The sequence below is a fragment of the Dyella monticola genome, assembly GCF_003363155.1.
Lineage (GTDB): Bacteria > Pseudomonadota > Gammaproteobacteria > Xanthomonadales > Rhodanobacteraceae > Dyella_B > Dyella_B monticola.
Genome location: NZ_QRBE01000002.1, coordinates 489,823 through 545,986, shown reverse-complemented (window position 1 = coordinate 545,986; position 56,164 = coordinate 489,823). Strand labels below are relative to the sequence as shown.

Below are 56,164 nucleotides of genomic sequence, written 5' to 3'. Positions count from 1 at the left end.
GGCGCATGGGCCGTGCAGGTGGCGGCCATGGGTAGTCAGGCCCAGGCGCTAGCCTTGCGCGACAAGCTGCGCGCCAATGGTTTCGATGGCTTTGTGGATTCCGTGAACGCTGGCGGCAGGCAGCTGTGGCGCGTGCGGGCCGGTCCGCAGACCCAGCGTAGCGATGCGGTATCGCTGCGCGACCAGATCAAGGCCAAGCTCGGCATCGATGGCAACATCGTCAGCGCCAACTGAATTCAACGGATCGGAAACCACGCATGAACGCGGTCGACCTCATCATCATCGCGGTACTGGCACTTTCGGTCCTTGTGGGTCTGTGGCGCGGCCTCATATCCGAGGTACTGGCACTGGTGACATGGATCGCGGCGTTCTGGGTGGCCTGGACGTATGGGCCGGGGGTCTCGATGCATTTCGAGCACTCCATCCATACGCCGATCTTGCGCGTGCTGGTGGGCTATGGTCTTTGTTTCATCGCGGTACTGATCATTGGCGCGCTGGTGCGCTTTGGGATCCAGGCGCTGGTGGACAGCACGGGCTTGGGTGGCACGGATCGCCTGCTCGGCATGATTTTCGGTTTTGCGCGCGGCGTGTTGCTGGTAACCCTGGTGGTGTTCCTGGTCAATCTGACTTCGTTCGCGCATCAGCCCATGTGGCGGCAATCCACGCTGCTGCCGCAGTTCGAAAGTCTGGCGGGCTGGCTGGAACACGAAATGCCGCCAGATGTACGCGAACACCTGCGCCCGGAAAACCTCCAGGCGCATCTGCCCCATATGCTGCCAGGCGGGATGCCGGCGTATAGCTCCAGTTCTGCGGCTGCAGCTTCGAGCGCGGCCGGCACCTCGAATCAACAGTAAACAGGTAGCAGCACCATGTGCGGAATCATTGGCATTGTCGGTACCACGGACGTGGCATCGGCGCTTTATGACGGGCTTACCGTCTTGCAACACCGGGGGCAGGATGCGGCCGGTATTGCTACCGTGGACGGTGCGCGGCTACGGCTGCACAAAGAAAACGGCCTGGTGCGCGATGTCTTCAACCAGTCCGCGATGAACCGGCTGCGTGGACGCGTAGGCATCGGGCATTGCCGCTACCCCACGGCAGGCTCCGAAGGCGCCACCGAGGCGCAGCCTTTTTATGTGAATTCGCCCTACGGCATCGCCATTGTTCACAACGGCAACCTGGTAAACACCGAGACGCTGCGGCGCGAAATGTTCGAGGGCGATCGCCGCCACATCAACACCGATTCGGATTCCGAAGTGCTGCTGAACGTGCTGGCGCACGAGCTGCAGATCCAGGATCACATGGCGCTGACACCCGATCACATCTTCAAGGCCGTAGCAGGCGTGCACGCGCGTGCGCGCGGCGGTTATGCCTGCCTGGCGTTGCTGCTGGGCTATGGCTTGCTGGCTTTTCGTGATCCCAACGGCATTCGCCCGCTGGTATTGGGCGAGCGCATCACGCCGGACGGACGCGAATACGCACTGGCTTCCGAGTCGGTGGCGTTGGACATCCTCGGCTTCAAGCGTCTGCGTGACGTAGCGCCGGGTGAGGCCGTGTTCGTCACCAATGACGGCCAGCTCCATACCCGTATGTGCGCAGCCGGCGCGGTGCATGCACCGTGCATTTTTGAATACGTGTATCTGGCGCGTCCCGATTCCATGATCGAAAACGTGTCGGTCTACAAGGCACGATTGCGCATGGGCCAGAAGCTGGCCGAGAAGATCCTGCGCGAGCGGCCCGATCACGGCATCGATGCGGTGATCCCGATTCCCGACACGGCGCGTACAGCCGCAAGCGCGCTGGCGGAAATGCTGGGCGTGCCGTTCCGGGAAGGCTTCGTCAAGAACCGCTACATCGGTCGTACGTTCATCATGCCGGGGCAGGGCGAGCGCGTGAAATCCGTGCGCCGCAAGCTCAATCCGGTGGAACTGGAATTCCGCAAGAAGAACGTGCTGCTGGTGGACGACTCGATCGTGCGCGGCACCACTTCGCGGCAGATCATCCAGATGGCACGCGATGCGGGCGCCAAGAACGTGTACTTCGCTTCCGCCGCGCCGCCGGTTCGCTATCCGAACGTGTATGGCATCGACATGCCGGCCGCCGCCGAACTCGTCGCCGCGGGCCACACCGTTGCGGAAGTCGAGAAGATGCTCGGCGCCGACTGGCTGATCTATCAGGATCTGCAAGACCTGATCTGGGCCGTGCAGGATGGCAATGAAAGCCTCAAGCACTTCGATACGTCGTGTTTCTCTGGCGAATACATTACTGGGCTGGAGAAGCATTATCTGGAGCAGATTGAAATGCTGCGCTCGGATGATGCGAAGGCTGCACGTCGTAGCGCGTAATTTGCGCATTTTTCCTTCCTGTCAGCGCTTCCCCCCCCTTCCCTCTACGTGCAGTAGGGGAGGGCTGGGGTTTGGGATGAAGCCAAGAGCTCGCGGCAAACGTAGGCTGTACGGCAGGTTCAAGCGACCCCCACCCCAACCCTCCCCTGCAAGCAGGGGAGGGAGCGATACTTCGCTTTATGAATGACCTCCACGCCGCCGCCAAGCACTGCCTCGACGCCACGGATCCCGCGGAAAAGCTGCGCCTCACGCATGCAACCTGGGCGGCCTTGCAAGTGGGTGAATTACACCCTGATCCTTTGTCGCCCGCACCGGAGCCGATCCAGGCACCTGGCCGCCCCGTGCGACCGCATCTCGTTCCGCAACGCCAGGTGCCGCATCGTGGACTAGGCACAGCCGAGGGCCGCGCGGCGTTGGTACACGCGGTCGCTCACATCGAATTCAACGCCATTAATCTGGCGTGGGATGCGGTTTATCGTTTTCGCGGCATGCCATGGGATTACTACTGCGATTGGGCAAGCTGTGCGAACGATGAGGCACGCCATTTCGCACTGTTGGCGAACCGCCTGGCCGAACTCGGTCACGTGTACGGCGATTTCGATGCACACAACGGTTTGTGGGAAATGGCCGAGAAAACCGCGCATCTCGATACCGCGCGCATGGCCTTGGTGCCGCGTGTGCTGGAAGCGCGAGGGTTGGATGTCACACCTGGAATGATCGAGCGTTTGCGCAACGTCGATGACGAACGCACCATCGGGATACTTCAAGTGATCCTGCGCGAAGAGGTTGCTCATGTCGCCGCGGGTACGCGCTGGTTCAAATGGTGTTGCGAACGCGGTGGTGTCGATCCGCGTGAAACCTTTCTTGATCTGGTGCGCGATTATATGGGGCGCAACCTGCGCGGACCGTTCAATCGGCCGGCGCGTTTGAGTGCGGGGTTTGATGACGTGGAGCTTGACCGACTCACGGAATTAGCTTTGGCCTCCTGATCGGAGGCGGTGCGATCGTGCATATATCCGCACCCTTCGCCGGAATGACTCCAGGGCAAGATGGTTGTCTGTGACGACAACTGCTTCACCGCTGATCAATACACATAATTGACAGCAATCGCCGGTGTCACCGAACCGACAGTGTTGTGCCCACCAAAAATAACGCGCGTACCGAGCAACACGCCGATGCGCGGCGACCAGTTGTATTCAATCGCCGGTGCCACGCCAAATTCAGCGCTTGATCCCGAATTGGATCGGACATTCTGCGGAGACGGAATATTGCTTGGGTCTGCGAAATCCAGTCCCGTCACTTGCGTATTGCCGTTATGGCCATAGGTGAAATCCACGGCTAGCACCCATCGTTGCGTAAGGCTGTATTCCATGGCCAGATCGGCAAAGAACGTGTTACCGGGTTTCGCGAGGCCCTGAAAGTTCGCGTCCGTACCATAAACGCTGACACCGCGCACGCGTGCGCTACCTGAAAGCGCCTCCGATACATCCAGGCGCAGGCGCACGATGCGCCCGTTCGGCAACCACACATACGTCTGTGAGTTGATCGCCGCGGTGGTGGTGTAGACGCCGCTGCCCAGGCCATCGCTTGGCCGATGGCCAAGCTCGTCGTATTTGCCGGTGGGCAAGGTTTCCTGGAGCTGGATCGCGATCGTCGGTATCCAGCTTCCTTGGTGAAACTCCGTCAGCCGGTATTGCGCCTGTAGCGACCAGTCGCCCACGCCGACGCTGGAACTGTTCGGCCCGTTGCTGACTTTGTTGTAGCCGATTACGGGAATCACGCCGACCGAAAGGCGATTAACCAGCCCATACAGAATGTAGGCGCGCGAACCGAAGCTATCCGTGTGCGGCGTGCGAATGTCGTAGAGATACGGTTCGAACAGAAAGTGCCCCGGCGGCAGTGTCTCTGCGGAGTTCGCCAGCATGGGGCCGGTCCACCATGCATCGCTCTGTTGTTCGGGAGACGTGCTCAAGGTTTGGGCGAATGCCGACCCGATAGAGGCAAATAGGCAAAGCAAAAGCACCAATCCAATGCGCTGCCTTATGTTCATGCCTGGTCCTGGGGAGGGCGGGGTTCGACAAGCTTGGTGCGCCAGTGCCGCGCTCGCCATCCGAAAAACACCCTGCGGTCGACGGCGCCCAGGTGAAAAAGTAGGCGGGTCAGTGGTTCGTTAAAATATCCACTTCGGTATGATCTTGGATAACCACTTCAGGCCACCGGTATGAAACGATTGCCCAAGGGCTTCCTGCCGCCCGTCGCCCTCGATACCGCCAGCGGCATGCCGATGTACGACCAGTTATCGGAATGGTTTCGTCGCGCCATCGTCGACGGCCGTTTGCGGCCCGGGCAGCGCGTGCCTTCCACGCGCGCCCTGGCGAAGGAACTCAACATTTCCCGCGTACCGGTGCTGAGTGCCTATGAACAACTGTTTGCAGAGGGCTATCTGGAAACCTTCACCGGCGCCGGCACCTGCGTGGCGAGCGCGATACCCGATGAAGCGTTGAAACCCGCCAGAGCCTCGGAGCGTGCAACACCGCGGCAATCGGCTCCGCCCGCCCTGCGCAAGGTGGCGCAGCGCGTAGAGGGATTGCGCACACCGCCGCAAACCTGGGCCAACAACCATGGGGCGTTTCGCGTCGGCTTGCCTGCGATCGACCACTTTCCAACGACGGCCTGGTCCAAGCTCATCAACCGGCACGCGCGCAAACCACCCATCGAGCAGATGGTCTATGGCCATGCGATGGGATACCTGCCGTTGCGCGAAGCCATTGCCGAATACCTGGGCACCGTGCGCGCGGTGCGTTGTGATGCTTCGCAAATTCTCATCACGACCGGATCACAACAAGGCTTGCAGATCTGCGTACACGCGCTGCTCGAAACGAAAGATCACGTGTGGATGGAAGACCCCGGCTACCCCGGTGCAAGCCAGGCGCTGCGTACCGTGGGTGTGAAGGCCGTGCCGGTTCCTGTCGACGATGAAGGTTTGAATGTTGATGAAGGCATTCGCCGCTGTCGCAATGCCCGCGCCGCTTACATTTCACCCTCGCACCAATTCCCGTTGGGCGTGACTATGAGCGCAGCGCGGCGCATGCAGCTTTTGAGCTGGGCTGCGCGCACCGGCGCGTGGATCATCGAAGACGATTACGACAGCGAATACCGTTTCGGCGGCCGCCCGCTGGCGTCCTTGCAAGGCATGGATACGGATGATCGCGTCATCTACGTGGGCACCTTCAGCAAGGTGATGTTTCCCGCGTTGCGCGTCGGTTACGTGGTGATTCCGAAAGATCTCGTCCCTGCGTTCGCGGTGGTGCGCGATGCCTTCGATACCTTTTCGCCCACGCTCTATCAGGCGGCGCTGACTGACTTCATCCGCGAAGGTCAATTCGCTCGCCATATCCGCCGCATGCGTGCGTTGTATCTGGAGCGACGCACCGCGCTACTGGAAGCCATCGATCAACACATGGACGGCAAACTGCAAGTCACCGGCACCCATGCCGGCATGCAACTGACCGCGCTACTGCCGCGCGGCATCGATGACGTGGCGCTTTCCATCAAGACCGCCAGGCTCGGCATCTCTACGCGGCCGTTATCGATCTGTTTTGCGAAGCGCCCGGTGCGCGGCGGGGTCATCCTGGGTTATTCCGGCGCAAGCGTGACCGAGATCAGGGATGGCGTGCGCAAGCTCAAGGCGTGCATCTAGCGCGAGCACGACAAAAAAAGCCGGCGCATGGCCGGCTTTTTCTAGAAATATTTGGTCGGGGTGACATGATTCGAACATGCGACTTCTACGTCCCGAACGTAGCGCTCTACCAGGCTGAGCTACACCCCGCGGGAGCCGCGTATCTTAACGGTCCCGGCTGGGCTTGGCAACAGGCGAAGGCGGGCGTTCATGCCTGAATTTCCGTAGGCTGCACAGCAGGGGCGGGCAGGTGCTTCTGCTACGCTATTGGGCTGCCAGAGGGAGCCTTTTGTCCATCCCGGCACGGCATATTTCATCGTTAGCAGAGGATTCCATGGCGCTTACCCAGGCCCGCACCATGCCCGGCGTGCTCGAGCTGCTTCCGCTCGATCAGATCGCTTTTCAGCGCATGCTCGACGTCATCCGTCGCAACTACCAGCGCTTCGGTTTCTTGCCGGTGGAAACGCCGGTGATCGAATACGCCGACGTGCTGCTGACCAAGACCGGTGGCGAGACGGAGCGGCAGGTGTACTTCGTGCAGTCCACCGGCGCGCTTGAGCAGGGCGAGAAACCGGAGCTGGCCTTGCGCTTCGATCTCACCGTACCGCTCGCCCGTTACGTTGCCGAGCATGAGCACGACCTCAGCTTCCCGTTCCGCCGCTATCAGATGCAGCGCGTGTATCGCGGCGAGCGCGCGCAGCGTGGGCGCTTTCGCGAGTTTTACCAGTGCGACATCGATGTGATCGGCAAGGACAGCCTGTCCGTCCGCTACGATGCCGAACTGCCGGCGGTGATCTACAGCGTGTTCTGCGAACTGAACATCGGCGCCTTCACCATCCAGCTCAACAACCGCAAGCTGATGCGCGGTTACTTCGAAAGCCTGGGTGTCACCGATCCCGAGCAGCAGACGCTGGTGCTGCGCGAAGTGGACAAGCTGGATAAGCGCGGCGCCGACTATGTGCGCGACACGCTCACGGGCGCGGCGTTCGGCTTGAGCGCGGACGCTGCGCAAAAGATCCTCGACTTCGTGCAGGTGCGCTCCACCTCGCTGCAGGATGCAATCGCCAAGCTCGATGCGCTGGGCGCGGGACCGGAGGTGATGGAGCAAGGCCGTGCAGAACTCAAAGAAGTGTTGGGCCTGATCCATGATTTTGGCGTGCCGGAAACGCATTACGCACTGAATCTGTCGATTGCACGTGGCCTGGATTACTACACCGGCACCGTCTACGAAACCACGCTGAACGATCACCCGCAGATCGGTTCGATCTGCTCGGGCGGACGCTATGAAAACCTCGCCGGCCAGTACACCAAGTCGCATCTGCCGGGCGTGGGCATTTCCATCGGTTTGACGCGCCTTTACTGGCAGTTGCGCGATGCTGGGTTAGTCAACACCGCGCATAGCACGGTGGATGTACTGGTTACGCAGATGGACCCGGCGCAGCTACCTGCCTATCTTGCGGTAGCGGGTGAACTGCGCGCCGCCGGCATCGCCACGGAAGTGGTGCTGGAAAGCGGCAAGCTCGGCAAGCAATTCAAGTATGCCGACCGTGCCGGTATTCGTTTCGTCATTGTGCTGGGTGAGGATGAACTGGCCAAAGGCGTGGTAACAGTGAAGGATTTGCGCCGCGAAGATCAGTTCGAGGTATCGCGCGCGGAGCTGGTGAAGACCTTGCGGGTGGAACTGGAGCAGGCAGCCGTGATGGGTTGACGTTTTTTGCTCAATCCCATGATCGCCCTGGCCGTCATTCCCGCGAAAGCGGAAGCGCTTTGCAATTGATCGAAACAGCTAACCCCACATGGTGCGATCTCTGGGAAAATCCGCTGGATTGAGCCATGGTTTTTCCGCCTGGGCAGCATGACAAAACGTTGGAGCTCCTGTGAACCAAACCATTCTCCTGGACGGCAATAGTCTCAGCCGTCAGCAACTCGTAGCGGTGGCGCGCCGCGGATACGGTGTGAGGCTCGACAACGAGCAACTCGTGCGCGTGCAGCGCGCAGCGGATTTCCTGGCGGAAAAGGTCAGCTGCGGAGAACCGACCTACGGTGTGACCACCGGCTTCGGCAGCAATGCGGATAAGTTGCTAGGTGCCTATCGCCTGCGCGACGAATTGCCGGGCGGCAATCCACACAAACCCGAAGGCACGCTGCTGGAAGAGCTGCAGCACAACCTCATCACCACCCATGCCGTATGCGTGGGCAAACCGTTCTCGCCCGAAGTCGTGCGCGCGATGCTGGTGATCCGCATCAACACCTTGATGCGCGGCCATTCCGGCCTCCGCGTGGGGACGCTGGAGGCGCTCACCGCATTGCTCAACCGCGACGTCATTCCCGTTGTGCCGGAAAAAGGCTCTGTGGGCGCCAGTGGCGACCTTGCACCGCTGTCGCATCTGGCGATCGTGCTGCTGGGCGGCGGCGAAGCGTTCTACCAAGGCGAGCGCTTGCCGGGCGCCGAAGCGCTGAAGCGCGCGGGTCTGCAGCCGATTCGTCTTTCCTTCAAGGAAGGTCTTGCGCTCAATAACGGCACGGCGCAAATGCTGGCGACGGCCGTATTGGCGCTGGATACGCTGGAATATCTGCTGGACGTTGCCGATCTGGCGGCATCGATGACCTTGGATGCTTTCGCCGGACGCAGCGGCGCGCTGCGCCCCGAGGTGCATGCACTGCGCCCCCATCCGGGCCAGGTGCAGACTGCCGATCGCGTGCGGGATCTTCTGGCCGGTTCGACCCTGATCGACATTCCCTATCACCTCGTGCCGCGCTTCCGTCCGTGGAGTGCTGACGCGTGGAGCACGCCGGAAGATCAGGCGCTGAGCTTCGACATCAGCTGGGATTGGGTGCCCGCCACTCAGCGTCACGGACGCGAGGCGTTCTACAGCCGCTTCCTACCGTTCAAGGGTGGCAAGAAGCATCAGCCGCAGGATGCCTACTGCTTGCGCTGCATGCCGCAGGTGCACGGCGCGGTGCGCGATGCATGGGCGCAGGCGTGCCGTATTGTAGATATCGAACTCAACGCCGTTACCGATAATCCGCTGATCTTCCCCGACAACACCGACGCGGTGCACATCGAAGAGCAGGTCATCTCCGCTGGCCATTTCCATGGCATGCCGCTGGCCCTGGGCATGAGCTACGTGAAGGCGGCGATCCCGGTGTTGGCGTCCATTTCCGAGCGGCGCCTCAACAAGCTGGTCGATCCCGCCACCAGTGACGGCTTGCCGGCGTTTCTCACCGGCAATGAGGACGGCACGGATTCCGGTTTCATGATCGTGCAGTACACCGCGGCCGCACTGGTGAACGATCTGGCTACACGCGCACATCCGGCGAGCGTGTACTCAGTGCCGACCAGCGCCAATGCGGAAGATCACGTTTCCATGGGCGCCAATGAAGCGCGCCACGTGCTGGAAATGACGGAAGACTTAAGTTACGTGCTGGCGCTGGAGCTCTACACCGCCGCGCAGGCGCTGGACTACCGCCAGGAGATGCTCAACGCAGCTCGTCGCCTCGCAGCGCGTGGCGATTGGCAGGCGCTGGCCTCCAAGGTCTCCAACGCACCGCGCGACGATCACCCGCACTACGCGCAGTTTGTGGAAGAGGTAAAACAGCTGACCGCTGCGCTGGCGAAAGTGGGTGAATTCCACGCGGGTGAGTCGGTACGCAAGGCGCATGAAACATTGCGTGGCGCCATCAGCTTCATCCATCGGGACCGCGCGATGGATGGCGATGTGCGTACGGTATGCGAACTGGTGCAAAAGCGCGCGTTCGCGAGCGTTTAAATGCCTGCGTAGCGTTGCCGGGCTGCACGCAGCAATTGGCGTGCGGCCCAGGCCAGCCACAGCAAAATCAACGCGATCAGCAATTTCTGCATCAATCCATGCGGAAGCGTGTGCACGAAGGCCTGCAGCCAGAGCACGGCTGTTGCCAGCCAGGCGAGTGGCGCGCCCAGGTGGCGGCCTGCGCGCAGGCGAAGGTCACGGCGCCAGCGGCTGGAAAGCAGCAACATGCCGAAGCTCAGCGTTAGAAAAGTGCACTGCGCTGCTAGGCCATGTATCAGGGCGCACAGGCTTTCATACGGGGTGCCTTTGAATAGTTCGGTTGCTGCCACCACGGGCAGCAACAAGCCGGGTACGGTGAACAGCACGAGCGCCAGACCGCTGCGCAGCGGCGCGGCCGTTGCGCGATAACTACCTACGGCGAAGAAGATCAGCGCGACGCCCATCAGGTAATACGTCATGCGCACATATGCGCCACCTGGGCCGGTGAGGTAGATGCTTAGCGGCACGGCGATGGGATTGAGATCCGTGCGCCAGAACTGCGCCGCGCCGCAAACGGTGGCAAATGCGATGACCGCAAGGGTCATCAGGTGGGCGGCCGGGCGTATCGCCGGCGAGGTTCCCTGGTGCATAACGTCTCCATGTCGGGCGGTGAGCGCCCAGCGCCGCATGATACCGGTCCCGCCGCCGCGTAGTCTGGAGGGCGATCCCAGCTTTCTTGCGGGTTTCTCAGGCTCGGATTGCCATCCCCAGCCTACAAACTTGCGCCGGCCGTCCATGGTGCCTACAATGCGCTCCACTGTGTTAATGCGTTAGTACATTATGAAGCGCCGATCGATCGACCCGGAAACCCCCGACGAGTCCGCCAAGCTCAGCCTCTGCCGCGCGTTGCTCTCGCTGAAGAACGTGGAGGAAATGAGCGCCTTCCTCAACGATCTGTGCACCCCAGCGGAGATGGAAGTGCTGGTGGATCGTTGGCGCGTGGTTCCTTACCTGCTGGAAGGCGTGTCCTATCGTGAAATTCACGAGCGCACCGCGGTCAGCATCACCACCATTGGGCGGGTGGCGCGCTACCTCAACCAGGGCAGCGGCGGCTATGTGGCGGCGGCCGCACGCGCGTCGCGCGCTCGCACGGCGGCAAAAAGGGCGCGCGCATGAAACCCCGGGACCGCTTGCGCATCGCCATGCAGAAATCCGGGCGGCTGACCGAGCCGGCGCTGGAGCTGCTTAACCGTTGTGGCCTTAGCTTTCGCCAGAGTCGCGACAAACTGTTCTGCTTCGGCGAGGGCGAGCCAGTGGATTTGCTGCTGGTTCGCGACGACGACATTCCAGGCCTGATCGCGCAGGGCGTGTGCGATCTGGGTATTGTCGGTCGCAACGTGCTCAACGAATTCAAAGGCATCGCTGGCGATGGCGGCGCGGCGCTCACCGAATGGCGTTCGCTCGGTTTCGGGCGTTGCCGTCTCTCCGTTGCCGTACCGCACGACATGGCCTACAACGCGCCCACGGACTTGTCCGGTTTGCGTATCGCCACGTCCTACCCGGGCCTGCTTGGTGCGTGGCTCCGGGAAAATAGCGTAGATGCCTCGGTGATTACCTTGGCCGGCTCGGTGGAAATCGCTCCAAAGCTCGGCACCGCCGATGTGATCTGCGATCTGGTGCAGAGTGGCGGCACCTTGGTCGCCAATCAGCTGCGCGAAACCGATGTGCTGCTGCAAAGCGAGGCGGTGCTTGCCGGGCCGCAGTCGCTGCCCACCGATGAGCGCGGCGATATGGTGGAGCTGTTGCTCAAACGCCTGGATGGCGTGATCCAGGTACGCGAATCGCGCTTGCTGCTGCTGCAAACCTCGCGCACGACGCTCGACGCGGTGACGCGCCTGTTGCCTGGCGGCCCGCAGCCAACCTTGCTTCCGGTGGCGGGGCAGCCCGATCAACTCATGCTGCAAGCGCTGTGTGCCGGCGAGGTGAGCTGGCGCCAATTGGAAGAGATCAAGAAAGCCGGCGCGCGCGAGATGTTCGTGCTGCCGGTCGAAAAAATGCTTGCGTGAGATAGATCGGCATGAAACGGATCAATTGGAACACTCTTAGCGAAGCCGAGCGCGATGCAGTGCTGGCGCGGCCCGTGCAATCGCGTGCCGAAGACTTGCGTCGTGGCGTCGAGCAGATCATTGGCGAGGTGCGAGCAAAAGGCGATGCGGCGCTGCGGGAACTGTCCGCACGCTACGACCATTGCACGCTCGATGCCATCGAAGTGAGCGAAGCGGAATTCGCCGCGGCTGAGGCGGCGTTGGCGCCTGACCTGAAGTCCGCCATTCGTGAAGCCGCCGCGCGCATCGAGGCGTTCCACGGCGCGGCTGCGCCGCAGCCGGTAGGCGTGAATACGGCGGTGGGCGTGCGTGTGGAGCGCATGTTGCGGCCCATCGGTCGCGTGGGTTTGTATGTGCCGGCCGGGACCGCCCCGTTGCCTTCCACCGCGTTGATGCTGGGTGTGCCCGCGCGCATTGCAGGTTGCCGCGAAGTGGTGTTGTGTTCCCCGGCGCGCGCGGACGGCACGTGCGATGAAGCCGTGCTGTTCGCAGCGCGCACCGTTGGTGTGCATCGTGTGTTCAAGCTGGGTGGTGCGCAGGCGATTGCCGCCATGGCGTATGGCACGCAAAGCGTGCCACGGTGCGACAAGTTGTTCGGTCCCGGCAATGCGTGGGTGACCGAAGCCAAATTGCAGGTGTCATCCGACCCCGATGGCGCGGCTATCGACATGCCTGCTGGCCCATCCGAAGTGCTGGTAATTGCTGACGCGCAAGCCAACCCTGTGTTCGTGGCGGCGGATCTGTTATCGCAGGCCGAGCATGGCCCCGACTCGCAGGTTGTGCTGGTCAGCCCGTCGACGACGCTGCTCGACAACGTAGCGGCAGAGGTGGAGCGCCAATGCGCGCAATTGCCACGTAGCGGCATTGCAGAGCAGGCGCTTGCGCAGAGCCGTCTCATTGAGGTGACATCGCTGTTGCAGGCCCTGGAGGTGAGCAACCGGTATGCGCCGGAGCACCTGATTCTGCAGGTCAGCGGTGCACGTGATCTGCTCGCTGGCGTAGAAAGCGCGGGGTCCGTGTTCGTAGGCGCTTGGACGCCGGAATCGGTCGGCGACTACTGCAGCGGCAGTAATCACGTGCTGCCTACCTACGGTTATGCGCGCAGTTACAGCGGCGTATCCGTAGCCAGTTATCAGAAGCAGATCACGGTGCAGGAACTAGACCCAAACGGGTTGCGCGCGATTGGTCCATGCACGGCCACGCTCGCCGCAGCCGAACAGCTGGAAGGGCATCGCCGGGCCGTCACGCTTCGGCTGGCAGCGCTGGGAGTGCGTCTATGAGCGTGCTGGATCTCGCGCGGCCTGAAATCCGTACGCTGCAGCCGTATTCATCGGCACGCATGGAAGCCGGCGGTGGCCAGATCATGCTCAACGCCAATGAATCGGCGTGGCAACCTATCGGTGAGGCGGGCGCAGGGTGCAATCGCTACCCCGATCCGCAGCCTGAAAGATTGCTGTGCGCGCTGGCATCGCTCTATGGCGTGAAGCGCGAACAATTATTTGTCGGACGCGGCAGCGATGAAGCCATCGATTTGCTGGTTCGCGCGTTCTGTCGCGCGGGTCAGGATGCCATCGTTGTTCAGCCGCCTACGTTTGGCATGTATGCGGTCAGCGCGCGTATACAGAATGCCGCCGTCATCGAGGCGCCGCTGGCGACCGATTTCAGTCTCGACGTGTCCGCCTTGCTCGCCGCGGTGGCGCCGTCGGTAAAGCTGGTTTTTCTTTGCACACCGAATAATCCCAGTGGCAAAGCGATTTCAGGCGCGGATATCGAGCAGGTGGCGCGCGCGCTTGCGGGCAGGGCGCTGGTGGTGGTTGACGAGGCGTATATCGAGTTTGCCGATCAGCCCAGCGTGATCGATATGATCGATGGCTATGAGCACGTAGCGATACTGCGAACCTTATCCAAGGCGTGGGCGCTGGCCGGCGCGCGCATCGGCAGCTTGATTGCCAGTGCGGATGTGATTGCGCTGATACGACGCATCATGCCGCCGTATCCGCTGCCGTCGCCATGCGTTGCTGCGGCGCTTGAAGCGCTTTCACCGTCTGGGCAGGACGCGGCGCGGGAGCATATCACCGTTGTGCGCGAGCAGCGCACAATCATGCGCCGCGTATTGCCGCAGCTATCGTGCGTGCGCGAGGTGCTGCCATCGGAGGCCAACTTCCTCGCCGTGCGCTTTGCCGATGCGGGAGACGTCTACCAGCGTCTCTTGCACGCCGGCATCGTGGTGCGCGATATCCGTCGCTATCCGGGATTGGGCGATGCACTGCGCATCACGATCGGCACGCCCGACGAAAATGCGCGGGTGCTCGCTGTGCTGAACGAGGCGATGTCGAACAAGGAACGCGCATGAGCCGCAAGATACTTTTCATCGACAGAGACGGCTGCCTCATCGAGGAACCTGCCGACGAGCAGATCGACAGCTACGAAAAGCTGTCCTTGCTGCCGGCCGTGATCACCGCTTTGCAACGCATCGTCGCCGCCGGGTATGAGCTGGTGATGGTGACCAACCAGGATGGCCTTGGCACGAACAGCTTTCCGCAGACGCAGTTCGACGGTCCGCACGCATTGCTGACGCGTATTCTCGCCTCTCAGGGCGTGCGTTTTCGCGAAGTGCTGATTGATCGCAGTTTTCCGCATGAGGGGTTGGATACCCGTAAGCCCGGTATCGGCATGATGCGGCACTACCTGGCTGATGATGGCTGGTCGCGCGCCGAATCGGCGATGGTGGGTGATCGCCAGACCGATCTGCAGTTCGCCGCAAACATGGGCGTGCGTGGTTTTTTGGTGGGTGCTAACGGCATCGGCTGGGAAGAGGTCGCCCATCAACTGCTGGATCGCCCGCGCGTTGCCGAAGTGGTGCGCAATACCAAGGAAACGCGCATTACGGTGCGCGTGGATCTGGACGCCTGCGCCGAACCGGTTGCGCATACGGGCCTGGGCTTTTTCGATCACATGCTGGAGCAGATCGGCAAGCATGGCGGCTTCGCGTTGCGCATCCAATGCGATGGCGACACCAGGGTCGATGAGCATCACACCATCGAAGACTGTGGTCTCGCGCTGGGGCAAGCCTTGCGCCAGGCGCTGGGCGATAAGCGCGGTATCGGTCGTTACGGCTTTACGCTGCCGATGGATGAATCGCTGGCCAGTGCCGCGCTGGATCTCTCGGGTCGTCCGTACTTTGTATTCGAAGGTCAGTTTCCACGTGAAAAGGTCGGTGATGTACCTACCGAACTGGTGCCGCATTTTTTCCGATCGCTGTGCGACACCTTGGGTGCCAACCTGCACTTGAGCGTAAAGGGCGACAACGCACATCACATGGTGGAAGCATGCTTCAAAGTGACCGCGCGTACATTGCGCCAGGCCATTCGTCGTGAAGGCGAAGAGTTGCCGAGCACGAAAGGAGCCTTGTGATGAGCGTGGTGCTGGTCGATGCCGGTGGCACCAATATCGGATCGGTACGCTACGCCTTGCAACGGCTCGGCGTAGAGGCGCCACTGACCGCCGACGCCCAATGCATCCGCGATGCGGATAAGGTCATTTTGCCGGGTGTCGGTGCCGCGGGCCCGGGCATGGCGCGTCTACACGAGCTGGAACTGGTGGACGTCATCCGCTCATTGACGCAGCCGGTGCTTGGCGTATGCCTTGGCATGCAGTTGCTATGTGAGCACTCCGAAGAGGGTGACACAACCTGCTTGGGTGTGATTCCGGCGTCCGTTCGCAAGTTCGAGGAATCGACAGAACGTTGCGTGCCGCATATGGGCTGGAACCGATTGTCGCCCACGGTCAAGCATCCCTTGCTGAAGGATTTGGAAGAGGGTGATTGGGCCTACTTTGTGCACAGCTACGCGGTGCCGGTGGGTGATTACACACTCGTCGGCAGTGATTACGGCGGTGCGTTTTCCGCGGTCATCGCCAGCGGAAATTTCCATGGCATGCAGTTTCATCCGGAGCGATCGGCGAGTGTCGGCGCGAAGCTGCTGAAGAATTTCCTTGAGCTCTAAGTTGATCTGAGTGGCGGCTGACATGGATGGGACGCAGCCAGTTGTGCAAAACAGACACCTCGAAGAACTGACCCGTATGAATGTTGAAGTCATCCCAGCCATCGACCTTCGCGGCGGCCAGGTCGTCCGCTTGCGACAAGGTGATTACGCGCAAGAAACGCAATACGCCTGCGCGCCCCAAGAACTGGCGGCCCGTTATGCACGCGCGGGCGCACGCTGGCTGCATGTCGTCGACCTCGACGGCGCGCGCGCGGGCGACCTTGCCAATCTCTCTGTGATTAGCGCGCTGGCGAAAGCCGGCATGCAGGTGCAAGCCGGTGGCGGCGTGCGCGCGCAGGACGATGTGCATCGCCTGTTCGACGCAGGGGTAAGCCGGGTGGTGCTGGGCAGTGTCGCCATTCGCGATCCCGAGCGTGTGGCCAGATGGCTCGACGCCTATGGCGCGGAGCGTTTCACCATTGCATTGGATACACGCTATCGCGATGGTGTCTGGAGCCTCCCCAGTGCTGGCTGGACCGAAGAAGAGACACGCACTTTGGATGAGTTGGCGCCCTGGTACGCGCACCATGGCGCGCGTCATCTGCTATGCACGGACATCGAGCGTGACGGCATGTTGGCGGGTTTCAATCTGGCGCTTTATTGTCACCTCGCGCAAATCGTGCCGCAGCTCGCCGTACAGGCCTCTGGTGGAGTGCGTTCCTTGGATGACATCCGTACAGCGCGCGAAGCAGGTGCGCACGGCGTGATCCTGGGGCGGGCATTGCTGGAAGGGCGTTTTACGCTGGAGGACGCATTGGCATGCTGAGCCGCCGCATCATTCCCTGCCTGGACGTGCGCGATGGCAAAGTCGTCAAAGGGGTACGCTTTCGCGATCACGTGGTGATGGGCGAAATCGTCGATCTGGCGTGGCGTTATCGCGACGAAGGCGCCGATGAACTGGTGTTTTATGACATCACGGCGAGCCCGGAGGGTCGTAGTGTCGATCGGAGTTGGGTGGAACGCGTGGCACGCGTGATCGATATTCCGTTCTGTGTGGCCGGTGGCATTCGCTCGGTGACGGATGCGCGCGCTGTATTGCATGCTGGGGCGGACAAGATCTCCATAAATTCACCCGCACTGGAGCGCCCGGGACTGATCGATGAACTGGCCGCCGCCTTCGGCGTGCAATGCGTGGTGGTCGGCATCGATTCCATGCGTGATGCCGATGGTGAATGGCGCGTTCGCCAATATACCGGCGATCCGTCCAAGACGCGTTCGCTGCAGCGCCGCACGCTGGATTGGCTGACTGAAGCACAGCGGCGCGGCGCCGGTGAGATTGTACTCAACTGCATGGACACCGATGGCGTGCGCCAAGGTTACGACCTGGTGCAGCTCACCGCCGCGCGCGCCTTGTGCAAAGTGCCGCTGGTTGCCTCCGGTGGCGCCGGCACCACGGCGCATTTTCGCGACGCGTTCACGCAGGCTCGTGTTGATGGTGCCTTGGCCGCCAGTGTTTTTCACAGCGGCGCCATTGCCATCCCTGATCTGAAGCATGACCTCCAGCGCGAAGGCATCGTGATTCGCTTGTAAGAGAGAGCCGGCCATGAGTGAAGCAATAACCAAGTTCAATGCTCTGGATCTGAACCAGATCGACTGGGAGAAGTCGGAAGGGCTCGTACCCGCCATCGTGCAGCACTGGCGCACGGGTGAAGTACTGATGCTTGGCTACATGGATGCCAAGGCGCTTGCCATGACGTTGACCAGCGGCAGGGTGACGTTTTTCAGTCGAAGCAAGCAACGATTATGGACCAAGGGCGAAAGCTCCGGCCATGTGTTGCATCTGAAATCGGCACGCGTGGATTGCGACGGCGACACGCTATTAGTGTTGGCCGATCCCCACGGACCAACCTGCCATATGGGAACTCGTAGTTGCTTCGGCAATGACGTGCGCCCACCGCTGGGCTTTCTTGCACAACTGGATACGCTGGTCGAAAGCAGGAAAAGGGAGCTGCCGGCCGACAGCTACACCACGCGTTTATTCCAAGAAGGTACGCGCCGCATCGCGCAGAAAGTGGGCGAGGAGGGCGTTGAAACCGCACTCGCCGCAGTCGCCCAGGGTGACGACGAGCTGCTTGGCGAGGCCGCCGACCTGATTTTTCACCTCACGGTGCTATTGCGTGCGCGCGGATTCGGGCTTACCGACGTTACTGAGCTATTGGTGCAGCGGCACGGATAACCGCGCGATCTTCATTGCATCGCCGTGCCGGTGCTGCTCGTCGATGGCGGCGGGGGCAAGAAGGGTACGGAAGCACCGGGCGTCACCGCTCTACGCCATTGCGCCAGCTGTGCCGCGATGCCCGCGCCGACGTCCATCTGCGGCTCCGACGGCGTGAGTTTGTCTTGTTGTTCCCAGTTGGCGATGTCGTGCTTGGCAAGCTGGAAAGCGTCGACGAAATTGTCGGTCTTGTTCAGTGCATCGACCAGCCACGCCTTGCCGAAATACGTGATATCCGAATCGCTGCCGCAACCGAATGAGCTGCGATCCGCACGCGCCGCGGTGAGCACGAGCGTGCCCGGGCCGTGCAGATCGGGCACAAACCCGCCGGAATAGCAGGCATTCACGACCACGACCTTCCATTTGAACGGGCGCTTTTTCAAGATGCTGGCCAGATCAGGTGCACCAATTTGATCCAGCGGGAGCGGATCCATGTCGACGAGCAGATTGTGGTCTTCGTCGCCGTGGGAGGTCATGTAGACCACCAGGATGTCCTGGTCCGGTTTCATGACCGTGGTGAGCTGGTCCAATGCCGCTTCCAGATTGCTCCAGTCCGCCAGCGGATGCGTTTGCAATGTAGTGGGATTGTTTTCCAGCACGAGTGCATGCGCGGTCGGCCCGAAGCGCTGGGTGAAAAGTTGCGCTGCGTATTCGGCTTCGTTGCGGAATACGTCTTCGCCGCCGTCGCCCGCAAAGGTGAGCAGGTAGAGATTGGTCTTATCCGGGACACGTGGGGACAGTTTCGACACCGCCTGGCGGACCAAGGTGGGCTGGGAGTAGATCACCTGTTCGGGTGAGGGCCCCTGATTGGGCCAGTCATCGCCGCTGTCGTTGTCGTCATCGCTGCCGGATGTGGCCGGTGCGGGCGATGCGCTGCTGCTGGTCGCCACATCCGATACCTGTTCCTGATGCGGCGGCTGGCGATGGGCGACCAGCAACATCAGCAGCACGCCGGCGGCGAAGGAGAGCAGAGCGATGAGTGTGGTGCGCATGGCGTCGGCTCAAGGCTCGATGGCATCGAAGCTGGTGTAGGCGGGGTGCCTGGGCTGGGCCGGGACGTCCAGCGGCGGACGCAGCAGCCATCCCGTGTGCAGCCCGGCAGCGCGGGCAGCGTCCAGTTCCTCCACGACATCGGAGAGAAACAGCACGTGTTCGGGACGCTCGCCAATCGCGTCCACAATGCGTTCGTAAGAGGCGGGTTCCCGCTTGGGGCCTGTTTGGGTATCGAAATAGCCGGCAAACATCGGGGTGAGGTCGCCCGCTTCGCTATAGCGGAAAAATAGCCGTTGCGCCGGCACCGACCCGGAGGAATAGACGTACAGGTGCAGGCCCTCGCCGCGCCAGGCGTGCAGGCGTGCGGCGACCTCGGGGTACAGGTGGGCGCGGTATTCGCCGGCTTCGTAACCCTCTTGCCAGATCATGCCTTGCAAGGCCTTCAGTGCCGTGGATTTGCGGTCCTCGTCGGTCCAGCGCAGCAACATCTCCACGATTTCCTGCCTGGCCGCCTCGATGATGCCCGCTTCCCTGGCTGCCTCGTGCAGCCAGTGCTGCACGTGCGGCTGGTCGCCGTGCGTTTCGATAAAGGCCGGTAGGCGGTGACGCGCATAAGGGAACAGCACGTCTTTAACGAAGCTGATCGAGCTGGTGGTTCCTTCGATATCGGTAACGATGGCGCGGATGACGGTCATGGGGGCCACGATGGGGATAGGCTCCCAAGCTTAGCGTGCACCTGCCTGGGTGCAAGCGGCGCACGTCGCGGTTCCACTCCTGATCCGGGGGCGCCATCCCTTGATGAGCCATGTCTCGGCGATCGCCCCGGCCAGGGCGGGGCAACGGTTAGCGGCCACTGAGATCCGATGCCGATTACGCCAGGCTGGCCAACGGTTCCATACGCGGGAACTGGCCGGCGATGTCCGAGCCGGTAAACTGGGCGACCCAGCCATCTTTGTTGGTGAACAGGCGTATCGCCACGAAGTAGGGCGCTTCGCTCATGTCGAACCAGTGGCGGGTACCGTCGGGCACCCCGATCAGGTCGCCCTGCTCGCACCCGACGTCGTAGACCTTCTCGCCGATGTGCAAGGTGAACTGGCCGGCACCGGCGACGAAAAAGCGCACCTCGTCCTCGCTGTGCGTGTGTTCGCTGAGAAACTTCTGGCGTAGCGCTGCACGGTCGGGGTGATCGGGCTTGAGGCTGATCACGTCCACCGATTGGTAGCCTTCTTCGCGCATGAGGCGATCGATGTCGCTGCGGTAGGCCGCGATAACCTCGTCCTGACTGGCTCCGGGTGCTACCGGGTGATTCGCTTCCCACTGTTCGAAGCGCACGCCGACCTTGCCCAGCTCGCGGGCGATGCTGGCGTGATCGTTGTGCACCGATAACGGGTTGTGCGGATGGTGCTCGTCGAAAATGCGCAAGCGGCTCATGCGTTGAGTCTCCTCAGATCCAGTTCGCACTCGAGCAGGAACTCGAGCGCTTCCAAATGGCGGCGCGCTTCGGCCATGTCATGTCCCCACGTATAGATGCCGTGACCGTTGATCAAGTAGGCATGCAGGGGTTTGCCCGAGTCGATCCACGCGTCCACTTGCGCGACCAGCTCCGGCATATGTTGCGTGTTGGGAAAGACGGGGATATTCAGCTCGCTCTCGTGCGTGGTGTGGCCACGGATGGCTTTCTGCAATTCCCAGCCTTCCAGGCGGATAACGCCTTCGGCCGCGAACAGACGCGAAGCCACGCTCTGCGTGTGCGAATGCGTGTGCAGCACGACGTTGACCTCGGGCCAGCGCCGATACACCTGCGTGTGGAGTTCCGTTTCCGCACTCGGCCGCGAGCTCGTACCGACCGCTTTGCCATCCATGTTCACCAGCATGATGTCGTCGCGGCCGAGCTTGCCCTTGTCGCGCCCGGAGATTGTTATTGCCGCGTGATCGGCATCCACGCGCATTGAAAAATTGCTGCTCGTGGCAGGCGTCCAGCCATGCTGCGCAAGTTCGCGCGCTGCATGGGCGATGGCTTCTGCACGCTCATAGAAAAGCGTCGGTGGAATGGAGGCAGGCAGGTCTTGGCTCATGGCAAATGGACGTCCAAACGAATATCAACTATAGCATGTGAGGAAACGCGCGAAATGCGAGTTATTCGCGACAAGGCCCTGATGCGTCTCATCGCGCTACGATGCAGGGAGCATCGCCGCGGTTGGGCGGCGAATAACATGTGATGAGGGTGATTATGTCAGGGCATGAAGATATCGCGTCACGTCGTCGTTTCCTCAAGCTTGCCGCCGGTACCGCCGCCGCGGCAGTGATGGTGAGTGGGTTGCCGCGGGTCGCGCGCGCGGATGATTTGCCGCATGTTTCAGAAGCCGACCCCACCGCGAAGGCGTTGGGCTACGTGGAAGACGCCTCCACCTCGAAAGATCCCAAGCGCAAGCCTGGCGATACGTGCGTAAATTGCCAGTTCTATACCGGCGCCCCGAGTGGTTATGGACCCTGCCAACTCTTCCCGGGCAAATCCGTGAGCGCGAAAGGGTGGTGCATTTCGCACACGGCCAAGCAAGCCTGACGTGTCGTCTGTTTACGAAGGCCGGCCCCGCGCCGGCCTTTTTGTTTGTGCATCAGGCGAGCGTAAAAAGAAAAAAACGCCTGTACGAGACAGGCGTTCGATGAAAGAAACGAAGGGGTGTTGCTGAAAGTGCTACCCGGACGCGTCAGGACGAGGAGCTAACGGGCCTGACGCGCCGGGTGGCGATCCGGGGCCCACTGCCAAGTGATCAACCCACGGGCCATTGATGATACTCCGGTTGGCCGATTTAGAGCGGGTTGCGGTTGGAAAATTGTGGCGGTGGAAAATTTTATCCTTTTATTTCAATGGATTAAGGATAAAATTGAACCTACAACCTTCACATCGTTAAAACGTCGTTGCTGGCACGTTTTCGACAGTTCACTGAAGATGCCTGCTATTCGCGACAGTTCGCTGGCGTTTGATCTTTGGTCCAGCCATTGGCGATACGCAGGCGACTATGGCGCAGTCCATAGGTGAAATAAATCGCAAAGCCGATGAGCGTCCAGACCACCATCAGCGCCCAGTTGAACCAGTCGAACGTGGCCAGCAGGCCCAGGCAGCTCAGCACACCGGCGACGCAGATGACGTGCGCCCATGGCACGCGGAACGTGCGCGGCAATTCGGGTGAGGTATAGCGCAGGATCAGCACGCCCGCGCACACAGCCACGAACGCAATCAGCGTTCCCATCGAGGTCAGGTTTGCCAGCAGATCGAGCGGGAACACGGCCGAGAGCGCCGCAATGCTCACGCCCGTGATGACTGTGTTGATATGCGGAGTACGGTGACGCGGGTGAATGCGGTTGAATATCCTCGGCAACAGGCCGTCGCGCGACATGATCATGAAGATGCGCGGCTGCGCGATGATCATCACCAGGATCACCGACGACAAGCCGATCAGCGCGCCGATCTCCACGATCAACCGCAGCCAACCCAATTCAGGATGCGCCCTGATTGCGGTGACGACCGGTTCGTCCGTACCCAGTTGCGTATAGGAGATAAGGCCAGTCAGCACGGCCGCCATCGCCAGGTACAGCACCGTGCAGATCACCAGCGACACCAGCGTGCCGAAAGGAAGATCGCGTTGCGGGTTCTTGCACTCTTGCGCGGCGGTGGACGTTGCCTCAAAACCGATATAGGCAAAGAACACCATGCCAGCACCGCGCAGGATGCCGTCCCACCCGTATTTGTGATTGCCCTGCGAGGCGGGAATGAACGGATGCCAGTTGGCCGGATCCACATAGCGATAACCGGCCACTACCACCACGATGATCAGTCCGACCTTCAACATCACCATCATCAAATTGATGCCGGCCGATTCGCGGATGCCGATGTAGCACACCCAGGTGAGCGCCAGCACAATTGCGACGGCAGGCAGGTTGAACAGATGCCCCGTTGGGACCAGTGTGCCATTCATGTACGAGAAGGGCGCATCGGTGAGCGCAGGCGGCAGGTTGATACCCATGTGATTAAGCAGGCTGAGGAAGTAACCCGTCCAGCTCGTAGCGACTGCAGACGCCGAAATACCGTATTCGAGCACCATGTTCCAGCCAATGAACCAGGCCACCAGCTCGCCGAGAGTGGCGTAGGCATAGGAATAGGAACTGCCGGAAATTGGAATCAGCGTTGCAAACTCGGAATAGCACAGCGCGGTGAAACCACTGCAGATCGCCGCCAGCACAAACGAAATCAGCACCGCCGGCCCCGCGTGATCCGCCGCTGCCTGACCCGTGACCACGAAAATGCCGGTGCCGATGACGGCGCCGATGCCCAGCGCGGTAATGCCCCATGGGCCGAGGGACCGTCTCAGGCTGGGGCCGTGCGACGACTCATCGTCGGAAAAATCGATCTTGCGGGCGAACAGCTGTTTCAGCATAGGGTTCCCTGAAAGAAAGCCGGCACGGTGTAGTCACCGTGCCGGACAGTATTCACGCGGTATGACGCATTACCTCAGGCAGGTTCGGTGCCGTTGGCCAGATGGCTCTTGCGGTGACCATACAGATAGTAGACGAACAGGCCGAAGATGCCCCAGCCGAAAAATACTTCGATCGTCTTGAGCGGCAGGTTGACGAACAGCAGCAAGCAGCCGAGCACGGCGAGCGGACAGACCACCCAGACCAACGGCGTGCGGAACGGGCGCTTGCGATCCGGCTGCTTCACGCGTAGCACCATCACGCCGACAGCCACCATCATGAACGCAAACAGCGTGCCCGAGTTGGTGATGTCGGCCAATTGGCCGACCGGATAGATCGCACCGAACAGCGAAACGAACAGGCCGGTAATCAACGTGATTACGTGCGGCGTGTGGAAGCGCGGATGAATCTTGGAAAGCGAAGCAGGTAGCAGGCCGTCGCGCGCCATGGTGAAGAAGATGCGCGTCTGGCCGTAGGTCATGGTCAGGATCACGGAAGGCAGCGCGATGCTCGCCGCGGCCCCGATCAGATCACCCCACGAGTTGTGATTGAGCAGGCGCAGCGCATGCGCGAGCGCTTCCTTGCTGCACACCAGTGCTTGGGAACCTTTGCAGGCCAAGGCCATTTCCGGCGTACCCGGCTGCAGCACAGCGCCGCCGGCGCCGGTTACCGGTTGTGCGCCCACCGAGCCGATCGCACCGTAGCTCACCAGCAAGTAATAGACGGTGCAGATGCCGAGCGAACCGATCAGGCCAATGGGAATATTTCGGTTTGGATTCTTGGTTTCTTCGGCAGCGGTGGATACCGCATCGAAGCCCACATAAGCGAAAAAGATCGATGCCGCTGCACCCAGCACGCCGATACCACCCATCGGGCTGCCCCAGCCGTTGGGCACGAACGGATGGAAGTTTGTCTGCTGCACCTTCGGCAACGCGATCACGACGAAGACGGTCAGCGCGATCACCTTGACCAGCACCAGAATGGCGTTGACTTTGGCCGACTTCGATGTGCCGATCACTAACAGGAACGTGACTACCGCCCCGATCAGAAATGCCAGCAGGTTGAAAGTGCCGCCATCCATCGGTCCGGCGCGCAGGAAGTCGGGTAATCCGATGCCGTGGTTTGCGAGCAGCCCGTTCATGTATCCAGACCAGCCCACGCAAACCGTGCTGGCCGCGATCGTGTATTCCAGGATCAGCGCCCAGCCAACAACCCACGCCATGCCTTCACCGAGCACACCATAGGTATAGGTGTACGCCGAACCGGCCACGGGAACCATCGATGCAAGTTCGGCGTAGGCCAGTGCAGCCAGCGTGCAGACGATGGCTGCGATCACGAACGAGACCATCATGCCTGGACCGGCTTTCTGGCCCGCTTCGGCGGTGAGTACGAAAATACCCGTGCCGATAATGGCTCCGATGCCGAGCATCGTGAGCTGGAACGCACCTAGCTGTCGGGTAAGGCCCTTCTTTTCGGCGGTGGCGATAATCTGGTCGAGTGGCTTGACGCGCTTGAAAAGCATGTAGGAGGGCTCCCCGTGGAAACTGACATCACATCTTCGAAAGCCACAGCGGGCCGGGGCCAGTCGATCCGAGGTGACGCCCAACCATAGCGGAGCGGATGGAGGGGTACAAGCTGCGACGCAGCTATGATGTACCGTTCCGCATTTCGCCCGTGTCACAAGTCATGTCCGTATCTGTTTCGTTAGCTGCCGCCTTCCAGAACTATCGGTTGCGTCACCCGGAAGAGGCATTCACGAGCGCGCAGTTCATTCAATTTCTGAACTCTGCCCCCGGTGTTTTCTTACGCGAGCACGCGACAGGGCATTTCACGGGCTCCGCGTGGCTGGTGAGCGCCGACGGTGAGCGCGTATTGCTTACTCATCACCGCAAGCTGGGGCACTGGTTGCAATTGGGCGGGCATGCCGACGGCGATGTGGAACTTGCGCGTGTGGCCTTGCGGGAAGCGGAAGAGGAATCGGGTCTGGATGGTTTGCAGGTGGACGACGACATCTTCGACCTCGATTGCCATCTGATTCCAGCCCGCGGTAATGAGTCAGAGCATTGGCATTACGACGTGCGTTACGTCGTGCGTGCCACGCACAACGAATGCTTCATCGTGAGTGATGAATCACTGGACTTGGCCTGGAAGCCCATTCGCGCCATCGCAGCAGATATGCAAGCCGATGCATCACTGCAACGCATGGCACGCAAGTGGCTGGATAAGATCAACCGTAGCGCGCCGGTGCTGGATTAAGATGCCCACACGCTTTGCACGTACGCGCATCATGTGATGCATAGAAGCGATCGAACACCGGCGGAAAATCGGACTCTATGCTTTGCAGCGTGAAATATTCTTCGTAAAGCGTGTGGTTGCAGTTTTCGCAGAACCACAGTAAGCCATCTTTTTCATGAGCCAGCCGGCGGCGCTCGATGACCAGGCCCACGGAGTGGGGCATGCGCTGCGGCGAATGCGGTACGCGAGGTGGCAGATAGAACAATTCACCCGCGCGGATGGCAATGTCTCGCGCAACGCCTTCATCCTGGATCTTCAGCACCATCTCGCCTTCCAGCTGATAGAAGAACTCGGGGCCTTCGTCGTAATGGTAATCGGTACGCGCATTGGGGCCGCCGACGATCATCACGATGAAATCCCCGTCGACGATGCACTTGTTTCCAACCGGTGGTTTGAGCAGATGACGGTGCTCATCTATCCAGCGCTTGAGGTCAAGGGGCGGCAGCAAGGCCATGCGAAGGTTCCGGTGAAAGCCCGGACGCCACCATACCGCCGAGTCGGCGTCAGAGGGAAGATGCTGCGGCGGACACCTCGCTCACCGGAAGGAATTGGAGAAACTGGCCACCGAAAAAGCTTTGTGCATAGTCGATCACCGAGCGACGATATTTTTCGGACGTGAATTCCGCGACGAGATCCAGGCGACCGATCATGGCGCCGAACAGACGTTCGAAGCTGAGGTTGCGTTCATGCTCGGAGTCGGCGTTGGAAAGGAGTAATGGCTGGCCTGCACGATCCCTGCGTTGCGCGAGCATCCACATGGTAATTTCGATGTTGCGAGCGGCGTTGTAGACCTTTTGCGCATCGAGGCCATCGATCAGGTATTGCTGGCGTTTGCCGCCGTGCGCGGTAATCAACATGTCGCCTAATCCATAGACGAGCGTGGCGACGCGATCGCCTTTGAACTCCGGATCAAGCGCCAAGCGCATCGCCGCGGTATCGCGTGCATCCAATCCAGGCAGTGGCTTGTGTTGTTCAAGGGCCGTGCGCACGTTGGCTGCGGCGTCCTGGCGACTATGGGAGCTTCCTTTTTTCCATTCCGCCGGATTGCGCTTGTAGAGTTTGTCCATCAGCACATACAACGCATCGAGGTTGTCGCGCAATTCCAGATTGGCCATGCGGTTGGGACCCGACTGGATCAGTTGCCCCGTGGTGAGCTTCGCTTCGGGCACGACCCGGCCGTTGACGGGCGGCGTGGATTTGCAGCCCGCAAAAATGAGGGTCAGGGCAGGGAATAACCGCGCGTACTTCTTCATGCCTGTGATACCTATCCTTGGAATGCATAAAAAATGCGCCGCATAGAGCGGCGCATGGTATGCGTAGTATCTCAGCAATGCTGCTCAGCCTTTGTCCTTCAATGATGAAGGCGAATGCCGCTGCGTGATCACACTTCCAGCGTGGCCAGATCGCCTTTTTCTTCGAGCCAGCTCTTGCGATCGGAAGCGCGTTTTTTCGCCAGCAGCATATCCATCAGTTTGGCGGTGCCGTCGCTGTCTTCGACCGTGAGCTGCACCAGCCGGCGCGTATCGGGATAGATGGTGGATTCGCGCAACTGGGACGGATTCATTTCGCCAAGGCCTTTGAAGCGCGTCACGGTGACCTGGCCTTTCATCTTTTCGCGTTCCACACGTTGCAGCATGGCCTGTTTTTCGTTTTCGTCCAGGCAGTAGAACACCTGTTTGCCAACATCCACGCGGAACAGCGGCGGCATCGCCACGAAAACGTGACCTTCGCGCACCAGCGCAGGGAAGTGGCGCAGGAACAGCGCGCTGAGCAAGGTGGCAATGTGCAGGCCGTCGGAATCGGCGTCGGCGAGAATGACGACTTTGCCGTAGCGCAGGCCACTCAGATCGTCCTTGCCAGGATCGCAGCCGATGGCTACCGCCAGGTTGTGCACTTCTTCCGACGCGAGCACCGAGGTGGATTCCACTTCCCAGGTGTTGAGGATCTTGCCGCGCAGCGGGAGGATCGCCTGGAATTCCTTGTCGCGGGCTTGCTTGGCGCTACCGCCGGCCGAATCACCTTCCACCAGGAAAAGCTCGGTGCGGGTGAGGTCGGTTGCGGTGCAATCGGCCAGCTTGCCGGGCAGGGCGGGGCCCTGGGTGATCTTCTTGCGCACGACCTGCTTGGCGGCTTTCAGACGTGCGCTGGCGCGTTCAATGGCCAGTTGCGCGATGCGTTCGCCCAGATCTACATGCTGGTTGAGCCATAGACTGAAAGCGTCATGCACTACGCTTTCCACCAGCGCGGCGGCGTTGCGCGAGGAAAGGCGTTCTTTGGTTTGGCCGGCGAATTGGGGATCCTGCAGTTTCGCGGAAAGCACGAAGGCGAGGCGCTCCCACACATCTTCCGGCGCGAGCTTCACACCACGTGGCAGGAGATTGCGGATATCGCAGAATTCGCGAATGGCATTGGTAAGGCCGGTGCGCAAGCCGTTGACGTGCGTACCACCCTGCACGGTGGGAATGAGATTGACATAGCTTTCTTGCACCAGCTCGCCGTCCGGCAACCAGGTGAACGCCACATCCAGGCCTTCTGTCTCGCGTGCAACGTGATGGACGAACAGATCGGCCGGCAAACAATCGGCGCCATCGAGTTCGCCGCGCAAGTAATCGCGCAGACCATCTTCGTAGTACCACTCGTTCACTTCGCCGCTGGCTTCATCGAGCAGCTTGACGTTGAGGCCGGCACAGAGCACGGCTTTGGCGCGCAGTAGATGTTTCAGCTTGGGCAGTGAAATCTTCGGCGAATCGAAATACTTCGGATCGGCCCAGAAGCGCACGGTCGTGCCGGTTTTCTTCTTCGGTACGGTACCGATGGTTTCCAGCGGGCTGGAGCGATCACCGTTGGCGAAGCTCATGCGGTATTCGTTGCCGTCGCGACGAATGGTGACGTCCACCTTGTTCGACAACGCATTGACTACCGAGACGCCCACGCCATGCAAACCGCCGGAGAAGTTGTAGTTCTTGCCGGAGAATTTACCGCCTGCGTGCAATCGGGTGAGGATCAGCTCCACGCCGGGGATGCCTTCTTCCGGGTGGATGTCCACCGGCATGCCGCGGCCGTCGTCCGTGACCTCCACTGAACCGTCGGTGTGCACGATCACTTCGATCGACTTGGCGTGGCCGGCCAGCGCCTCGTCGACCGAGTTGTCGACGACTTCCTGCACCAGGTGGTTCGGGCGGGTGGTGTCGGTGTACATGCCCGGCCGACGCTTGACGGGGTCAAGACCGGAGAGAACTTCAATGTCGGCGGCGTTATAGCGACTGCTCATGCGGGAATGTGCGATGGAGTTAGACGCGCGAGGATGGGTTGCTGCGAGAGTAAGGTCAAGACGTTTCGCACCCTCTCCCTGTGGGAGGAGGGTGGGGCCGTTACAGCGGTGCGCAATGTTTCTCCAGCCACGCCAGGTCCGCATCCTCGAGCAGCGGCGACAGCGCCGCCCGCACGGTGGCGTGGTAATCATCCAGCCAGGCTCGTTCGTCCGGGCTCAACAGGCTCGGTTCCAGCGCGCGGCGGTCGAACGGGCAGAGGGTAAGGGTTTCGAAGGCGTGGAAGTCGCCAAATTCGGTCTGCTCGGCCTCCACTACCACGGCGAGGTTTTCGTGGCGGATGCCATGGCGTGCAGGCTTATATAAGCCTGGTTCGATCGAGGTGATCATGCCCGGCTCCAGCGCAACCAGCGTGGCACCGGAAACCGGTGGGCGAATGCCGTGCGGCCCCTCGTGCACGTTCAGAAAGTAGCCCACGCCATGGCCGGTGCCGTGGCCGTAGTCCATGCCGCTGGCCCATAGCGGCGCGCGCGCCAGGGCATCCAGCTGCGGCCCGGTGGCGCCCTTGGGAAAACGGGCGCGCGAGAGCGCGATCATGCCTTTCATGACGAGCGTGGCGTCGCGTCGCTGCTCGGGCGTGGTCGGCCCGAGGGCCAGCACGCGCGTGATGTCGGTGGTGCCACCCAGGTACTGGCCGCCGGAATCGATCAACAGCAACCCGTGGCGCTGCAAGGTGTTGTGGGCTTCAGGCGTTGCGCGATAGTGCGGTAGCGCGCCGTTTTCCATATAGCCGGCGATGGTGGCGAAACTTTCGCCGATGAAATGCGGTTGTGCGGAGCGCTCATCGCGAAGCAGCGCGTCCACATCCAGTTCGGTCTGCGTCATACCTGCTGCAAGGCGTTCCTCCAGGCGGCGGAAGGCGCGCACCAATGCGGTGCCGTCGCGACGCATGCATTCGCGGATGTGTGCCAGCTCGGTTTCGCTCTTGATGGCTTTGAACGCCGTGGACGGATTGGGGCCCTCGACCTGTTTGACGTCGTCCTTGACCGCCTTCAGTACGTTGCTGACCACACGGCCCGGGTCGAACAGCAAGCTATCACCGTCCTTGAGGTCCCCCAGTACATCGCCCAGCATGGCGTAGCCGGCGATGTGGATGCCTTCGCCCGTGAGGGAGGCGACCAATTGATCGCTGAGTTTGCTGCGATCGACCAATAGCGTGGCGGAGCCGGCGGTTTCCACCAGCAAGTGCGCGAGAAAGACCGGGTTGCACTCGACGTCACTGCCACGGAGGTTGGTGAGCCACGCAATGTCGTCCAAGCTGGAGACAAGATGGTGAGTAACGTGCTGCTTGCGTAATGCGCCACGCAACTTCTCGAACTTTTGCGCGCGTGATGTGCCGGCGTAGGCCATCGGGTGCTCGAAGATCGGCGCGGCGGGAAGAGCAGGGCGACCGGTCCAGGCGATGCCCGGCAGATCCAGGTCAACGCGCAGGCCGGCACCGACCTGGCCGAGCAGTTGTTCGATGTTCCGTTGTGTCGCCACCGATACGCTATCGCCGGCCATGGCAGCGACGTCGCCCTGATGCAAATGCTGCTGCAACCAGATCAGGTGCTCGGGCGCGTGTGCGACGCGTTGCTTCATCAGCGCAACACCCGTGCCGGCCAGCTGTTGTTCGGCCTGCGAGAAATAGCGCGAGTCCGTCCACAGGCCCGCTTCCTTGGCGGTGACCAGCAGCGTGCCGGCCGAACCGTCGAAACCGGAAAACCATTCGCGTGCCTGCCAATGCGCGGGCAAGTACTCGGACAGATGCGGATCAGCGGTAGGAACGAGGCATGCGGCGACGCCGTGCTTGGCCATCGCTTCGCGCAAGGCGGCAATGCGGGCGGGAATAGGAGTGCTCATGCGCGCATGGTAGCAGGCATATCGTGCGTGCTTTATCTACGCGTACGGGCTTGTCGCGCGCTTGAAATAGCGCCCTGTGCGCTGCCGCGACATTCTGCCTAGCCACGGGGATGGCCGCCGGACTAGTCACATCTTGCTGCGGCGCGATATCCTATATAGGTCGTTTCCCCAACGACACCTCCCAATCAGTCCTCCCGAAGAGTCGTTCGTGAACAAGCGTTCCCTCGTCTCCGCCTTGCGCTGGTCATGCGCAGGCCTCGCCGTGCTGTTGCTCAGCGGTTGTAACCTGGACGTCCTGTCGCCCAAAGGCGATATCGGCATGCAGGAAAAATCGCTGATCCTGATCGCCACGGGTCTCATGCTGCTGGTCGTCGTCCCGGTCATTGCGATGACCTTGATCTTCGCCTGGCGTTATCGTTCCACCAACACCAAGGCCACCTATGCGCCGAAATGGTCGCATTCGACCGCGATCGAGGCGGTGGTGTGGACCATTCCATGCATCATCATCGCCATTCTTGGCACGATCACCTGGCGCAGCACGCATGCGCTCGATCCGTACAAGCCGCTGGCGAGCCAGGTCAAGCCCATCACCATCCAAGCGGTATCGATGGACTGGAAGTGGGTCTTCATCTATCCGGATTACGGCTTGGCAAGCGTCAACGAATTGGCCATGCCGACCAACGTGCCGGTGCATTTTGATATCACGTCCGATTCGGTGATGAATGCGTTCTTCATCCCGCAGCTGGGCAGCCAGATCTACGCCATGGCCGGTATGAAGACGCAGCTCAACCTGATTGCGAACCAGCCGGGCACCTTTGCCGGCCTGTCGAGCAACTACAGCGGCGCGGGCTTCTCGGACATGCACTTCACTGCCGTGGCGACATCGCAGCAGGGCTTCCAGGACTGGATCAACAAGGTGAAAGCCAGCCCGCTGAATCTCGACGCGCCGACCTATCACGCGCTGACGCAGCCGAGCGAGAAGGTGCCGGTGACGTACTACGCAAACGTCAAGCCTGGTCTGTTCGACAGCATCATCGGCCAGTACATGGGCGATATGCAGATGAACAAGATCGGCACGGAACCCGCGCAAGCCAGCGCCATTCCCTCGAACAACGATCACGCCAAGGCGGCGGAGTAGGCCATGTTCGGAAAACTTTCTTTATCGGCCATTCCTTTCCATGAGCCGATCATCATGGGCACCCTGTTGATGGTGTCTCTTGGTATGGCGGCGCTGCTTGGCTGGCTGACTTTCCAGCGCAAGTGGGGTTATTTGTGGAGCGAATGGTTCACCACGGTGGATCACAAGCGCATCGGCATCATGTACGTCATCCTTGCGATCGTGATGCTCGTACGCGGCTTTACCGACGCCATCATGATGCGCGCCCAGCAGGCGATTGCCTCGGCCGACGCGGCCGGCTATCTGCCGCCGCATCACTACGATCAGATCTTCACTGCCCACGGCGTGATCATGATCTTCTTCGTGGCCATGCCGTTCGTGGTGGGCTTGATGAACCTTGTGGTGCCGCTGCAGATCGGCGCGCGCGATGTGGCGTATCCGTTCCTGAACTCGCTCAGCTACTGGCTCACGGCTTGTGGCGTGGTGCTGGTGATGATTTCGATGTTCGTGGGCGATTTCGCTGCCACTGGCTGGTTGGCATATCCGCCTCTGTCGGAGTTGAAGTTCAGTCCCTCGGTAGGCGTGGATTACTACATCTGGGCGCTGCAGCTATCCGGCCTGGGGACGACACTGAGTGGCATCAACTTCATCGTCACCATCCTGCGTATGCGCACGCCGGGCATGAAGATGATGCAGATGCCGGTGTTCACCTGGACGGCGCTGGTCACCAACATCCTGATCGTGGCGGCCTTCCCGGTGTTGACGGTCGCGCTGGCACTGCTGGCGGCCGACCGTTACCTGGATATGCACTTCTTCACCAATGAGCTTGGCGGCAACGCCATGCTCTACGTCAACCTGATCTGGATCTGGGGTCACCCTGAGGTGTACATCCTGATCCTGCCGTGTTTCGGCGCGTTTTCCGAAATCGTGGCCACGTTCTCGGGCAAGCCGTTGTTCGGTTACAAGTCGATGGTGTATGCCACCGCGGGTATCGGTATTGCATCCTTTGTGGTGTGGTTGCACCACTTCTTCACCATGGGGTCGGGCGCGGACGTGAATGCCTTCTTCGGCATTTCGACCATGATCATTTCGATCCCGACCGGTGTGAAGCTGTTCAACTGGTTGTTCACCATGTACCGCGGCCGCATCCGTTTCACCTTGCCGATGATGTGGACGATCGCGTTCATGGTCACCTTCACCATCGGTGGCATGACCGGCGTGCTGCTGGCCGTGCCGGGTGCGGACTTCGTGCTGCATAACAGCCTGTTTCTGATCGCGCACTTCCACAACGTGATCATCGGCGGCGTGCTGTTCGGTCTGTTTGCCGCGCTCAACTACTGGTTCCCGAAGGCCTTCGGCTTCAAGCTGGAAGAGCGTTGGGGCAAAGCTTCGTTCTGGTGCTGGGTGGTTGGCTTCTATATGGCCTTCATGCCGCTGTACGTGCTGGGCCTGATGGGTATGACGCGTCGCATGAACCACTATGCGAACCCGGCGTGGCAGCCGTATCTGGTGGTGGCTGCTGTCGGTGCAGTCATCATCGCGTTGGGCATTGGCTTCATGCTGCTGCAGTTCGCGGTGAGCATCCGTGATCGCGCCGAGAACCGTGATCTCACCGGTGATCCGTGGGGCGGCCGCACGCTGGAGTGGGCCACCAGTTCACCCGCGCCGTTCTACAACTTCGCCGTGCTGCCGCAGGTGGAAGAGCTGGATCAGTTCTGGGCCGACAAAGAACACAAGCGCGCTTATAAGCGCCATGAGCACTATGCCGACATCCACATGCCGCGCAATACCGGCGCGGGCTTGATCATGGCGGCCTTTGGTACCGTGTTCGGCTTTGCCATGGTGTGGCACATCTGGTGGCTTGCCGTTGTCGGCCTGGTCGCGATGGTCGGCACGTTCATCGCACGCGCCTATGACACCGACGTGGATTACTACGTGCCAGGTGCCGAGGTCGAGAAGATCGAGCGTGCGCGCCTGGTGCCGTTGCACAAGCTGATCGAAAACGTGGATCCGGCATCGGCCGGCCAGAAGGTGGCTTAATCCATGAGTACTGCTATTACCGCTAATCATGGCGTCGTCGCACACGGCGGCGCTCACGATCACGAGCATCATGACGACGGCTCCAAGACCCTGCTTGGGTTCTGGATCTACCTGATGAGCGACTGCCTGATCTTTTCAGGCCTGTTCGCCACCTTTGCCGCACTGGGACACGCCACCGCTGGCGGCCCGTCCGGCAAGGAGCTGTTCGATCTGAAATACGTGTTCGGCGAAACCATGCTGCTGCTGATCAGCAGCTTCACCTTCGGCTTGGCGATGCTGAACATGCATGCCGGCCAGCGCAACAAGGTGATTGCGTGGCTGTTTGTCACCTTCCTGTTCGGTGCGGGCTTCGTGGGCATGGAAATCCACGAATTTCACAACCTGATCGTGTTCGAGCATGCCGGCCCCGACCGCAGTGCGTTTCTATCGGCCTATTTCGGTCTGGTCGGCACGCACGGCCTGCACGTCACCTGTGGCCTGATCTGGCTGCTGGCGATGATGCACATGGTCGGCAAGTTCGGTCTCAACGATACAGTGCAGCGCCGTCTGTCGTGCCTGAGCCTGTTCTGGCACTTCCTGGACCTGGTGTGGATCTGCGTGTTCAGTTTTGTCTATCTGATGGGAGTGCTCTGACATGGGCCAGCATGGTCATTCCGTAGCCCACAAGCACAATGCCCACGGCAGCCTGAAAACCTACGTTGTCGGTTTCGCGTTGTCGCTGATCCTCACGGTGCTGTCGTTCGCTTGCGTGATGAGCGGTGCGGTGCCGCAGCATCTGGTGATGCCAGGCATCGTGGTGTTCTGCATTGCTCAGCTGCTGGTGCAGTTGGCGTTCTTTCTGCACATGAGCGTGGCGCCAGGGCAGCGCGACAACCTGTCGATTGGTGTGTTCACCCTGCTGATCATTGCCATCATCGTGGTGGGTTCGCTGTGGGTCATGCACAACATGAACCTGTACATGATGCATCCGGTCACGCAGTCCATGTCCTCGAGCATCGGCTAAAAGCCTGTTCGCGATCCCGCCCAGGGACGGGATTGTTGTCGGCTCGCCTTACGCTGCTAAAAGAAAAGCCTCCCTGCCTGGGAGGCTTTTTTTATGGGCCGTTTTGAGTTTTAGATCGCGCTCAAAGAGAAAAAAGGGGCCACGTGACACGCCGGCCATTTTAACGGCCCATTGATGGGTGTTTTATGGCGGTGTGCATAGCATCAATCTGCTTGCCGATTCTGGCGTGCTTCGTTAGCGAGTGTGTAGTCGATAGGTTCTTAAGCGCGTGGTGTTGCGCGTTGCCTGTCGATGCGTCGATGTGATCGCTTCCAACCACACGAAGTGGAGGATGGTCATGGACACCGTTAATCAATCGCATACGCACCATTGGGCGAATTCGAGCGTGGCCGAATGTCGCGAGCTTCATCTTCAACATGTAAAACTTTCACCCTACGCACACGACATAGAGGCTGAGACGATCGCGTGGATGCACGCTTTCGGGCTTATTCCTGACCCGTGCTATCTGGAAAAGGTAAGGCGCATGGCGGTGTGGGGATACGCAGGCTTTTCACATCCCTTTGCAAGTTACGAACAGCTTCTGCTGTATTCGAAATACATTACCTTGTGGTTGCTCTGGGACGACCTGGTGATGGAAAAAGAAACGGATCTGAACGATATCCTGAATGGCGTGGCAAGTGCGTTTCGATGGGCGGATGAACCTTTGCAAGAACAGGATCAATACATCCGAGCATGGAGGTCGATCATAGATGGTTACAAGAACCTGGGCGTCTCTAGCCACTACATCGCTCGGCTTCGCCGAAAGATGATGACATGGGTAAGAACGGTCGCCAGTGAAAACCATTCCATCTATGTGAAAGGCCAGGTGAGTCCGTGGGTTCATCTGCGTAGGCGTCTGATCACCATCGGAGTGATTCCTACTGCGCAGCTCATTGATGTGGATATCGCGGATATGGATCAGTTACCGGCGGCGCGACGCGTGGTGATGGTGGCATCTGCAATCGTTGCCATGGTGAATGAGTTGGTGAGCGTGGAAAAGGACGCGGATCGAGTAAACCTTGTCGTGCTGATTCAGAACTGGTATGGGTGTAACTTCGAGTCTGCATACGACTGCGTGATAGGTATGTGTCGCGCAGAGTTGGCAAAGCTGCCGGGCTTGGTCCAGGCGCTGCCTGCCGGACTGCAGGCCTGGGGTGTGCTTATGCAGCACATGGCCGAGGGGTTCAGTTACTGGCACTTTGTTTGCCCCCGTTATGACCACAAGCGCATCGCCTGCCGGTTGCCATTTGCGTTGCCCGAGGTCGTGCGGTCACCTACCGGGGTGGCAGCTGTCGTCACGCTTGCCTGAAAAGGGGCGTCGTTGGGCCGTTTCTGGACAACTTAAGGGTGCGCGATCTGCTGAGCGGTTAATAAGAATCGAAGCCTGGGCCGCACTGCATCTCGCGGTAAGGGCGATCTGCCGCTAAAATGCCGGTTTCCAGCACGGCGGCTTTTCATGACCCCCCTGATTTTCGTCACCGGCGGTGTGGTGTCCTCACTTGGCAAGGGCATCGCGGCGGCGTCGCTTGCGTCCATTCTTGAGGCGCGGGGCCTCTCGGTCACCATGATGAAGCTCGATCCCTATATCAATGTGGATCCGGGCACCATGAGTCCGTTCCAGCATGGGGAGGTCTACGTCACCGACGATGGTGCGGAAACTGACCTGGATCTGGGCCATTACGAGCGTTTCGTCCATACCCGCCTTACCGGCAAGAACTCCATCACCACCGGCAAGATCTACGAATCGGTGATCCGCAAGGAACGCCGCGGCGATTATCTGGGCGCCACCGTCCAGGTGATCCCGCATATCACCGATGAGATCAAGCACTGCATCCATGAGGCCACCCGCGGCTTCGACGTAGCCCTGGTCGAGATCGGTGGCACGGTAGGCGACATCGAATCCCAGCCCTTCCTTGAGGCCATCCGCCAGCTCCGCATTGAGCACGGCCCGGAAAAGTGCCTGTTCATACACCTGACCCTGGTGCCCTATATCAAGGCCGCCGGTGAGATCAAAACCAAGCCGACCCAGCATTCGGTGAAGGAACTGCGCTCGATCGGTATCCAGCCGGACATCCTGTTGTGCCGCTGCGAGCAGCCGCTGCCGGACAGCGAGCGCCGCAAGATCGCCTTGTTCACCAACGTGCCTGAGCAGGCCGTGATCAGCGCGGCCGACGTGGACATCATCTACAAGCAGCCGTTGTGGCTGCATCAGCAGGGCCTGGACGATATCGTCGTCAAGCGGATGGGTCTGGATGCCAAACCGGCCGACCTTTCAGGCTGGCAGCGCACCGTCGATGCGGTCGAGCACCCGAAGGATGAGGTGACCGTTGCCATCGTCGGCAAATACGTCGAGCACAAGGATGCCTACAAGTCTCTCGGCGAAGCGCTGCGTCATGGCGGCATCAAGCAGCAGACGCGCGTCAATCTGAAGTGGATCGATTCCGAGCAGATTGAGGCGGAAGGCGCAGCCAACGTATTGAGCGAGGCCGACGCAATCCTGGTGCCGGGTGGCTTCGGCAAACGCGGTTTCGAGGGCAAGATCCTGGCGGCGAAATACGCGCGCGAGCACGGCGTACCGTATTTCGGCATCTGCTACGGCATGCACGCGGCAGTGGTGGATTTCGCGCGCCATGTAGCGGGCTTTACCGATGCCGATTCCAGCGAAAACGATCGACACACGCCCAATCCCGTGATCGGGTTGATTACCGAATGGACCACGGCCACGGGCGAGGTCGAACAGCGCAGCGAGCGCTCCGATCTTGGCGGCACCATGCGCCTTGGCGCGCAGGAGTGCCGCCTGAAGGCCGGAACGCTTGCGCGCCAGCTCTACGGCCAGGATGTCGTGCGCGAACGTCATCGCCACCGTTACGAGTTCAACAATCGCTATCGCCAGTCGTTCGAAGACCTGGGCATGGTGATCTCGGGCAAATCGATGGACGATCTGCTGGTGGAGATTGTTGAGTTGCCGCTGCAGCAGCATCCGTGGTTCCTCGGTTGCCAGGCGCATCCGGAATTCACCTCCACCCCACGCGACGGCCATCCACTGTTCATCGGCTTCGTGCGCGCGGCGCGCGAATACAAGGCCGTGCGCGACGGTGAAAAGCTGGCCGCGAAGGAGTCGGTTGCATGAAGTTGTGCGGTTTCGAGGTAGGCCTGGATCAGCCTTTATTCTTGATCGCCGGCCCCTGCGTGGTGGAATCGGAGCAGTTGCAGGTCGACACCGCCGGTAAACTGAAGGAAATCACCGGCCGGCTCGGCGTTAACTTCATCTTCAAATCCAGCTTCGACAAGGCCAACCGTTCCTCCGCTGGGAGCTTTCGCGGCCTGGGGATGGAAGAAGGCCTGCGCATCCTCGCCGAGGTGAAGCGGCAGGTCGGTGTCCCCGTGCTGACCGATGTGCACGAGTACACGCCGATGAATGAGGTAGCTGCGGTAGTCGATGTGCTGCAGACGCCGGCGTTTCTCTGCCGCCAGACCGATTTCATCCAGAACGTGGTGCGCGCCGGCAAACCGGTGAACATCAAGAAGGGCCAGTTCCTCGCCCCATGGGACATGAAGAACGTGGTCGCCAAGGCCAGGGCGGTCGGCAACGAGCACATCATGGTGTGCGAGCGTGGCGCCAGCTTCGGCTACAACAATCTCGTTTCCGACATGCGCTCGCTGAGCGTGATGCGCGAGACCGGTTGTCCGGTGGTGTTCGACGCGACGCATTCCGTGCAGTTGCCGGGCGGCCAGGGCACCAGTTCAGGCGGGCAGCGCGAATTCGTTCCCGTGCTGGCGCGTGCGGCGGTGGCCGTCGGCATCGCGGGCCTTTTTGCGGAAACGCACCCGGATCCGGACAAGGCGCTCAGCGATGGGCCCAACGCGTGGCCCCTGGGCAAGATGGAAGCCTTGTTGCAGAACTTGATCGAGCTGGATGCCGTGACAAAGCGGCACGGCTTCCTTGAGCAGCAATGACGCATCAGCTCCCTCTCCCTCCGGGGCGAGGGTTGAGGTGAGGGGACAACCTCGCGTAAGCGAATACTTCATGCAAACGCCGCAAAGGCTTTGCATTGGACGTAAGTTTCTTGGCAAGCTCGACCTCCCACCCGCACTCCCTCCCGCAAGGGAGAGGGGACCTTTCCGCCATCTCTGGAAATACCAAGGAACACCATGAGCACAGCCATCACCCACATCCACGCCCGTGAAATTCTCGATTCTCGCGGCAACCCCACGCTCGAAGCGGAAGTAACGCTGGCTGGCGGTGCCTTTGGCCGCGCCGCGGTGCCGAGTGGCGCTTCGACAGGTACGCGCGAAGCGGTGGAACTGCGTGACGGCGACAAATCGCGTTACCTGGGCAAGGGCGTGAAAAAAGCGGTTGGCAACGTCAATGGTGACATCGCCCATGCGCTGAAGGGTCTCGATGCCGCTGACCAGAAGGGCCTGGATAAGAAACTGATCGACCTGGACGGCACGCCGAATAAGGGTCATCTGGGCGCAAACGCGCTGCTGGGCGTCTCCATGGCTGCTGCGCACGCCGTGGCCGCCTCGCGTCACGAACCGTTGTGGAAGTATCTGTCCAACGGCAAGCCGGGCGCACTGCCGGTGCCGATGATGAACATCATCAACGGTGGCGCACATGCCGACAACAACGTCGATGTGCAGGAGTTCATGGTGCTGCCGGTGGGCCTGCCGAGCTTTGCCGAAGCGCTGCGCGCCGGCGCCGAAATCTTCCACGCACTCAAGAGCGTGCTGAAGGGTAAGGGTCTGAACACCTCGGTGGGTGACGAAGGCGGCTTCGCGCCGAATCTGCGCTCCAACGTCGAAGCGCTGGACACCATTCTCGAAGCGGTCAACAAGAGCGGCTACAAGATTGGCAGCGACATTCTGCTTGGCCTCGACGTCGCCAGCTCCGAGTTCTTCAAGGACGGCAAGTACGATCTGGAAGGCGAAGGCAAGGTCTACACGCCCGCACAATTCGTCGATCTGCTGGCGAGCTGGGCGCAGCAGTACCCCATCATTACCATCGAAGACGGCATGGCCGAAGGCGACTGGGACGGCTGGAAGCTGCTCACCGACAAGATCGGCAATAAGGTCCAGCTCGTGGGCGACGATATCTTCGTCACCAATCCCAAGATCTTCCGCGAGGCAATCGATAAGAAGATCGCCAACGCGATCCTGATCAAGGTCAACCAGATCGGCACATTGTCGGAAACGCTCGAAGCCATCGCCATGGCTGATGCCGCCAAGTACGCCGCTATCGTCTCGCATCGCTCCGGCGAAACCGAAGACACCACGATCTCCGACATCGCCGTGGCCACCACCGCAACCCAGATCAAGACCGGCTCGCTGTGCCGTACGGATCGCGTGGCGAAGTACAACCAGTTGCTGCGCATCGAGGAAGCGCTTGGCGCAAACGCCCGCTATGCTGGCCGCAACGCCTTCCCCAATCTTTCCCATTTGCCCGGCTGAGCGAGGTTGTGTCTTAAGCCATGTTGCGTTGGGTCGCCTTGATCCTGCTGCTTTTGCTGATTGGACTGCAGGTCGAACTGTGGTCCAGTCACGGTGGTATGTCCGAGGTGACGAGTTTGCGTGCTGCGGTCAAAAAACAGCAAGACGAAAACGACAAGCTCACCCAGCGCAATCAGGCGCTTGCCGCCGATGTGGACGATCTCAAGCACGGCGAGCAGGCAGTGGAAGCGCGTGCTCGCGGCGAGCTGGGTTTGATCAAGCCTGGCGAGACGTTTTACCAGGTTGTCCCGAAGTCGGCGGCGAGCACCGCTGCGCCTGCTGCGTCGGGCACCAGCGGTAATTGACGATGGCTCTAATGTCACGGAAAACCACCTCTCCCTTGTTTGCAGGGAAAGGGGTTGCGTGCGGCTTCACATGACCTCTTTTGAATCCGAACTACCGCGTGCTTACGGCATGCCGCCTCTGACAGCGGTATTGCGCAGCACACCTGAAGATTTTCGCGTCGAAGAAATTCTCGGTTACGACGCCGACGGCGAAGGCGAGCACGCTCTGCTGTGGGTGGAAAAGCGCGATGCCAATACCGATTGGGTCGCGCGCGAACTGGCGCGTTTTGCCGGCGTTTCGCCCATGAATGTCGGTTACGCCGGCCTGAAGGATCGGCACGCCGTTACATGCCAGGCCTTCAGCGTGCAATTGCCAGGCAAGGCCGATCCGGACTGGAGCGCGTTTCCGCACGCAGAGGTCAAGATACTAGCGAGCACTCGGCACAAGCGCAAACTCAAGCGCGGTGCTTTGCGCGGCAATCGATTTGTGCTGGTGTTGCGCGATGTCAGTGGCGATCAATCGCATGCGGAGGACGTGCTAAGCAACATCGCCGCGCGTGGTGTGCCCAACTATTTCGGTGAGCAGCGTTTCGGTCGTGAAGGCGGCAATGTGGCGCAAGCGCGGGCCATGTTCGCCGGGCGTCGGGTCGACCGCGACAAGCGCTCGATCCTGCTTTCCGCCGCGCGCTCACACGTTTTCAATAATGTGTTGGCCGCGCGCGTGGAACGCGATGCATGGGATAAACCGCTGGAAGGCGACATTTGGTCGCTTGCCGGTTCCCGCTCATGGTTCGGCCCGGAGCCTTTCGACGATGTGCTTGCAGCTCGCCTGGCGCAAGGCGATATCCATCCCTCTGGCCCCTTGTGGGGGCAGGGCGAGCCACCCACAGTGGCGGTGGCAGGAGAACTGGAACGCGTTATAGCTGCGCAACATGCTGATCTTGCCGAGGGCCTTGCGGCAGCGCGCATGGAGCAGGAACGACGTCCTCTGCGCTTGCTTCCCACGGGCTTGCGCTGGCACTGGCTGGGTGAGGAAGCGTTGGAACTGAGTTTCGAATTGCCAGCGGGTGCTTACGCCACCGTGGTCGCCAGGGAGCTCATCGCCTAACCCTTCAACAGCACAACCACCGCACCCGTGCCACCCTGTGCAGGACGTGCCGACGCAAACGCAATCACGTCATTACGACGGCGCAGCAGGCGATCCGTCAACATCTTGAGCACGGGGCCGGCGGCTTTCGAACGCAGACCTTTGCCGTGCACGATGCGTACGCAACGCAGCCCGCGCCTGGATGCATCGACCAGAAATTCCGCGATGGTGGCCTGAGCGGCGGCCGCATTCATCTGGTGCAGGTCGATATCGTCCTGCACGCTGAATTGCCCACGCTTGAGTTGGCGTAGCAATTTCGGCGGATAGCCTTCGCGCAGGTAGCTCAATTCCTCACCCACTTCGAGCAGGGCAGGGTCGAAGGCTATCTCAAGCAGCTCGCCGGGTACGGCGGCCTCATCAGCTTCCAGCATGTAGGGGTGTGGTTCTGGCTTTGGGCTTGCGGGCGGCGGGGCCACCGGATCGAGCTGGCGCACCTCGCCGATGGCCTCGCGAAACAGGCGGCTGTCCTCGTCGTTCACGGTGGCGGGGGGGCGGCGTTTCATGCCCATCATCGTAACGAATGCGGCGCCGTCACGCTGCGGCAGGCGAAAAAAACGCCGGTGAAACAAACCGTCAGCTCGGTTAGACTCCCAGGAATCAGGGTGCGTGCGGCCACGTGGCGGCGCATGCCAGGCATTAGCTTGAACGGATCATGATGCGAGTACTCGTTTCCAACGACGATGGCGTGGATGCGCCCGGTATCCGCGTGCTCGCCGAGCGTCTGGGCGCGGTGGGCCAGGTGACGGTGGTGGCGCCTGACCGGGATCGTTCCGGGGCCAGCAATTCACTCACGCTCGACGTACCAATTCGCGTATCGCGGATGGACAACGGTTACTACCGCATAGCGGGCACGCCCACCGATTGTGTGCATCTGGCGCTGGCTGGCATGCTCGAACACGAGCCGGACATCGTGGTCTCCGGTATCAACAACACCGCCAACCTCGGCGACGACGTGATTTATTCGGGTACCGTTTCTGCGGCCATGGAAGGGCGCTTTCTCGGTCTGCCGGCCATTGCGGTCTCGCTGGTCAGCAAGGACCACAAAGGTGAGCATTACGAATCGGCCGCCAAGGCCGTGGTGATGTTGATGGAACGTCTCCTGGTCGATCCACTGCCGGCCGATACCATCCTCAACGTGAACGTGCCGGATCGCCCCTGGGCTGACATTCACGGGTTCGAAACCACGCGCTTGGGGAGGCGTCACCGTTCCGCGCCATGTATCCGGCAGAACGACCCACGCGGCAAGCCGATCTGGTGGATTGGCCCTGCGGGTGACGTGGAAGATGCAGGCCCCGGCACAGATTTCAACGCGGTGCAGCGTGGCTACATTTCGGTGACGCCTATCCATGTAGACCTCACCCGTTTCCAAGCGCTCGAAAAAGTCAGCACTTGGGTACGCGCGTTGAGCGAAGGCATGGGTGACACAACCAGTGGCGAGGCCGCGTGAGATGGCCATTCATCCGCTGCCACCGTCCGTATTGAAAGGCGAGGGAATGACCTCGCAGCGCGCACGCGATCGGCTCATCGCAAAATTGAAGGAAGAGGGCATCCGCGATCAGCGCGTGCTCGATGTGATGCGCAATCTGCCGCGTCATCACTTCATCGATCAGGCGATGCACTCGCGTGCCTATGAAAACACGGCGCTGCCGATCGGCCATGGACAAACCATCTCGCAGCCGTGGGTGGTCGCACGCATGACCGAAGCACTGCTCGAACCGTTCGACGCCAAGTCGGGACGCCCGCAGAAGGTGCTGGAGATCGGCACCGGCTCGGGCTATCAGGCCGTGGTGTTGTCGCAACTGGTGCCGCAGCTTTATACGGTGGAGCGGATCGAGGAATTGCTGCGCCAGGCGCGTCGGCGGTTCCGGCAGCTTGGCATTGAGAACATCCGCTCGCGCCATGACGACGGCAAGCTGGGCTGGACAACTGAAGCGCCGTTCGACGCCATCATCCTCACGGCGGCAGGCGATGCCATCCCCACCCAAATTCTCGATCAGTTGAGTCCGGACGGAGTACTGGTGGCGCCGGTCGGCTCTCCCAGCAGTCAAACCTTGATCCGCATGCGCGGCGACGGCAAAGGCGATTTCATGCAGGAAGAATTGGCAGCGGTGAGCTTTGTACCCTTGCTGGGCGGTATCGGCTGATGCGGCTCTTTGGAAGACTTTATGCGCGCGTTCTGGTCTGGGCGCGCGACCGCAGAGCGGTGTACTACTTATGTGGCCTGAGTTTCGTGGAGGCCTTCATTTTTCCGGTCATGCCGGAAGTGATGCTGGCGCCGATGATGCTCGGCAAACGCCACCGGGCATTTTTCTACGCAAACATCAGTCTGCTGTTTTCGCTGCTCGGCTCGTTGGTGGGATACAGCCTTGGGCACTGGGCCTTTCACGCGCTGACGCCTTTGCTGCAGTCCTTGCATCTGTACGATTCGATCGAGCGTGGCGTGGAAAGCCTGCGTGCGCAGATGAATCAGCATTGGCTGGAAATGCTGCTGGTATTGATGCTTGCAGCGCTGCAGCCAGTGGTGCCGATGAAGTTCGTTACCTGGGCGTCCGGCATCGTCGGCGTGCCAGTGCTTCCGTTCCTGGTATGCATCCTGCTCGGACGCGGCAAGCGCGTGTGGTTGCTGGCTTTGCTGATTCGCATCTTTGGCGAGCGTGCGGAGCGGATTCTGCACAAGCACATCGAATGGATCGGCTGGGCGGCACTCGCGGTGTTGGCCGCCCTCGCCGGGTGGTGGCTGATCAAGCACTAGCCACGAGCGGTCATTCATGGTGATCGCATGAAAACTCTGCGCGACCCCGCTATGCTCACGCGCATGAATGGATGGATGCGATGGTCCGCAATTGCCGCTATAGCGTTACTCATGACCGGTTGCAGCACGGTCGTGGTGCAACCGCCTCCGGGTGCGCAGGGCGCCCCTCGTCCTGTGCCGGCAGCGCATGAAGCCGGCACCTACACCGTAGTCAAAGGCGATACGCTTTATTCCATTGCGTTTCGCAATGGTACGGATTTTCGCGAAGTCGCCAGGATCAACGGCATCGCAGAGCCTTACACCATCTGGCCGGGGCAGCTCTTGAAGCTGCCTGGGTATGGCGCGCCGCCTGCACATGCACCGCCGCCAGTGGTGGCTAAAACATCATCGCCTGGGGTGCCGGCACCCGTGTTCCAGTCGGTCGAAACAACACCGGTTACACCGGCGCCCACGCATACGAGTCCGGTTGCCGTGGTGCCGGTGCCGTCAGCACATTCGGTTCAGCCGAGCCCCGCATCGTCCGCTGCAACGAATGTTCCCGCGGCACCCGCAGTGGCTGCTACGCCGATGGTGGCGAGCACTGGCGGTGCACGCGTGGCAGGTGGTGTGAAGTGGCACTGGCCGGCGTCCGGTTCGGTGGTTGGACGCTTTCAATCGAATGCGGCCATTCCGGGTATCGACATTGCGGGGAAGGCTGGTGATCCAGTGGTCGCAGCCGCTGATGGGGTTGTCGTGTACAGCGGCAACGGCTTGGTGGGTTACGGTGAGCTGATCATCATCAAGCACAACGATAGCTTCCTTTCCGCATACGGACACAACCGCAAGCGGCTAGTCACGGAAGGGCAGCAGGTGAAGGCCGGGCAGCAGATCGCCGAAATGGGCTCGACCGGCAGTTCGCGCGATGAGCTTCAGTTCCAGATCCGCAAGGATGGCAATCCGGTGGATCCGCTCGATTACCTGCCGTCGCGTTGAGCGTGCTCGTCTAGGCAGGATCAGTTGGCGGGAAGAATGAACGCCGCCACGACTTTGCGTCCCTCGCCGGCAAGCAGGTCGTAAGTACGCGCGGCAGCGGCGTTGTCCATGACTTCAATGCCGATGCCTTTGCGCAAAAAACCAGCCATGAACGCCGCCGGCGGAAATTGCTGACGCGTACCGGTACCAAGCAGCACGACTTCGGGGTTGAGTTCGAGCACGGCCTCGACGTGATGCTCAGCCAGCGCCTGCGAGCTGGTCACGGGCCATTGCTCTACCGCGCGCTGGGGTGAAAGCAAAAAGCTGGCAGTCAATTCGCGGTCGACGACCGTTATCGTGCGTTCGGTGACGCGACGGACAAACAGGTAATCACCATGGCGGTCCAGCGACAGATCCATGATGACACCTCAACGCGGCAGGGCGAGGCGAGGGTCATCCTCGTTGCGCCGGAACAGCACCACGACATGGCCGATCTGTTGCACGCTTTCGGCTCCGGTGCCGTCCACCAAGGTCTGGATCTGCTCCTCGCGCTCATCTTTGTCGCCGCCGGAGAGCTTCACTTTCACCAGCTCATGGTGCGAGAGGGCAAGGTCGAGCTCCTTCACCACCGCCTCGGAGGCGCCTTTGGCGCCCAGCAAGATCACCGGATGAAGATCGTGGGCGAGGCTGCGCAAATAGCGCCGTTGGGAAGGGGAAATGGCCATGTTCAGACTCAGATGCACTGCAAGGTAATCTTAAAGGTTATCATGGGTCCCCCTGTTCCCGGTCCCTCTGCCGACCCATGCCACGCAGCAAGAGCAGTTCCCGCTGGCTTCGGGAGCACTTCGATGATGTCTACGTCAAAAAGGCCCAGGCCGAAGGGCTGCGCTCGCGCGCTGTCTTCAAGCTGGAAGAACTGATCGATCGCGATCACCTGTTGAAGCCGGGCATGCGTGTGGTTGACCTTGGTGCGGCGCCTGGTGGCTGGTCGCAGCTCGTACGGCAGCGGCTGGGTGATAGTGGTACTGTGGTTGCCCTGGATATCCTCCCCATGCAAGGTATTGCCGGCGTGGATTTCCTGCAGGGCGATTTCCGTGAAGAAACCGTTCTGCGGGCGTTGGAAGAGCGCTTGGAAGGCCGGAAACTCGATCTTGTGCTGTCGGACATGGCCCCCAATATGAGTGGTGTGGCACTGGCTGATCAAATCCGGGCCATGGACTTGGCGGAATTAGCGCTTGATTTTTCAAGGCACTGGCTCAAACCGGACGGAGCGTTTCTAATCAAGCTATTCCAGGGCACAGGCTTTGATGATTACCTGCGTACCTTGCGCGCCGCGTTCACGCGCGTAAGTATGCGTAAACCTAAGGCCTCACGCGCGCGTTCGCGGGAGGTGTATGCGCTGGCTACCGGTTATCGACCGGATGGCCGGCAAACTGGCGAGAACCGCGCATGAACGAAACATGGAAAACCCTGTTGCTCTGGCTGGTGATCGCGGTGGTTCTGATCACCGTGTTCCAGAGCTTCAACCCGCACGGTGGCGCCTCTTCGGATCTGCCCTACAGCAGCTTCGTGCAGAGTGTGGATAGCGGCAATGTCGCTACCGCCAACATCAGCGCCGAAAACCCGGCCACCATCAACGGCAAACTGAAGGACGGCAGCAACTATCGAACCGTCGCGCCTGTGCTCGGCTTTTCCACCAACTCGGTGGTCAAGCAGATGCAGGACAAGAACGTTACCGTCACGCAGGATTCCGGCACCGGCTTTTCGTTGATCGGCCTGTTGGTCAATTGGCTGCCGGTGATCCTGATCGTAGGTGTATTCATTTGGTTCATGCGCCAGATGCAGCAGGGCGGCGGTGGCCGCGGCGCGATGAGCTTCGGCCGTTCGCGGGCCAAGCTGCAAGGTGAGGACCAGGTCAAGGTCAACTTCAGCGACGTCGCCGGCTGCGACGAAGCCAAGGAAGAAGTGGGCGAGCTGGTGGAGTTCCTGCGCGATCCGGGCAAGTTCCAGCGCCTGGGCGGCAAGATTCCGCGCGGCGTACTAATGGTCGGTCCGCCCGGTACCGGTAAAACCCTGCTCGCCAAGGCGATCGCCGGCGAAGCCAAGGTGCCGTTCTTCTCGATCTCAGGTTCCGACTTCGTCGAAATGTTCGTCGGCGTGGGCGCGTCGCGCGTGCGCGACATGTTCGACCAGGCCAAGAAGCATGCACCCTGCATCATCTTCATCGACGAAATCGATGCGGTGGGTCGTCATCGTGGCGCCGGCCTCGGTGGTGGTCATGACGAACGCGAGCAGACGCTCAACCAGCTGCTGGTAGAGATGGATGGCTTCGAAGGCACCGAGGGCATCATTGTCATCGCCGCCACCAACCGTCCGGATGTGCTCGATCCCGCGCTGCTGCGCCCGGGCCGTTTCGACCGCCAGGTCGTCGTGGGCTTGCCGGACGTGAAGGGCCGCGAACAGATCCTCAAAGTGCACATGCGCAAGGTGCCGATCGCCAGCGACGTGGACGCGATGGTGATCGCACGCGGCACACCGGGCTTCTCCGGTGCGGATCTTGCCAATCTCGTCAATGAAGCGGCCTTGTTCGCCGCGCGCGAGAACGCCCGCGAAGTGCGCATGAACCACTTGGACAAGGCGCGCGACAAGATTCTGATGGGTACCGAACGTCGCTCGATGGCGATGAGCGAAGACGAAAAGAAGCTCACCGCCTATCACGAAGCAGGTCATGCCATCGTCGGTCGTCTGGTGCCGGAACACGATCCGGTCTACAAGGTCACGATCATTCCGCGCGGTCGAGCGCTGGGCGTGACGATGTATCTGCCGGAAGGCGACAAGTACAGCATGAACAAGACGGCGATCGAGTCGCAGCTGTGCTCGCTTTACGGTGGCCGCGTGGCCGAGGAGCTGATCTTCGGCACGGACAGGGTCACCACCGGTGCCTCCAACGATATCGAACGCGCGACCAAGATGGCCCGCAACATGGTCACCAAGTGGGGCTTGTCGAACGAACTCGGCCCGGTCACCTACGGCGAGGAAGAGGACGAAGTCTTCCTTGGGCGCTCGGTCACGCAGCACAAAAACGTGTCCAACGAGACCGCGCGCAAGATCGATGAAGTCGTCCGCGACATTCTCGACCGCGCTTACGGTCGCAGCAAGCAGCTGCTTACCGAGAACATCGACAAGCTGCATATGATGGCGGACGCGCTGCTGCAGTACGAAACGATCGATGCACGCCAGATCGACGACATCATGGCCGGTCGCGTACCGGGGCCGCCGGCGGATTGGTCCAAGACGTCGCCGCCCAGCTCAGTGCCGCCACCGCCGCCTCGTAGCGATGCAGGTGCCAAAGTGGGAGACCCGGCGACGCAGAGCCGGGTCTGAGCTGGGTCACAAGACACAAGGCCGCCTTCGGGCGGCCTTTTTCATGCGTGCTAAAAATTTTACCCGGGCGATATTGTGTCAGCTATTTTATCCGGGTAAAATAATGTCACCGCCAAGGACCGCTCATGACCAAGACGAGACCTTCCGCCTCCTACACCAGCTTTCAGGGCTATCGCCGCTTGGCGTCTGGGCCGCTTCACGTCATCGCGTTAGCGGTGAAGATCGCTGCCGAAGGCGGCGGCGGCAAGCCGATCCTGATTTTTGACGATAGCACCGGACGTTCCATCGACCTCGACACGCGTGGCACGGATGATGAGGTACTAGCCCGCTACCCGGCCACCTCGGCCGATAGCGTGACCGGGCTGGGTTCCGACGAAACGCCGCGCGGAAGAGGGCGGCCCAAGCTGGGCGTTGTTGCACGTGAGGTGACCTTGCTTCCCAGGCATTGGGAATGGTTGGCGGCCCAACCGGGCGGTCCTTCCGTGGCGTTGCGCAAGCTGGTGGAGGAAGCTCGGCACAGGAACGGCGAGCGCGACCAGATACGCGCGCTGCAGGAACGCGCCTATCACTTCATGTCGGCCATGGCTGGGGATATGCCTGGTTTCGAGGAAGCCTCACGCGCCTTGTTTGCCAACGATCCGGCGAAGTTTGCTTCGCTCATTGCCCAATGGCCCAGTGACGTGTGCGATCACGCCATGCGCATGGCATTTGGCGGCATGGGTACAAGCTTGTGACGAACTATCTGGAGCCGACTCGTGCGTCAGGCAGCGTGTTCGATGATTCCTAAAGAATTTCCAACAGCTTTTCCGGCGGACGCCCGATCACGGCTTTCCCATCGGCGATCACAATGGGCCGCTCGATCAAGCGCGGATGTTTCACCATCGCCGCAATCAGCGCATCGTCGCTTAGCGAGGTGTCATCAAGACCGAGCTGGCGGTACTCGTCTTCGCCAGCACGCAGCAATTGCCGTGCACTGATACCGAGTTGCGACAGCAGCTTTTTAAATTCACCGATGCTGGGCGGCGTTTCGAGGTAATGGATGACCTCGAACGGCTTGCCATGCTGCTCCAGCAAGGCAAGCGCAGCGCGCGATTTGGAGCAACGGTTGTTGTGATAGATGCGGATCACGGAAGGTGCTAAACAGAGGCTCAGCGATTGCCGCGATTGCCGCCACCACCGCCACCGCCACCTTGTCCGTGCGGACGATTGCCGCGCTGCGGGCGACCACCAGCCGGGCGACTGCTGCGGTTATTGCGGTTGTTTCCACTGGCATTGAACCCGCCATACGGATTACCACCGCCACCGCTACTGGTGCCGCCACTGGTACCACCGCCGCCGCTGCGACGATTACCGTGCCCCTGCTGGCCGTAACCACCACCGCCCTGCGTACGCGCGCCCTCGCGGGAGTCACCGGCGAACCACGTGCGAGCAGGCGGCAGTTCCTGGCCCGGGCCAATGCCGCGCTTCTTCTTCTGGACCTTTTTCTTCTGGCGCTCCGGCGCGGCCACATTGCCGTTCACTTCGCGATTGGGATTGGCGCGACGACGCTTGCCGCGTGCAGGTTGTTCTTCGCGAATACGGTCGAACGCGCGCAATTCGCGCGCCTCATCGTGATAGCCACCGCTCCATGCGGTGCTACTGCCTTTTTCGGGGCGGTATTCCGTGACATTACGCGGCGCGCGGCGCTGATGCAGCACGGGACTTAACGTGAGCACCGGTTGGGGAGCACCCAGGCCAGCGGTCTTGCGCAGTTCCTTTACAGTCTCCTCGCCCAGCGCTTCGCAATCACCTCGACGCAACATGCGCGGCAATTCGATACCGCCATAGCGGATGCGCTTGAGGCGGCTGACGAGAAAACCTTGCGAATCCCACAAGCGGCGAACTTCGCGATTGCGACCCTCGCGAATCACTACGCGGAACCAGCTATGGCTACCGCCGCGGCTGATGATGCCAATCTCGTCGAAGCGGGCAGGACCGTCTTCCAGTTCAACGCCCGCTTTGAGTTTTTCGATCACTTCATCGGGCACCTCACCGTGCACGCGGCACAGGTATTCGCGCTCCAGGCCATTACGCGGATGCATCAGCGCATTGGCAAGCTCGCCATCGGTGGTGAGCAGCAGCAGGCCAGTGGTGTTGATATCGAGGCGGCCCACGGCAACCCAGCGCGCGCCTTTCAGTCGCGGCAGCTGTTCGAATACGGTGGGACGACCTTCCGGGTCTTCGCGCGTGGTGACCACGCCTTCGGGCTTGTGATAGACCAGCACTTCGGCGTCATCGCGACTGTCGGTGGCGACAACGAATTGCTTGCTGTCGATCGTCACGCGATCACCGGCGCGAACGCTGGCGCCGATGGTGGCGGGACTGCCGTTGACGTCCACTTCACCGGCCTGGATGCGTTGCTCCAGCATGCGGCGCGAGCCGAGCCCGGCGTTGGCGAGCACTTTGTGCAGGCGTTCTTCGATCTGCGGTGTGTTTTCAGGCGGCGTTGCGCGCTTGAGGCTCAATACGGATTTTTGCGGCGCATTCATGCGCGGTACTCCTCGGTGTCTTGCTCGGCGGAGCCTTCAGCGGCGTCCGCGTGGTCCGCTGCCTCGTCGGCAGTGGACGGGTGGGTTTCTTCGACGACCTCGCTCGCTTCGTTGGCGGCTGCGTCGTGCGGGGATGGGGGTTCTTGCGGGCGGAGCGATGATGGGGTGTCTTCGTGGCCTTCTTCGGATAACGCATCGGCATGCGCTTGATGGCTTACGTTGACGTTGCTTTCTTCGTTGGCAGTTGTTTCGTCGTGATCGATGCGGTCGGTACTTTCACGGATATCGGCTTCGCCTTCGGAGGCCTCGTCAGCGGTTTCACCTTCAGCGTCGGGATCGATCGGAAGGTCGCGAATCGGTCTCGGCGGGAAGGATTCGTCATCCAGGCGAAGCTGCGGATCTTCCATGTCGCGAATTTCGGAGAGTGGCGGCAGCTCGTCCAGCGATTTAAGGTTGAAGTAATCGAGAAAAGCGCGCGTGGTACCGAACAGGGCGGGCTTGCCGGGCACATCGCGATGGCCCACCACGCGAATCCATTCTCGCTCTTCCAGCGTCTTGACGATGTTGGAAGAGACCACCACGCCGCGGATCTGTTCAATTTCCGGTCGGGTGATGGGTTGCCGGTAGGCGATCAATGCAAGCGTTTCGAGCAAGGCACGTGAATAACGGCTGGGTTTTTCCGTCCACATGCGCGACACCCAAGGATGCACATCCTGCCGCACCTGGTAGCGAAAGCCGGAGGCCACTTCCTTGAGCTCCACCCCGCGATCCTTGCTGTCTTCGGCCAGTGCCTCCAGGGCCATGGCGATCTGCGCACGGTCGACTTCGTCTTCCTCGACGAACAGTTCACCGAGCTGCGCCACGCTCAAGGGTTGGCTGGCGGCAAGCAGGGCGGCTTCGATAATCGGTTTGAGTTGCTCGATCTGCATAGGCGTGTGATCGGGTTTGGGTCCGTTTTGTTCTTGGCTGCCCGTTATTCGCCGCCGGAGGCGGCGTTCCGTTCTTCGAAAGCATCGTCACCGGCGGCCACTTCGGCTTCTTCCTCGGACGAGGTGGCATTCGCCTTTACGTAAATCGGAGCCAGCGGTTCTTCCTGCACGATGTTGATGAGGAATTCCTTGGCCAGTTCCAGCATGGCCAGGAAGGTGACCACGACGCCCAATCGACCTTCGCTTACGTCGAACAGCGTTTCGAAACGGTGAAACTGATCGTCGTCCAGGCGGCTCAGCAACTCACCCATGCGTTGGCGCACACTCAGCGCCTCGCGCTTGATGGCGTGATGCCCGAACAATTCGGCCCGGTGCATCACATCCTTGAGGGCCAGCAGCATTTCCTTCAGATCCAGCGGCGGCGGCAGCTTGACCACATTGCGCTCGCCGACGTCGGCCAAGACCACCACCGTGTCGCGCTCCAGCCGGGGTAGGGTGTCGATATCCTCGGCGGCCCGCTTGAAGCGCTCGTACTCCTGCAAGCGACGTACCAGCTCGGCGCGGGGATCTTCCTCCAACCCTTCTTCCGTGGGGGGGCGCGGCAACAGCAACCGCGATTTGATTTCGCCCAGAATCGCCGCCATCAACAGATATTCAGCGGCCAGTTCCAAGCGCATCACATCGCGCATCATGTCGATGTATTCCATGTACTGCCGGGTGATCTCGGCAATGGGAATATCGAGAATGTCCAGGTTCTGCCGGCGGATCAGGTACAGCAAAAGATCCAACGGTCCTTCGAATGCTTCCAGGATGACTTCCAGCGCATCCGGCGGAATGTACAGGTCCTGCGGCATCTGCAGGATCGGTTCGCCGCGCACGACCGCCAGCGGCATTTCCTGCTGCTGGGGCACCCCTGCGAACGCGTTTTGCGTTGCTTCTACAGTCTGAGACTCGGTTGGCTCAGTGCTCATCAATGCATGTCATTGGGCCGCCCGCATGGGCTAGCGTTCGTTCTGTTGACGATAAAACCCTGTTTTCCCATAGCGAAAATCGAGGGTTCGTGCCTGGAAGGCCTTGGATTCTGAGGGCCATTCCGATAAAGCCAATCTGCGTGTGCCCAGCCGGGCGTGCGGTTTCCCGCGATGACTGGCCTGATGAACTCACACGCAGTGGTTCGGTCAGGCTGGCGGCGCCGGGTGCCGGGTCGGTAACTGGAACGATCAGGCATGAACCTGGCTGACGCCGCTGGCGTCGCCCGCGATTCGTAAAGGTCGGCTGAATACATCGGGTGAAGGCCATTCCCGCCGGGGTTCCCGGCGATCATCCCTGATGGCTCCACGCGCGGATTACAGATTAGCGGCAGTGCCGCGGCATGTCCAGCGAGCGCTTCAGCTGCGGTAGAGGGTCGTGAACCGAGCTGCGGCAGCAAGTGCCCCTGTACGTCGACGATAAGCGGCAAAAGCTGCCTGAAACAGACACCCCCATGGATTGAAACATGCCTGTAGCAGTGGCATGTGCCTTGCTTCATCATTAAAAGTACGTCCGGGGGACGCCGGCAGGATTAGGCTGCCGCTGGCAGTTGGCAATTCACTGCCACAAGTCGGAGCGAGGTGCCGCGGTCGCGGTGCAGGTGGGTAGGGAGATAAGGCATGACGACAAAAGGTGACCACGCCATGGAAGGTTCTGATAACGAGCATTTGCGCCCGGCGCGCATGCGTATCAAAACCACGGCGTTGATGAGTCGTGGCAACGAATCTCATCCGACCGATTTGATCGACATCTCGGCCACGGGTGCCTTGGTGCGGCGCCCGCGCGAGTGGACCGGCCAGCCGGGAGAGAGCTGGGTGCTGGATATGATCTTCGGCAGCGATTTGCACATCCACCTTGAAGCGAAGGTGGCCCGTATTTCGGAGCGGCATGTCGGCCTGGCCTATACACGCATTCCTGAAGACAAGCAGGTACCGCTGTGGGATCTGCTTGGCGGTTATGCCGACATCCTGGAGATGTGGCACGACGAGTGACGCCGGTGGTTCCCTCCGTTGACGATGAGGGAACCGCACACCATGTTGTCAGCCCGCGGCAACAGGTTGTTTTTTTTCGTCGCGCAGTTCGCGCCTGAGAATCTTGCCAACGTTGCTCTTGGGTAGCGCATCGCGAAATTCGATGGTCTTCGGACGCTTGTAGCCGGTGAAGTTTTCACGGCAGAACTCCTTGAGCTGTTCCACCGTGAGGCTTGGGTCCTTGCGCACGACGAACAACTTCACCGCTTCACCCGAATGCTCGTCCGGCATACCGATGGCGGCCACTTCGGCCACGCCTGGATGCTTCATTACCGTATCCTCGATTTCGTTCGGATACACGTTGAAGCCCGACACCAGGATCATGTCTTTCTTGCGGTCCACGATGTATACGTAGCCGTTCGCATCCATTTTGGCGATGTCACCGGTGTGCAGCCATCCATCTGAAGTGAGCACGTTGGCGGTTTCGTCGGGGCGTTTCCAATAACCCTTCATCACCTGCGGGCCGCGTACCATCAACTCGCCCACTTCGCCGATCGGCAGCGGCTGGTTGTCTTCGGACCAGATCGCGATATCGGTAGATGAAATCGGCAAACCAATCGAGCCGTTGTATTCCTTCAGATCCAGCGGGTTGATGCATGCCGCGGGCGAGGTTTCGGTAAGGCCATAGGCTTCGGCCAGCGTGCAACCGGTGACTTTCTTCCAGCGCTCGGCCACCGCGCGCTGTACCGCCATGCCGCCGCCCAGGCTCAAGTGCAGATTCGAAAAATCGACGCTTTCAAAACCGGGTGTATTGAGCAATCCATTGAACAGCGTGTTGACGCCTGTGATCACCGAGAAATGCGAATGCTTCAGCTCTTTGACGAAAGCGGGCATGTCTCGTGGGTTGGTGATGAGGATGTTCAACCCGCCCAGGCGCAGGAACACAAGGCCGTTCGCGGTAAGCGAGAAGATGTGATACAGCGGCAGCGCCGTAATGACGATCTCGCGCTCCTCCTTGAGGTTTGCGCCGATCCAGGCCCCGGCCTGCATCATGTTCGCCACCATGTTGCCGTGGGTGAGCATCGCGCCTTTGGCGACACCCGTGGTACCCCCGGTGTACTGCAGGAAGGCGATATCTTCGTGCGTGATCGAAGGCTTTGGCGTTTCGTGTTTCGCTCCGGCAGTCAGTGCATCCTCAAAACGCACCGCGTGCGGCAGCGAGTAAGGCGGCACCATCTTCTTTACATGCTTGAGCACGAAGTTGACCAGCACGCCTTTGGCGCCGAGCAGATCACCGATGCCCGTCGTCACGACATGTTTGACCTGCGTTTGGGCCACGACCTGTTGCAACGTCGCGGCAAAGTTATCCAACACGACGATGGCGACTGCGCCGGAGTCTTCCAGTTGATGCTTGAGTTCGCGCGCGGTGTAC

The 56,164-nt window shown here is 60.8% G+C and carries 56 protein-coding genes and 1 tRNA gene (2 of these 57 running past the window's edge); 36 read left to right on the top strand and 21 right to left on the bottom strand.

The features are described 5' to 3' along the window. The 4 genes from DWU98_RS06085 to DWU98_RS06070 form a co-directional block, all read left to right on the top strand. On the top strand, window positions 1–234 hold the final stretch of the coding sequence (locus tag DWU98_RS06085; protein WP_115494576.1) for an SPOR domain-containing protein. It extends 720 nt beyond the left edge of the window; only the last 234 of its 954 coding nucleotides appear in the window; its start codon lies off the left edge, out of view; the stop codon is at window positions 232–234. Window positions 235–257: 23 nt separating this feature from the next. Further along, on the top strand, window positions 258–854 hold the full coding sequence (locus tag DWU98_RS06080; RefSeq protein WP_115494575.1) for a CvpA family protein: 597 nt from the start codon (window positions 258–260) through the stop codon (window positions 852–854). Between the two features lie 15 nt (window positions 855–869). After that, window positions 870–2,345 (top strand): amidophosphoribosyltransferase, encoded by a 1,476-nt coding sequence (purF, locus tag DWU98_RS06075; RefSeq protein WP_115494574.1) that lies wholly within the window; start codon window positions 870–872, stop codon window positions 2,343–2,345. Window positions 2,346–2,524: 179 nt separating this feature from the next. Next, window positions 2,525–3,334, top strand: a complete 810-nt coding sequence (locus tag DWU98_RS06070) for a ferritin-like domain-containing protein (protein WP_115494573.1) — start codon at window positions 2,525–2,527, stop codon at window positions 3,332–3,334. 95 nt (window positions 3,335–3,429) lie between these two features. Here DWU98_RS06070 and DWU98_RS06065 read toward each other — a convergent pair whose 3' ends face one another. After that, window positions 3,430–4,395, bottom strand: coding sequence for a transporter (locus DWU98_RS06065; RefSeq protein WP_115494572.1), 966 nt, complete (start codon window positions 4,393–4,395; stop codon window positions 3,430–3,432). Between the two features lie 171 nt (window positions 4,396–4,566). Between DWU98_RS06065 and pdxR the strand changes: the two genes are divergently transcribed. Next, entirely contained in the window at window positions 4,567–6,045 is a 1,479-nt protein-coding gene (gene pdxR, locus DWU98_RS06060) for a MocR-like pyridoxine biosynthesis transcription factor PdxR (protein ID WP_115494571.1), read from the top strand. Window positions 6,046–6,097: 52 nt separating this feature from the next. Here pdxR and DWU98_RS06055 read toward each other — a convergent pair. Next, window positions 6,098–6,174 (bottom strand) — tRNA-Pro (locus tag DWU98_RS06055). A gap of 184 nt (window positions 6,175–6,358) precedes the next feature. Here DWU98_RS06055 and hisS point away from each other — a divergent pair. Next, complete coding sequence (hisS, locus tag DWU98_RS06050) at window positions 6,359–7,732, top strand: histidine--tRNA ligase (protein ID WP_115494570.1); 1,374 nt, start codon at window positions 6,359–6,361, stop codon at window positions 7,730–7,732. Between the two features lie 169 nt (window positions 7,733–7,901). Beyond that, window positions 7,902–9,794, top strand: a complete 1,893-nt coding sequence (locus tag DWU98_RS06045) for an HAL/PAL/TAL family ammonia-lyase (RefSeq protein ID WP_115494569.1) — start codon at window positions 7,902–7,904, stop codon at window positions 9,792–9,794. On the opposite strand, the gene DWU98_RS06040 is transcribed toward DWU98_RS06045, so the two are convergent. Next, window positions 9,791–10,423, bottom strand: a complete 633-nt coding sequence (locus DWU98_RS06040) for a DUF998 domain-containing protein (protein WP_158544985.1) — start codon at window positions 10,421–10,423, stop codon at window positions 9,791–9,793. The two genes, DWU98_RS06045 and DWU98_RS06040, sit on opposite strands and share 4 nt — an antisense overlap. Window positions 10,424–10,613: 190 nt before the next feature. Here DWU98_RS06040 and DWU98_RS06035 point away from each other — a divergent pair, with 190 nt between their 5' ends. The 9 genes from DWU98_RS06035 to hisIE all read left to right on the top strand — a co-directional run bounded on the left by DWU98_RS06035 (window position 10,614) and on the right by hisIE (window position 18,097). Beyond that, entirely contained in the window at window positions 10,614–10,949 is a 336-nt protein-coding gene (locus tag DWU98_RS06035) for a YerC/YecD family TrpR-related protein (protein ID WP_115494567.1), read from the top strand. Beyond that, complete coding sequence (gene hisG, locus DWU98_RS06030; protein ID WP_115494566.1) at window positions 10,946–11,839, top strand: ATP phosphoribosyltransferase; 894 nt, start codon at window positions 10,946–10,948, stop codon at window positions 11,837–11,839. The genes DWU98_RS06035 and hisG overlap by 4 nt, the downstream gene beginning before the upstream one ends. Window positions 11,840–11,850: 11 nt before the next feature. Further along, complete coding sequence (gene hisD, locus DWU98_RS06025; RefSeq protein ID WP_115494565.1) at window positions 11,851–13,158, top strand: histidinol dehydrogenase; 1,308 nt, start codon at window positions 11,851–11,853, stop codon at window positions 13,156–13,158. Then, window positions 13,155–14,231, top strand: coding sequence for a histidinol-phosphate transaminase (hisC, locus tag DWU98_RS06020; RefSeq protein ID WP_115494564.1), 1,077 nt, complete (start codon window positions 13,155–13,157; stop codon window positions 14,229–14,231). Before hisD ends, hisC begins: the two co-directional genes overlap by 4 nt. Further along, on the top strand, window positions 14,228–15,292 hold the full coding sequence (gene hisB / locus DWU98_RS06015) for a bifunctional histidinol-phosphatase/imidazoleglycerol-phosphate dehydratase HisB (protein ID WP_115494563.1): 1,065 nt from the start codon (window positions 14,228–14,230) through the stop codon (window positions 15,290–15,292). The genes hisC and hisB overlap by 4 nt, the downstream gene beginning before the upstream one ends. Beyond that, on the top strand, window positions 15,292–15,882 hold the full coding sequence (gene hisH / locus DWU98_RS06010) for an imidazole glycerol phosphate synthase subunit HisH (RefSeq protein WP_115494562.1): 591 nt from the start codon (window positions 15,292–15,294) through the stop codon (window positions 15,880–15,882). The genes hisB and hisH overlap by 1 nt, the downstream gene beginning before the upstream one ends. 76 nt (window positions 15,883–15,958) lie before the next feature. Further along, entirely contained in the window at window positions 15,959–16,687 is a 729-nt protein-coding gene (gene hisA / locus DWU98_RS06005) for a 1-(5-phosphoribosyl)-5-[(5-phosphoribosylamino)methylideneamino]imidazole-4-carboxamide isomerase (protein ID WP_115494643.1), read from the top strand. Then, entirely contained in the window at window positions 16,681–17,451 is a 771-nt protein-coding gene (gene hisF, locus DWU98_RS06000; RefSeq protein WP_115494561.1) for an imidazole glycerol phosphate synthase subunit HisF, read from the top strand. Before hisA ends, hisF begins: the two co-directional genes overlap by 7 nt. 13 nt (window positions 17,452–17,464) lie before the next feature. Further along, window positions 17,465–18,097, top strand: coding sequence for a bifunctional phosphoribosyl-AMP cyclohydrolase/phosphoribosyl-ATP diphosphatase HisIE (hisIE, locus tag DWU98_RS05995; RefSeq protein WP_115494560.1), 633 nt, complete (start codon window positions 17,465–17,467; stop codon window positions 18,095–18,097). An 11-nt stretch (window positions 18,098–18,108) separates the two neighbouring features. Here hisIE and DWU98_RS05990 read toward each other — a convergent pair whose 3' ends face one another. The 4 genes from DWU98_RS05990 to DWU98_RS05975 all read right to left on the bottom strand — a co-directional run bounded on the left by DWU98_RS05990 (window position 18,109) and on the right by DWU98_RS05975 (window position 21,204). Further along, on the bottom strand, window positions 18,109–19,128 hold the full coding sequence (locus DWU98_RS05990) for a C13 family peptidase (RefSeq protein ID WP_115494559.1): 1,020 nt from the start codon (window positions 19,126–19,128) through the stop codon (window positions 18,109–18,111). Between the two features lie 9 nt (window positions 19,129–19,137). Beyond that, a complete protein-coding gene (gene mtnC, locus DWU98_RS05985; RefSeq protein ID WP_115494558.1) occupies window positions 19,138–19,824 on the bottom strand; it encodes an acireductone synthase in 687 nt (228 codons plus the stop codon). Window positions 19,825–19,999: 175 nt separating this feature from the next. Then, window positions 20,000–20,560, bottom strand: coding sequence for a 1,2-dihydroxy-3-keto-5-methylthiopentene dioxygenase (locus DWU98_RS05980; RefSeq protein WP_115494557.1), 561 nt, complete (start codon window positions 20,558–20,560; stop codon window positions 20,000–20,002). Next, window positions 20,557–21,204, bottom strand: coding sequence for a methylthioribulose 1-phosphate dehydratase (locus DWU98_RS05975; protein ID WP_115494556.1), 648 nt, complete (start codon window positions 21,202–21,204; stop codon window positions 20,557–20,559). The genes DWU98_RS05980 and DWU98_RS05975 overlap by 4 nt, the downstream gene beginning before the upstream one ends. A gap of 155 nt (window positions 21,205–21,359) precedes the next feature. Between DWU98_RS05975 and DWU98_RS05970 the strand changes: the two genes are divergently transcribed. Then, on the top strand, window positions 21,360–21,692 hold the full coding sequence (locus DWU98_RS05970; RefSeq protein ID WP_115494555.1) for a high-potential iron-sulfur protein: 333 nt from the start codon (window positions 21,360–21,362) through the stop codon (window positions 21,690–21,692). A gap of 394 nt (window positions 21,693–22,086) precedes the next feature. Here DWU98_RS05970 and DWU98_RS05965 read toward each other — a convergent pair whose 3' ends face one another. Next, window positions 22,087–23,565 (bottom strand): amino acid permease, encoded by a 1,479-nt coding sequence (locus DWU98_RS05965; protein WP_115494554.1) that lies wholly within the window; start codon window positions 23,563–23,565, stop codon window positions 22,087–22,089. 74 nt (window positions 23,566–23,639) lie between these two features. Beyond that, window positions 23,640–25,124 carry an amino acid permease gene (locus tag DWU98_RS05960; protein WP_115494553.1) on the bottom strand — a complete coding sequence of 495 codons (1,485 nt, stop codon included), beginning with the start codon at window positions 25,122–25,124 and terminating at the stop codon, window positions 23,640–23,642. A gap of 164 nt (window positions 25,125–25,288) precedes the next feature. Between DWU98_RS05960 and DWU98_RS05955 the strand changes: the two genes are divergently transcribed. Then, entirely contained in the window at window positions 25,289–25,858 is a 570-nt protein-coding gene (locus tag DWU98_RS05955) for an NUDIX hydrolase (RefSeq protein WP_196239474.1), read from the top strand. Here DWU98_RS05955 and DWU98_RS05950 read toward each other — a convergent pair. The 4 genes from DWU98_RS05950 to DWU98_RS05935 form a co-directional block, all read right to left on the bottom strand. Beyond that, window positions 25,830–26,351 (bottom strand): 3-hydroxyanthranilate 3,4-dioxygenase, encoded by a 522-nt coding sequence (locus tag DWU98_RS05950; protein WP_115494551.1) that lies wholly within the window; start codon window positions 26,349–26,351, stop codon window positions 25,830–25,832. The two genes, DWU98_RS05955 and DWU98_RS05950, sit on opposite strands and share 29 nt — an antisense overlap. Before the next feature lie 49 nt (window positions 26,352–26,400). After that, window positions 26,401–27,150, bottom strand: coding sequence for a hypothetical protein (locus DWU98_RS05945; RefSeq protein ID WP_115494550.1), 750 nt, complete (start codon window positions 27,148–27,150; stop codon window positions 26,401–26,403). Between the two features lie 128 nt (window positions 27,151–27,278). Further along, complete coding sequence (gene parE / locus DWU98_RS05940) at window positions 27,279–29,168, bottom strand: DNA topoisomerase IV subunit B (protein ID WP_115494549.1); 1,890 nt, start codon at window positions 29,166–29,168, stop codon at window positions 27,279–27,281. A 100-nt stretch (window positions 29,169–29,268) separates the two neighbouring features. Beyond that, window positions 29,269–31,068 carry an aminopeptidase P family protein gene (locus tag DWU98_RS05935; RefSeq protein WP_115494548.1) on the bottom strand — a complete coding sequence of 600 codons (1,800 nt, stop codon included), beginning with the start codon at window positions 31,066–31,068 and terminating at the stop codon, window positions 29,269–29,271. Window positions 31,069–31,276: 208 nt separating this feature from the next. Between DWU98_RS05935 and cyoA the strand changes: the two genes are divergently transcribed. The 10 genes from cyoA to truD all read left to right on the top strand — a co-directional run bounded on the left by cyoA (window position 31,277) and on the right by truD (window position 42,149). Beyond that, complete coding sequence (gene cyoA / locus DWU98_RS05930) at window positions 31,277–32,206, top strand: ubiquinol oxidase subunit II (RefSeq protein ID WP_230474712.1); 930 nt, start codon at window positions 31,277–31,279, stop codon at window positions 32,204–32,206. 3 nt (window positions 32,207–32,209) lie between these two features. Continuing rightward, a complete protein-coding gene (gene cyoB / locus DWU98_RS05925; RefSeq protein ID WP_115494547.1) occupies window positions 32,210–34,225 on the top strand; it encodes a cytochrome o ubiquinol oxidase subunit I in 2,016 nt (671 codons plus the stop codon). Window positions 34,226–34,228: 3 nt separating this feature from the next. Beyond that, window positions 34,229–34,858, top strand: coding sequence for a cytochrome o ubiquinol oxidase subunit III (cyoC, locus tag DWU98_RS05920; RefSeq protein ID WP_115494546.1), 630 nt, complete (start codon window positions 34,229–34,231; stop codon window positions 34,856–34,858). A gap of 1 nt (window position 34,859) precedes the next feature. Next, entirely contained in the window at window positions 34,860–35,228 is a 369-nt protein-coding gene (cyoD, locus tag DWU98_RS05915; RefSeq protein WP_115494545.1) for a cytochrome o ubiquinol oxidase subunit IV, read from the top strand. Window positions 35,229–35,565: 337 nt separating this feature from the next. Next, window positions 35,566–36,576: a terpene synthase family protein gene (locus DWU98_RS05910; RefSeq protein ID WP_147293227.1), complete on the top strand. Its 1,011-nt coding sequence runs from the start codon at window positions 35,566–35,568 to the stop codon at window positions 36,574–36,576. A gap of 147 nt (window positions 36,577–36,723) precedes the next feature. Next, window positions 36,724–38,397 (top strand): CTP synthase, encoded by a 1,674-nt coding sequence (gene pyrG / locus DWU98_RS05905; RefSeq protein WP_115494543.1) that lies wholly within the window; start codon window positions 36,724–36,726, stop codon window positions 38,395–38,397. Beyond that, a complete protein-coding gene (gene kdsA / locus DWU98_RS05900) occupies window positions 38,394–39,224 on the top strand; it encodes a 3-deoxy-8-phosphooctulonate synthase (protein WP_115494542.1) in 831 nt (276 codons plus the stop codon). Before pyrG ends, kdsA begins: the two co-directional genes overlap by 4 nt. A 195-nt stretch (window positions 39,225–39,419) precedes the next feature. Further along, entirely contained in the window at window positions 39,420–40,718 is a 1,299-nt protein-coding gene (gene eno, locus DWU98_RS05895; RefSeq protein WP_115494541.1) for a phosphopyruvate hydratase, read from the top strand. A gap of 20 nt (window positions 40,719–40,738) precedes the next feature. Next, on the top strand, window positions 40,739–41,062 hold the full coding sequence (ftsB, locus tag DWU98_RS05890) for a cell division protein FtsB (RefSeq protein ID WP_115494540.1): 324 nt from the start codon (window positions 40,739–40,741) through the stop codon (window positions 41,060–41,062). Window positions 41,063–41,132: 70 nt separating this feature from the next. After that, complete coding sequence (gene truD / locus DWU98_RS05885; protein WP_115494539.1) at window positions 41,133–42,149, top strand: tRNA pseudouridine(13) synthase TruD; 1,017 nt, start codon at window positions 41,133–41,135, stop codon at window positions 42,147–42,149. Here the strand turns inward: truD and DWU98_RS05880 are convergent. After that, complete coding sequence (locus DWU98_RS05880) at window positions 42,146–42,691, bottom strand: Smr/MutS family protein (protein ID WP_115494641.1); 546 nt, start codon at window positions 42,689–42,691, stop codon at window positions 42,146–42,148. The two genes, truD and DWU98_RS05880, sit on opposite strands and share 4 nt — an antisense overlap. A gap of 152 nt (window positions 42,692–42,843) precedes the next feature. On the opposite strand from DWU98_RS05880, the gene surE reads away from it, so the two are divergent. Genes surE through DWU98_RS05860 form a run of 4 tightly spaced genes read left to right on the top strand, consistent with a single transcriptional unit; the run spans window position 42,844 to window position 45,912 of the window. After that, the gene (gene surE / locus DWU98_RS05875) at window positions 42,844–43,635 is read left to right on the top strand and encodes a 5'/3'-nucleotidase SurE (RefSeq protein WP_115494640.1); all 792 of its coding nucleotides are present in this window, start codon (window positions 42,844–42,846) and stop codon (window positions 43,633–43,635) included. A gap of 1 nt (window position 43,636) precedes the next feature. Further along, window positions 43,637–44,332 (top strand): protein-L-isoaspartate(D-aspartate) O-methyltransferase, encoded by a 696-nt coding sequence (locus DWU98_RS05870; protein WP_115494538.1) that lies wholly within the window; start codon window positions 43,637–43,639, stop codon window positions 44,330–44,332. Further along, entirely contained in the window at window positions 44,332–44,940 is a 609-nt protein-coding gene (locus DWU98_RS05865; RefSeq protein WP_115494537.1) for a YqaA family protein, read from the top strand. The genes DWU98_RS05870 and DWU98_RS05865 overlap by 1 nt, the downstream gene beginning before the upstream one ends. Before the next feature lie 27 nt (window positions 44,941–44,967). After that, entirely contained in the window at window positions 44,968–45,912 is a 945-nt protein-coding gene (locus tag DWU98_RS05860) for a peptidoglycan DD-metalloendopeptidase family protein (RefSeq protein ID WP_230474711.1), read from the top strand. 20 nt (window positions 45,913–45,932) lie between these two features. Here DWU98_RS05860 and DWU98_RS05855 read toward each other — a convergent pair whose 3' ends face one another. After that, complete coding sequence (locus DWU98_RS05855) at window positions 45,933–46,310, bottom strand: Mth938-like domain-containing protein (protein ID WP_115494535.1); 378 nt, start codon at window positions 46,308–46,310, stop codon at window positions 45,933–45,935. A gap of 9 nt (window positions 46,311–46,319) precedes the next feature. Continuing rightward, window positions 46,320–46,616: a ribosome assembly RNA-binding protein YhbY gene (gene yhbY, locus DWU98_RS05850; protein WP_115494639.1), complete on the bottom strand. Its 297-nt coding sequence runs from the start codon at window positions 46,614–46,616 to the stop codon at window positions 46,320–46,322. A 77-nt stretch (window positions 46,617–46,693) separates the two neighbouring features. Between yhbY and rlmE the strand changes: the two genes are divergently transcribed. From rlmE to DWU98_RS05835, 3 genes are all read left to right on the top strand, one after another. Then, window positions 46,694–47,344, top strand: a complete 651-nt coding sequence (rlmE, locus tag DWU98_RS05845) for a 23S rRNA (uridine(2552)-2'-O)-methyltransferase RlmE (RefSeq protein WP_115494534.1) — start codon at window positions 46,694–46,696, stop codon at window positions 47,342–47,344. Then, on the top strand, window positions 47,341–49,275 hold the full coding sequence (gene ftsH / locus DWU98_RS05840) for an ATP-dependent zinc metalloprotease FtsH (protein WP_115494533.1): 1,935 nt from the start codon (window positions 47,341–47,343) through the stop codon (window positions 49,273–49,275). The genes rlmE and ftsH overlap by 4 nt, the downstream gene beginning before the upstream one ends. A 125-nt stretch (window positions 49,276–49,400) precedes the next feature. Next, the gene (locus DWU98_RS05835; protein WP_115494532.1) at window positions 49,401–50,009 is read left to right on the top strand and encodes a DUF2239 family protein; all 609 of its coding nucleotides are present in this window, start codon (window positions 49,401–49,403) and stop codon (window positions 50,007–50,009) included. A 49-nt stretch (window positions 50,010–50,058) separates the two neighbouring features. Here the strand turns inward: DWU98_RS05835 and arsC are convergent, their stop codons facing one another. From arsC to DWU98_RS05815, 4 genes are read right to left on the bottom strand one after another with little or no spacing between them, the layout of a single operon-like run. Next, window positions 50,059–50,403, bottom strand: coding sequence for an arsenate reductase (glutaredoxin) (arsC, locus tag DWU98_RS05830; protein ID WP_115494531.1), 345 nt, complete (start codon window positions 50,401–50,403; stop codon window positions 50,059–50,061). Between the two features lie 20 nt (window positions 50,404–50,423). Further along, on the bottom strand, window positions 50,424–51,803 hold the full coding sequence (locus tag DWU98_RS05825) for a pseudouridine synthase (RefSeq protein ID WP_115494530.1): 1,380 nt from the start codon (window positions 51,801–51,803) through the stop codon (window positions 50,424–50,426). Continuing rightward, window positions 51,800–52,732 (bottom strand): SMC-Scp complex subunit ScpB, encoded by a 933-nt coding sequence (gene scpB, locus DWU98_RS05820; protein WP_115494529.1) that lies wholly within the window; start codon window positions 52,730–52,732, stop codon window positions 51,800–51,802. The genes DWU98_RS05825 and scpB overlap by 4 nt, the downstream gene beginning before the upstream one ends. A gap of 44 nt (window positions 52,733–52,776) precedes the next feature. After that, on the bottom strand, window positions 52,777–53,703 hold the full coding sequence (locus tag DWU98_RS05815) for a segregation and condensation protein A (RefSeq protein ID WP_115494528.1): 927 nt from the start codon (window positions 53,701–53,703) through the stop codon (window positions 52,777–52,779). Between the two features lie 678 nt (window positions 53,704–54,381). Here DWU98_RS05815 and DWU98_RS05810 point away from each other — a divergent pair. Next, window positions 54,382–54,753 carry a PilZ domain-containing protein gene (locus DWU98_RS05810; protein WP_115494527.1) on the top strand — a complete coding sequence of 124 codons (372 nt, stop codon included), beginning with the start codon at window positions 54,382–54,384 and terminating at the stop codon, window positions 54,751–54,753. A gap of 48 nt (window positions 54,754–54,801) precedes the next feature. Here the strand turns inward: DWU98_RS05810 and DWU98_RS05805 are convergent, their stop codons facing one another. Then, window positions 54,802–56,164 carry the 3' portion of a long-chain-fatty-acid--CoA ligase gene (locus DWU98_RS05805; RefSeq protein WP_115494638.1) on the bottom strand. The gene runs 326 nt beyond the window's last position, so only the last 1,363 of its 1,689 coding nucleotides appear in the window; its start codon lies off the right edge, out of view; it ends in the stop codon at window positions 54,802–54,804.

Bases quoted from the DNA above. Each gene is read 5' to 3' on its own strand.
- ftsB (WP_115494540.1), top strand. From the start codon at position 40,739: ATGTTGCGTTGGGTCGCCTTGATCCTGCTGCTTTTGCTGATTGGACTG.
- scpB (WP_115494529.1), bottom strand. From the start codon at position 52,732: ATGCAGATCGAGCAACTCAAACCGATTATCGAAGCCGCCCTGCTTGCC.
- DWU98_RS05945 (WP_115494550.1), bottom strand. From the start codon at position 27,150: ATGAAGAAGTACGCGCGGTTATTCCCTGCCCTGACCCTCATTTTTGCG.
- DWU98_RS05815 (WP_115494528.1), bottom strand. From the start codon at position 53,703: ATGAGCACTGAGCCAACCGAGTCTCAGACTGTAGAAGCAACGCAAAAC.
- DWU98_RS05965 (WP_115494554.1), bottom strand. From the start codon at position 23,565: ATGCTGAAACAGCTGTTCGCCCGCAAGATCGATTTTTCCGACGATGAG.
- DWU98_RS05910 (WP_147293227.1), top strand. From the start codon at position 35,566: ATGGACACCGTTAATCAATCGCATACGCACCATTGGGCGAATTCGAGC.
- DWU98_RS05835 (WP_115494532.1), top strand. From the start codon at position 49,401: ATGACCAAGACGAGACCTTCCGCCTCCTACACCAGCTTTCAGGGCTAT.
- DWU98_RS05935 (WP_115494548.1), bottom strand. From the start codon at position 31,068: ATGAGCACTCCTATTCCCGCCCGCATTGCCGCCTTGCGCGAAGCGATG.
- pyrG (WP_115494543.1), top strand. From the start codon at position 36,724: ATGACCCCCCTGATTTTCGTCACCGGCGGTGTGGTGTCCTCACTTGGC.
- DWU98_RS05970 (WP_115494555.1), top strand. From the start codon at position 21,360: ATGTCAGGGCATGAAGATATCGCGTCACGTCGTCGTTTCCTCAAGCTT.
- DWU98_RS05980 (WP_115494557.1), bottom strand. From the start codon at position 20,560: ATGAGCCGCTTGCGCATTTTCGACGAGCACCATCCGCACAACCCGTTA.
- DWU98_RS05955 (WP_196239474.1), top strand. From the start codon at position 25,289: ATGTCCGTATCTGTTTCGTTAGCTGCCGCCTTCCAGAACTATCGGTTG.
- hisG (WP_115494566.1), top strand. From the start codon at position 10,946: ATGAAACCCCGGGACCGCTTGCGCATCGCCATGCAGAAATCCGGGCGG.
- DWU98_RS05810 (WP_115494527.1), top strand. From the start codon at position 54,382: ATGACGACAAAAGGTGACCACGCCATGGAAGGTTCTGATAACGAGCAT.
- hisH (WP_115494562.1), top strand. From the start codon at position 15,292: ATGAGCGTGGTGCTGGTCGATGCCGGTGGCACCAATATCGGATCGGTA.
- hisF (WP_115494561.1), top strand. From the start codon at position 16,681: ATGCTGAGCCGCCGCATCATTCCCTGCCTGGACGTGCGCGATGGCAAA.
- hisB (WP_115494563.1), top strand. From the start codon at position 14,228: ATGAGCCGCAAGATACTTTTCATCGACAGAGACGGCTGCCTCATCGAG.
- DWU98_RS05870 (WP_115494538.1), top strand. From the start codon at position 43,637: ATGGCCATTCATCCGCTGCCACCGTCCGTATTGAAAGGCGAGGGAATG.
- eno (WP_115494541.1), top strand. From the start codon at position 39,420: ATGAGCACAGCCATCACCCACATCCACGCCCGTGAAATTCTCGATTCT.
- cyoB (WP_115494547.1), top strand. From the start codon at position 32,210: ATGTTCGGAAAACTTTCTTTATCGGCCATTCCTTTCCATGAGCCGATC.
- DWU98_RS05950 (WP_115494551.1), bottom strand. From the start codon at position 26,351: ATGGCCTTGCTGCCGCCCCTTGACCTCAAGCGCTGGATAGATGAGCAC.
- rlmE (WP_115494534.1), top strand. From the start codon at position 46,694: ATGCCACGCAGCAAGAGCAGTTCCCGCTGGCTTCGGGAGCACTTCGAT.
- parE (WP_115494549.1), bottom strand. From the start codon at position 29,168: ATGAGCAGTCGCTATAACGCCGCCGACATTGAAGTTCTCTCCGGTCTT.
- hisA (WP_115494643.1), top strand. From the start codon at position 15,959: ATGAATGTTGAAGTCATCCCAGCCATCGACCTTCGCGGCGGCCAGGTC.
- DWU98_RS05975 (WP_115494556.1), bottom strand. From the start codon at position 21,204: ATGAGCCAAGACCTGCCTGCCTCCATTCCACCGACGCTTTTCTATGAG.
- DWU98_RS06040 (WP_158544985.1), bottom strand. From the start codon at position 10,423: ATGCACCAGGGAACCTCGCCGGCGATACGCCCGGCCGCCCACCTGATG.
- DWU98_RS05960 (WP_115494553.1), bottom strand. From the start codon at position 25,124: ATGCTTTTCAAGCGCGTCAAGCCACTCGACCAGATTATCGCCACCGCC.
- DWU98_RS06070 (WP_115494573.1), top strand. From the start codon at position 2,525: ATGAATGACCTCCACGCCGCCGCCAAGCACTGCCTCGACGCCACGGAT.
- surE (WP_115494640.1), top strand. From the start codon at position 42,844: ATGCGAGTACTCGTTTCCAACGACGATGGCGTGGATGCGCCCGGTATC.
- kdsA (WP_115494542.1), top strand. From the start codon at position 38,394: ATGAAGTTGTGCGGTTTCGAGGTAGGCCTGGATCAGCCTTTATTCTTG.
- hisS (WP_115494570.1), top strand. From the start codon at position 6,359: ATGGCGCTTACCCAGGCCCGCACCATGCCCGGCGTGCTCGAGCTGCTT.
- hisD (WP_115494565.1), top strand. From the start codon at position 11,851: ATGAAACGGATCAATTGGAACACTCTTAGCGAAGCCGAGCGCGATGCA.
- purF (WP_115494574.1), top strand. From the start codon at position 870: ATGTGCGGAATCATTGGCATTGTCGGTACCACGGACGTGGCATCGGCG.
- cyoC (WP_115494546.1), top strand. From the start codon at position 34,229: ATGAGTACTGCTATTACCGCTAATCATGGCGTCGTCGCACACGGCGGC.
- DWU98_RS05865 (WP_115494537.1), top strand. From the start codon at position 44,332: ATGCGGCTCTTTGGAAGACTTTATGCGCGCGTTCTGGTCTGGGCGCGC.
- yhbY (WP_115494639.1), bottom strand. From the start codon at position 46,616: ATGGCCATTTCCCCTTCCCAACGGCGCTATTTGCGCAGCCTCGCCCAC.
- DWU98_RS05855 (WP_115494535.1), bottom strand. From the start codon at position 46,310: ATGGATCTGTCGCTGGACCGCCATGGTGATTACCTGTTTGTCCGTCGC.
- hisIE (WP_115494560.1), top strand. From the start codon at position 17,465: ATGAGTGAAGCAATAACCAAGTTCAATGCTCTGGATCTGAACCAGATC.
- DWU98_RS05880 (WP_115494641.1), bottom strand. From the start codon at position 42,691: ATGAAACGCCGCCCCCCCGCCACCGTGAACGACGAGGACAGCCGCCTG.
- mtnC (WP_115494558.1), bottom strand. From the start codon at position 19,824: ATGACCGTCATCCGCGCCATCGTTACCGATATCGAAGGAACCACCAGC.
- DWU98_RS05825 (WP_115494530.1), bottom strand. From the start codon at position 51,803: ATGAATGCGCCGCAAAAATCCGTATTGAGCCTCAAGCGCGCAACGCCG.
- ftsH (WP_115494533.1), top strand. From the start codon at position 47,341: ATGAACGAAACATGGAAAACCCTGTTGCTCTGGCTGGTGATCGCGGTG.
- DWU98_RS06035 (WP_115494567.1), top strand. From the start codon at position 10,614: ATGAAGCGCCGATCGATCGACCCGGAAACCCCCGACGAGTCCGCCAAG.
- DWU98_RS06065 (WP_115494572.1), bottom strand. From the start codon at position 4,395: ATGAACATAAGGCAGCGCATTGGATTGGTGCTTTTGCTTTGCCTATTT.
- DWU98_RS05860 (WP_230474711.1), top strand. From the start codon at position 44,968: ATGAAAACTCTGCGCGACCCCGCTATGCTCACGCGCATGAATGGATGG.
- DWU98_RS06080 (WP_115494575.1), top strand. From the start codon at position 258: ATGAACGCGGTCGACCTCATCATCATCGCGGTACTGGCACTTTCGGTC.
- pdxR (WP_115494571.1), top strand. From the start codon at position 4,567: ATGAAACGATTGCCCAAGGGCTTCCTGCCGCCCGTCGCCCTCGATACC.
- hisC (WP_115494564.1), top strand. From the start codon at position 13,155: ATGAGCGTGCTGGATCTCGCGCGGCCTGAAATCCGTACGCTGCAGCCG.
- truD (WP_115494539.1), top strand. From the start codon at position 41,133: ATGACCTCTTTTGAATCCGAACTACCGCGTGCTTACGGCATGCCGCCT.
- DWU98_RS05990 (WP_115494559.1), bottom strand. From the start codon at position 19,128: ATGCGCACCACACTCATCGCTCTGCTCTCCTTCGCCGCCGGCGTGCTG.
- cyoD (WP_115494545.1), top strand. From the start codon at position 34,860: ATGGGCCAGCATGGTCATTCCGTAGCCCACAAGCACAATGCCCACGGC.